This is a genomic window from Mycolicibacterium llatzerense (assembly GCF_025331195.1).
GTDB lineage: Bacteria > Actinomycetota > Actinomycetes > Mycobacteriales > Mycobacteriaceae > Mycobacterium > Mycobacterium llatzerense.
On record NZ_LXOV01000001.1, the window covers coordinates 1,485,364 to 1,541,409 of the forward strand.

General features: G+C 66.8%; 54 protein-coding genes, 3 tRNA genes and 1 pseudogene (2 of these 58 cut by a window edge). 24 read left to right on the forward strand and 34 right to left on the reverse strand.

Annotated features, from left to right (window positions below; translation table 11 throughout):
• Nucleotides 1-746 (reverse strand): IS3 family transposase gene (locus A7G45_RS07445; protein ID WP_260938045.1). Its coding sequence is split into 2 segments (ribosomal slippage): nt 1-515 and nt 515-746, totalling 1,227 coding nucleotides (it extends 480 nt beyond the left edge of the window); the frame shifts between segments, so codons are not numbered across the junction.
• A 117-nt stretch (nt 747-863) separates the two neighbouring features.
• Between A7G45_RS07445 and A7G45_RS07450 the strand changes: the two are divergent.
• Nucleotides 864-1,808: pseudogene (locus tag A7G45_RS07450) on the forward strand (IS30 family transposase); the annotation flags it as partial.
• 121 nt (nt 1,809-1,929) lie between these two features.
• On the opposite strand, the gene A7G45_RS07455 reads toward A7G45_RS07450, so the two are convergent.
• From A7G45_RS07455 to A7G45_RS07485, 7 genes are all read right to left on the reverse strand, one after another.
• Nucleotides 1,930-2,163: a hypothetical protein gene (locus A7G45_RS07455; protein ID WP_260935371.1), complete on the reverse strand. Its 234-nt coding sequence runs from the start codon at nt 2,161-2,163 to the stop codon at nt 1,930-1,932.
• A 55-nt stretch (nt 2,164-2,218) separates the two neighbouring features.
• Nucleotides 2,219-2,548, reverse strand: coding sequence for a WhiB family transcriptional regulator (locus A7G45_RS07460; RefSeq protein WP_260935373.1), 330 nt, complete (start codon nt 2,546-2,548; stop codon nt 2,219-2,221).
• 28 nt (nt 2,549-2,576) lie between these two features.
• Entirely contained in the window at nt 2,577-3,815 is a 1,239-nt protein-coding gene (glgC, locus tag A7G45_RS07465; RefSeq protein WP_260935375.1) for a glucose-1-phosphate adenylyltransferase, read from the reverse strand.
• Between the two features lie 104 nt (nt 3,816-3,919).
• Nucleotides 3,920-4,720, reverse strand: coding sequence for a DeoR/GlpR family DNA-binding transcription regulator (locus tag A7G45_RS07470; RefSeq protein WP_260935377.1), 801 nt, complete (start codon nt 4,718-4,720; stop codon nt 3,920-3,922).
• Nucleotides 4,721-4,916: 196 nt separating this feature from the next.
• Nucleotides 4,917-8,096 carry an arabinosyltransferase domain-containing protein gene (locus A7G45_RS07475; RefSeq protein WP_260935379.1) on the reverse strand — a complete coding sequence of 1,060 codons (3,180 nt, stop codon included), beginning with the start codon at nt 8,094-8,096 and terminating at the stop codon, nt 4,917-4,919.
• 11 nt (nt 8,097-8,107) lie between these two features.
• The gene (locus A7G45_RS07480) at nt 8,108-11,362 is read right to left on the reverse strand and encodes an arabinosyltransferase domain-containing protein (RefSeq protein WP_260935383.1); all 3,255 of its coding nucleotides are present in this window, start codon (nt 11,360-11,362) and stop codon (nt 8,108-8,110) included.
• A gap of 257 nt (nt 11,363-11,619) precedes the next feature.
• Entirely contained in the window at nt 11,620-11,988 is a 369-nt protein-coding gene (locus A7G45_RS07485) for a DUF4345 family protein (RefSeq protein WP_260935385.1), read from the reverse strand.
• A gap of 36 nt (nt 11,989-12,024) precedes the next feature.
• Here A7G45_RS07485 and A7G45_RS07490 point away from each other — a divergent pair, with 36 nt between their 5' ends.
• Entirely contained in the window at nt 12,025-12,777 is a 753-nt protein-coding gene (locus tag A7G45_RS07490) for a helix-turn-helix domain-containing protein (RefSeq protein WP_260935386.1), read from the forward strand.
• Between the two features lie 292 nt (nt 12,778-13,069).
• Here A7G45_RS07490 and A7G45_RS07495 read toward each other — a convergent pair whose 3' ends face one another.
• From A7G45_RS07495 to A7G45_RS07515, 5 genes are read right to left on the reverse strand one after another with little or no spacing between them, the layout of a single operon-like run.
• A complete protein-coding gene (locus A7G45_RS07495) occupies nt 13,070-16,267 on the reverse strand; it encodes an arabinosyltransferase domain-containing protein (protein WP_260935388.1) in 3,198 nt (1,065 codons plus the stop codon).
• 11 nt (nt 16,268-16,278) lie between these two features.
• Complete coding sequence (locus tag A7G45_RS07500; RefSeq protein WP_260935390.1) at nt 16,279-18,141, reverse strand: galactan 5-O-arabinofuranosyltransferase; 1,863 nt, start codon at nt 18,139-18,141, stop codon at nt 16,279-16,281.
• Complete coding sequence (locus A7G45_RS07505; protein ID WP_043402588.1) at nt 18,141-18,920, reverse strand: decaprenylphospho-beta-D-erythro-pentofuranosid-2-ulose 2-reductase; 780 nt, start codon at nt 18,918-18,920, stop codon at nt 18,141-18,143. Before A7G45_RS07505 ends, A7G45_RS07500 begins: the two co-directional genes overlap by 1 nt.
• Nucleotides 18,921-18,927: 7 nt before the next feature.
• Nucleotides 18,928-20,340, reverse strand: a complete 1,413-nt coding sequence (locus A7G45_RS07510; protein WP_043402590.1) for a decaprenylphosphoryl-beta-D-ribose oxidase — start codon at nt 20,338-20,340, stop codon at nt 18,928-18,930.
• Between the two features lie 25 nt (nt 20,341-20,365).
• A complete protein-coding gene (locus A7G45_RS07515) occupies nt 20,366-20,833 on the reverse strand; it encodes a GtrA family protein (RefSeq protein ID WP_110789046.1) in 468 nt (155 codons plus the stop codon).
• Between the two features lie 28 nt (nt 20,834-20,861).
• Here A7G45_RS07515 and A7G45_RS07520 point away from each other — a divergent pair, with 28 nt between their 5' ends.
• Nucleotides 20,862-21,485 (forward strand): HD domain-containing protein, encoded by a 624-nt coding sequence (locus A7G45_RS07520; protein WP_043402592.1) that lies wholly within the window; start codon nt 20,862-20,864, stop codon nt 21,483-21,485.
• Here the strand turns inward: A7G45_RS07520 and pdxR are convergent.
• Nucleotides 21,475-22,896: a MocR-like pyridoxine biosynthesis transcription factor PdxR gene (gene pdxR / locus A7G45_RS07525; protein ID WP_260935395.1), complete on the reverse strand. Its 1,422-nt coding sequence runs from the start codon at nt 22,894-22,896 to the stop codon at nt 21,475-21,477. The two genes, A7G45_RS07520 and pdxR, sit on opposite strands and share 11 nt — an antisense overlap.
• A gap of 49 nt (nt 22,897-22,945) precedes the next feature.
• On the opposite strand from pdxR, the gene A7G45_RS07530 reads away from it, so the two are divergent.
• Nucleotides 22,946-23,428, forward strand: coding sequence for a carboxymuconolactone decarboxylase family protein (locus A7G45_RS07530; RefSeq protein ID WP_260935397.1), 483 nt, complete (start codon nt 22,946-22,948; stop codon nt 23,426-23,428).
• Here A7G45_RS07530 and A7G45_RS07535 read toward each other — a convergent pair.
• On the reverse strand, nt 23,397-24,296 hold the full coding sequence (locus A7G45_RS07535; RefSeq protein WP_260935399.1) for an alpha/beta fold hydrolase: 900 nt from the start codon (nt 24,294-24,296) through the stop codon (nt 23,397-23,399). The genes A7G45_RS07530 and A7G45_RS07535 overlap by 32 nt on opposite strands.
• Nucleotides 24,297-24,378: 82 nt before the next feature.
• Between A7G45_RS07535 and A7G45_RS07540 the strand changes: the two genes are divergently transcribed.
• Nucleotides 24,379-25,008 carry a winged helix-turn-helix transcriptional regulator gene (locus A7G45_RS07540; RefSeq protein WP_260935400.1) on the forward strand — a complete coding sequence of 210 codons (630 nt, stop codon included), beginning with the start codon at nt 24,379-24,381 and terminating at the stop codon, nt 25,006-25,008.
• Here the strand turns inward: A7G45_RS07540 and A7G45_RS07545 are convergent.
• From A7G45_RS07545 to A7G45_RS07555, 3 genes are all read right to left on the reverse strand, one after another.
• Complete coding sequence (locus tag A7G45_RS07545; protein ID WP_260935401.1) at nt 24,991-26,817, reverse strand: DUF222 domain-containing protein; 1,827 nt, start codon at nt 26,815-26,817, stop codon at nt 24,991-24,993. The two genes, A7G45_RS07540 and A7G45_RS07545, sit on opposite strands and share 18 nt — an antisense overlap.
• Before the next feature lie 175 nt (nt 26,818-26,992).
• The gene (locus tag A7G45_RS07550) at nt 26,993-27,625 is read right to left on the reverse strand and encodes a hypothetical protein (RefSeq protein ID WP_260935403.1); all 633 of its coding nucleotides are present in this window, start codon (nt 27,623-27,625) and stop codon (nt 26,993-26,995) included.
• Between the two features lie 149 nt (nt 27,626-27,774).
• Nucleotides 27,775-29,370 (reverse strand): DUF2207 family protein, encoded by a 1,596-nt coding sequence (locus tag A7G45_RS07555; RefSeq protein WP_260935405.1) that lies wholly within the window; start codon nt 29,368-29,370, stop codon nt 27,775-27,777.
• 479 nt (nt 29,371-29,849) lie between these two features.
• On the opposite strand from A7G45_RS07555, the gene A7G45_RS07560 reads away from it, so the two are divergent.
• On the forward strand, nt 29,850-30,746 hold the full coding sequence (locus tag A7G45_RS07560) for a neutral zinc metallopeptidase (RefSeq protein WP_260935406.1): 897 nt from the start codon (nt 29,850-29,852) through the stop codon (nt 30,744-30,746).
• Nucleotides 30,747-30,820: 74 nt separating this feature from the next.
• Here the strand turns inward: A7G45_RS07560 and wzm are convergent, their stop codons facing one another.
• Genes wzm through A7G45_RS07585 form a run of 5 tightly spaced genes read right to left on the reverse strand, consistent with a single transcriptional unit; the run spans nt 30,821 to nt 35,892 of the window.
• Nucleotides 30,821-31,651, reverse strand: a complete 831-nt coding sequence (wzm, locus tag A7G45_RS07565; protein WP_260935408.1) for a galactan export ABC transporter permease subunit Wzm/RfbD — start codon at nt 31,649-31,651, stop codon at nt 30,821-30,823.
• Nucleotides 31,648-32,574 carry a galactofuranosyltransferase GlfT1 gene (gene glfT1 / locus A7G45_RS07570; RefSeq protein WP_276555015.1) on the reverse strand — a complete coding sequence of 309 codons (927 nt, stop codon included), beginning with the start codon at nt 32,572-32,574 and terminating at the stop codon, nt 31,648-31,650. The genes wzm and glfT1 overlap by 4 nt, the downstream gene beginning before the upstream one ends.
• A 5-nt stretch (nt 32,575-32,579) precedes the next feature.
• Nucleotides 32,580-33,383, reverse strand: coding sequence for a galactan export ABC transporter ATP-binding subunit Wzt/RfbE (gene wzt / locus A7G45_RS07575; protein WP_043402619.1), 804 nt, complete (start codon nt 33,381-33,383; stop codon nt 32,580-32,582).
• Between the two features lie 3 nt (nt 33,384-33,386).
• On the reverse strand, nt 33,387-33,917 hold the full coding sequence (locus tag A7G45_RS07580) for a bacterial proteasome activator family protein (protein WP_260935414.1): 531 nt from the start codon (nt 33,915-33,917) through the stop codon (nt 33,387-33,389).
• Between the two features lie 13 nt (nt 33,918-33,930).
• Nucleotides 33,931-35,892: a DUF6541 family protein gene (locus A7G45_RS07585; protein ID WP_377042134.1), complete on the reverse strand. Its 1,962-nt coding sequence runs from the start codon at nt 35,890-35,892 to the stop codon at nt 33,931-33,933.
• 111 nt (nt 35,893-36,003) lie between these two features.
• Here A7G45_RS07585 and A7G45_RS07590 point away from each other — a divergent pair, with 111 nt between their 5' ends.
• Entirely contained in the window at nt 36,004-37,200 is a 1,197-nt protein-coding gene (locus A7G45_RS07590) for a cysteine desulfurase-like protein (RefSeq protein ID WP_043402626.1), read from the forward strand.
• On the opposite strand, the gene A7G45_RS07595 is transcribed toward A7G45_RS07590, so the two are convergent.
• On the reverse strand, nt 37,201-37,599 hold the full coding sequence (locus tag A7G45_RS07595) for an acyl-CoA thioesterase (protein ID WP_043402628.1): 399 nt from the start codon (nt 37,597-37,599) through the stop codon (nt 37,201-37,203).
• Between the two features lie 247 nt (nt 37,600-37,846).
• Complete coding sequence (locus tag A7G45_RS07600; protein ID WP_260935417.1) at nt 37,847-38,818, reverse strand: NAD(P)H-quinone oxidoreductase; 972 nt, start codon at nt 38,816-38,818, stop codon at nt 37,847-37,849.
• Nucleotides 38,819-38,882: 64 nt separating this feature from the next.
• Between A7G45_RS07600 and A7G45_RS07605 the strand changes: the two genes are divergently transcribed.
• Nucleotides 38,883-38,972, forward strand: a tRNA-Ser gene (locus A7G45_RS07605).
• A 51-nt stretch (nt 38,973-39,023) separates the two neighbouring features.
• Here A7G45_RS07605 and A7G45_RS07610 read toward each other — a convergent pair.
• Together A7G45_RS07610 and A7G45_RS07615 are read right to left on the reverse strand one after the other, a co-directional pair.
• Nucleotides 39,024-39,407 (reverse strand): hypothetical protein, encoded by a 384-nt coding sequence (locus A7G45_RS07610; RefSeq protein ID WP_260935419.1) that lies wholly within the window; start codon nt 39,405-39,407, stop codon nt 39,024-39,026.
• Nucleotides 39,407-40,063, reverse strand: coding sequence for a nucleotidyltransferase domain-containing protein (locus A7G45_RS07615; RefSeq protein WP_260935421.1), 657 nt, complete (start codon nt 40,061-40,063; stop codon nt 39,407-39,409). Before A7G45_RS07615 ends, A7G45_RS07610 begins: the two co-directional genes overlap by 1 nt.
• 112 nt (nt 40,064-40,175) lie before the next feature.
• On the opposite strand from A7G45_RS07615, the gene A7G45_RS07620 reads away from it, so the two are divergent.
• The 4 genes from A7G45_RS07620 (at nt 40,176) to A7G45_RS07635 (ending at nt 42,332) form a co-directional block, all read left to right on the forward strand.
• Nucleotides 40,176-40,319: a hypothetical protein gene (locus tag A7G45_RS07620; protein WP_260935422.1), complete on the forward strand. Its 144-nt coding sequence runs from the start codon at nt 40,176-40,178 to the stop codon at nt 40,317-40,319.
• Nucleotides 40,320-40,346: 27 nt separating this feature from the next.
• Nucleotides 40,347-40,853: a hypothetical protein gene (locus tag A7G45_RS07625; RefSeq protein ID WP_260935423.1), complete on the forward strand. Its 507-nt coding sequence runs from the start codon at nt 40,347-40,349 to the stop codon at nt 40,851-40,853.
• Nucleotides 40,854-40,870: 17 nt separating this feature from the next.
• Nucleotides 40,871-41,605, forward strand: coding sequence for a DUF4253 domain-containing protein (locus A7G45_RS07630; RefSeq protein ID WP_260935424.1), 735 nt, complete (start codon nt 40,871-40,873; stop codon nt 41,603-41,605).
• A gap of 94 nt (nt 41,606-41,699) precedes the next feature.
• On the forward strand, nt 41,700-42,332 hold the full coding sequence (locus A7G45_RS07635; protein WP_260935425.1) for a hypothetical protein: 633 nt from the start codon (nt 41,700-41,702) through the stop codon (nt 42,330-42,332).
• A gap of 24 nt (nt 42,333-42,356) precedes the next feature.
• Here the strand turns inward: A7G45_RS07635 and A7G45_RS07640 are convergent, their stop codons facing one another.
• Nucleotides 42,357-42,872 carry an OsmC family protein gene (locus tag A7G45_RS07640; RefSeq protein ID WP_260935426.1) on the reverse strand — a complete coding sequence of 172 codons (516 nt, stop codon included), beginning with the start codon at nt 42,870-42,872 and terminating at the stop codon, nt 42,357-42,359.
• A gap of 124 nt (nt 42,873-42,996) precedes the next feature.
• Here A7G45_RS07640 and A7G45_RS07645 point away from each other — a divergent pair, with 124 nt between their 5' ends.
• The 4 genes from A7G45_RS07645 to A7G45_RS07660 are packed head-to-tail and all read left to right on the forward strand — an operon-like array spanning nt 42,997 to nt 45,953.
• Nucleotides 42,997-43,458: a PPOX class F420-dependent oxidoreductase gene (locus A7G45_RS07645; RefSeq protein ID WP_260935427.1), complete on the forward strand. Its 462-nt coding sequence runs from the start codon at nt 42,997-42,999 to the stop codon at nt 43,456-43,458.
• A complete protein-coding gene (locus tag A7G45_RS07650) occupies nt 43,446-44,504 on the forward strand; it encodes a hypothetical protein (RefSeq protein ID WP_260935428.1) in 1,059 nt (352 codons plus the stop codon). Before A7G45_RS07645 ends, A7G45_RS07650 begins: the two co-directional genes overlap by 13 nt.
• 58 nt (nt 44,505-44,562) lie before the next feature.
• Entirely contained in the window at nt 44,563-45,288 is a 726-nt protein-coding gene (locus tag A7G45_RS07655) for a FadR/GntR family transcriptional regulator (protein ID WP_260935429.1), read from the forward strand.
• Complete coding sequence (locus A7G45_RS07660) at nt 45,285-45,953, forward strand: sterol desaturase family protein (RefSeq protein ID WP_260935430.1); 669 nt, start codon at nt 45,285-45,287, stop codon at nt 45,951-45,953. The genes A7G45_RS07655 and A7G45_RS07660 overlap by 4 nt, the downstream gene beginning before the upstream one ends.
• Here the strand turns inward: A7G45_RS07660 and A7G45_RS07665 are convergent.
• The 3 genes from A7G45_RS07665 to A7G45_RS07675 all read right to left on the reverse strand — a co-directional run bounded on the left by A7G45_RS07665 (nt 45,950) and on the right by A7G45_RS07675 (nt 48,166).
• Complete coding sequence (locus A7G45_RS07665; protein ID WP_260935431.1) at nt 45,950-46,261, reverse strand: hypothetical protein; 312 nt, start codon at nt 46,259-46,261, stop codon at nt 45,950-45,952. The two genes, A7G45_RS07660 and A7G45_RS07665, sit on opposite strands and share 4 nt — an antisense overlap.
• 165 nt (nt 46,262-46,426) lie before the next feature.
• The gene (locus tag A7G45_RS07670; protein ID WP_260938049.1) at nt 46,427-47,329 is read right to left on the reverse strand and encodes an undecaprenyl-diphosphate phosphatase; all 903 of its coding nucleotides are present in this window, start codon (nt 47,327-47,329) and stop codon (nt 46,427-46,429) included.
• A gap of 6 nt (nt 47,330-47,335) precedes the next feature.
• The gene (locus tag A7G45_RS07675) at nt 47,336-48,166 is read right to left on the reverse strand and encodes a crotonase/enoyl-CoA hydratase family protein (RefSeq protein ID WP_260935434.1); all 831 of its coding nucleotides are present in this window, start codon (nt 48,164-48,166) and stop codon (nt 47,336-47,338) included.
• Between the two features lie 43 nt (nt 48,167-48,209).
• Between A7G45_RS07675 and A7G45_RS07680 the strand changes: the two genes are divergently transcribed.
• Nucleotides 48,210-48,764 carry a TIGR03086 family metal-binding protein gene (locus tag A7G45_RS07680; RefSeq protein WP_260935436.1) on the forward strand — a complete coding sequence of 185 codons (555 nt, stop codon included), beginning with the start codon at nt 48,210-48,212 and terminating at the stop codon, nt 48,762-48,764.
• Here A7G45_RS07680 and hisC read toward each other — a convergent pair.
• Complete coding sequence (hisC, locus tag A7G45_RS07685) at nt 48,742-49,800, reverse strand: histidinol-phosphate transaminase (RefSeq protein ID WP_260935438.1); 1,059 nt, start codon at nt 49,798-49,800, stop codon at nt 48,742-48,744. The genes A7G45_RS07680 and hisC overlap by 23 nt on opposite strands.
• 127 nt (nt 49,801-49,927) lie before the next feature.
• Between hisC and A7G45_RS07690 the strand changes: the two genes are divergently transcribed.
• Nucleotides 49,928-50,019: transfer RNA gene (locus A7G45_RS07690), tRNA-Ser, on the forward strand.
• A gap of 23 nt (nt 50,020-50,042) precedes the next feature.
• Nucleotides 50,043-50,115 (forward strand) — tRNA-Arg (locus A7G45_RS07695).
• Nucleotides 50,116-50,175: 60 nt separating this feature from the next.
• Here the strand turns inward: A7G45_RS07695 and A7G45_RS07700 are convergent.
• Complete coding sequence (locus A7G45_RS07700; protein ID WP_260935440.1) at nt 50,176-50,793, reverse strand: TetR/AcrR family transcriptional regulator; 618 nt, start codon at nt 50,791-50,793, stop codon at nt 50,176-50,178.
• 187 nt (nt 50,794-50,980) lie between these two features.
• Between A7G45_RS07700 and A7G45_RS07705 the strand changes: the two genes are divergently transcribed.
• From A7G45_RS07705 to A7G45_RS07725, 5 genes are all read left to right on the forward strand, one after another.
• A complete protein-coding gene (locus A7G45_RS07705; protein ID WP_260935442.1) occupies nt 50,981-52,258 on the forward strand; it encodes a cytochrome P450 in 1,278 nt (425 codons plus the stop codon).
• A gap of 96 nt (nt 52,259-52,354) precedes the next feature.
• Entirely contained in the window at nt 52,355-52,975 is a 621-nt protein-coding gene (locus A7G45_RS07710) for a nuclear transport factor 2 family protein (RefSeq protein ID WP_377042141.1), read from the forward strand.
• Nucleotides 52,972-53,838 carry an oxygenase MpaB family protein gene (locus A7G45_RS07715; protein ID WP_260935446.1) on the forward strand — a complete coding sequence of 289 codons (867 nt, stop codon included), beginning with the start codon at nt 52,972-52,974 and terminating at the stop codon, nt 53,836-53,838. The genes A7G45_RS07710 and A7G45_RS07715 overlap by 4 nt, the downstream gene beginning before the upstream one ends.
• Before the next feature lie 8 nt (nt 53,839-53,846).
• Nucleotides 53,847-54,311, forward strand: coding sequence for an SRPBCC family protein (locus tag A7G45_RS07720; RefSeq protein ID WP_260935448.1), 465 nt, complete (start codon nt 53,847-53,849; stop codon nt 54,309-54,311).
• Nucleotides 54,312-54,373: 62 nt separating this feature from the next.
• On the forward strand, nt 54,374-55,564 hold the full coding sequence (locus tag A7G45_RS07725) for an adenylate/guanylate cyclase domain-containing protein (protein ID WP_260935450.1): 1,191 nt from the start codon (nt 54,374-54,376) through the stop codon (nt 55,562-55,564).
• Here the strand turns inward: A7G45_RS07725 and A7G45_RS07730 are convergent.
• On the reverse strand, nt 55,561-56,046 hold the 3' end of the coding sequence (locus tag A7G45_RS07730) for a WS/DGAT/MGAT family O-acyltransferase (protein ID WP_260935452.1). Its footprint extends 852 nt past the window's final position; 486 of the gene's 1,338 nt are visible here — the last part of the coding sequence; its start codon lies beyond the right edge, outside the window; its stop codon occupies nt 55,561-55,563. The genes A7G45_RS07725 and A7G45_RS07730 overlap by 4 nt on opposite strands.

Consider the following 56,046-nt stretch of genomic DNA (forward strand, 5'->3'; position numbering starts at 1 on the left):
CGCCCACCCCGCACGGGTTCGGCAATACGTGAAATCGGCAACCCACAAACGATCGGGCGCCTGGGCGACAAACCGCCGCTGCACCCGGTCCGGTGCCCGTGTCGCGGCCGGGTCGGCAACGGTAGTACGGACCCGGCGCCGCTTGCACGCACCACGCCAACCCATCTCCCGCATCACCCGCTCCACCACGCACCGCGAGACATCGAGTCCATTGGTGCGCAACACAATCCATGTCTTGCGAGCACCCAGGACCCGATACAGCGGGTTGGATTGACGGAGCCGGTGGACCGCATCAATCACCTGCGCGTCCGCCCAGTCGGCCTTCGAGGGGCCACGGCCGGCGCGGTGGGCGTAGTACGTCGACGGGGCGATCGTGACGCCGAACTCCGAGAGCACGGCGCACATCGACTCGACACCCCACTTGAGACCATCAGCGCCCACCCGCTGGTGCTGGTGGGCGCTGATGAACTCCACGACTACTGAGAGGGCCGGTCGAGCTCGGCAGCGAAGAAAACCGATGCCGCCTTCAAGATCGCGTTGGCCCGCTTGAGTTCGGCATTCTCCCGGCGCAGCTTGCGCAGCACCTCGGATTCCTGGCTGGTCTGCCCGGCCCGACCACCGGCGTCGATCTCGGCCTGGCGGACCCATTTGCGCACCGTCTCGGCAGTCCCGACACCCAGCAGGTCAGCAACCCTGCCCATCGCTTCCCACTCCGAGGTCGTGTCGCTGCGCAGATCGACCACCATCTGCACCGCCCGCGCCTTCAACTCGTCTGGATACCGCCTCGATGACTTCGATCCCACGTGTCCATCCTTCCCAACGGACGAACTCTCCGGACACGCCGGGGTGGATCAAACAGCGCCGGCGGCCGCAACAAGTACCGGCCACAGTTCCGGTTCGGCGCTCCGTGGCGCGGTGGGCCGATGCGGCGGCCGCGCTACCTCGCCAGCGCCGCCCAGGCTCGCGCACAACGCAACGCCCGGCGTCCGCGGCGGCGCAAGCTAGCCACCAACAGTCGCCTGCATGCTCAGGTGCAGACTTGGTTGACGGACTTTCACAGCCCCGAGCAGATCGCCCGGCAGCTGATGATGGAGTTTCCCGACGACCTGGAGATGCGGGTGTCCCACGAGACGATCTACCAGTCGATCTACGTGCAAGGCAAAGGCAATCTGCGCCGTGAACTGCACACCTGCTTGCGCACCGGACGGGCCTTGCGCCACCCGCGGCGCCGCCCCGGGGAACGTCGCGGACGCATCCCCGGGATGATCAACATCAGCGAACGCCCCGCCGAAGCCCTCGACCGAGCGATCGCCGGCCACTGGGAAGGCGACCTGATCCTGGGCAGCACCGAATCAGGGTCGGCGATCGGCACCCTGGTGGAGCGATCCACTCGCTACGCGATGCTGCTGCACCTGCCCGACAACCACACTGCCGAAGCCGTGCAGAACGCGATCGTCGCCAAAATGCCTCGACTGCCGGCGATGCTGCGTCAAACGCTGACCTGGGATCAAGGCAAGGAAATGGCCAACCACGCCCAGATCACCGAAGCGATCGACTTGGACATCTACTTCTGCGACCCGCACTCGCCCTGGCAGCGCGGCACCAACGAGAACACCAACGGCCTTCTGCGCCAATGGTTCCCCAAAGGCACCGACCTATCAATCTTCCCCGAGGACTACCTCGACCATGTCGCCGCCAAACTCAACAACCGGCCACGCAAAACCCTCGACTGGAAAACACCCGCCCAACGCCTCGACGAACTACTGTCCAACCCGTCCAATCCACCAGCTGTTGCACTAGAACCCTGAACCCAAGCGCAGAACGCGTGTCGCAACTGGACACTCGTCGGACAGGTGCGTCGACATCACTCGTGCTTTCAGCGGGCAACTTGTGTGGAATGTGGGTCCCACACTACTGCGATTGTCGCGCTTAGTGTTTCCCGGAGTAGGTCGCGGTCACGGTCGGTGATGCGAACGCGATCGGCGGCGTCGACGGCGGTGTGCTGCTGGTGATTGTTGCCGGGCCACCGGATGCCGTGATCACCGACTGGGCGTCGTGGGCAGTGGTCACGGTAAGGGTTCCCATCACCGCCAGGGCGCTGCCGCCGACGATCGCCGCCAGCATTCGGGCGGCGGGCGAGGTGTGTTGGGTTGTTTTGGACATGCGTCATCTCCTTGTGTTTGCCGAGCAATTGGTGAGAGTTGAGTTGATGCTGTTGCTATTCGCCACTGGCGGCGACCAGTTTGGTCCGACCTGAAATGCCAAGTGCAGAAACGCGTTCGGATTCGGATACTCCGCCCCAGGTGCCATACGACTCAGGGGACAGCAGGGCGAAGGCGGCGCACGGGGCCTTCACCGGGCATTGCTGGCAGACCTGTTTGGCCTGTTGTTCGCGTTGCCTGCGAGCCCGACCGCGCTCGTTGTCTGGATGGAAGAAGATACTGGAATCCATTGTGCGACAACGCGCTGAATGCTGCCACTCCCATTCGTCGGCCACCGGCCGGATCGACGACGCGGGTAGCGGCAATGCCGTTCGCTTACCGCTCATGGTGTGACTCTTACCTCCTGGTTGTTGACTACAGGGTGACCTGCTGGCCCTTGCCGACGGCGGTCACTCCGCCGTCGGATACGGCGAAGCCGCGCGCCAGGTCATGCTCTTTGTCGACCCCGATCTGCGCGCCGGGCGGAACAACGACGTTCTTGTCGATAATGGCGTTGCGTACCAATGCATTCGCGCCGACGATGGTGTTGTCCATGATCACTGATCGCTCCACTGTGGCGTGTTCCTCCACTCGGACGCCGGGTGACAGTACCGATTCACGCACCAGCGCGCCGGAGATGATCACCCCGTTGGAGATCACGCTGTTGACGGCGCGGCCGACTCGGTCACCGTCTTCGTGGACGAACTTCGCCGGCGGGTGCGGCGGTATGTGCGTGAGGATCGGCCAGGCGCTGTTGTACAAGTCGAAAGCGGGTACTACGGCGCATAGGTCCATGTGGGCGTCGTAGTAGGAGTCCAAGGTTCCGACGTCGCGCCAGTAGCCGTTGTTTCCGGCACGAGCACCCGGCACCTGGTTGCTCTGAAAGTCATAAACCTGAGCGAGGCCCTGTTCGACCATCATCGGCATGATGTCGCCGCCCATGTCGTGCTTGCTGAACTCGTCGGCTGCGTCGGCGTGCAACGCGGCGATGAGTGCTTCGGTCGAGAACACGTAGTTGCCCATCGAGACGAACGATTCGTCGGGGGAGTCGGGCAGGCCGGGCGGATCAGACGGCTTCTCCAGGAAGGCTTCCACCTGTCGACCGTCAGCGGCTGTCTTGATGACGCCGAAGGCGCCGGCTTCGTGTCGCGGCACACGGATGCCGGCGACCGTGGCGCCTGCACCGCTGTCGAGGTGCTGGGCGATGATCTGCCGGGGGTCCATGCGGTAGACGTGATCGGCGCCGAAAACGATAACCAGATCGGGCTTTTCGTCGTGAATCAGGTTCAGCGACTGGTGGATCGCGTTCGCGGAGCCGGAATACCATTGCGGGCCGAGGCGCTGTTGGGCGGGCACCGGGGTGACGTAGTTACCGAGCAGGCTGCTCATCCGCCAAGTGGTGGTGATGTGGCGATCGAGGCTGTGGCTCTTGTACTGCGTGAGAACGGCGATCCGCAGGACTCCGGCGTTGACCAGGTTCGACAAGGCGAAGTCGATCAATCGATACAGTCCGGCGAATGGGACCGCCGGCTTGGCCCGGTCGAGTGTCAGTGGGGACAGACGCTTGCCCTCACCGCCGGCCAGGACGATGCCGAGGACTCTCGGGTCGGCCATGCAGGGGTTCTCCTTCGGGCAGCACGCGACGGCGTGTGATGGGGTCACCGACGGCTGACGGTGATTTTAGGTATCTGCGAAAGTTGTTGAAACGTAGTGGGATATCACGCCCGCTCCACGATCAAGCCGGGTGCGGACAGTTCGGAGAGCTGGTGATCGTCCAGGCCGGTATCGGTGATCAAGAGGTGGATGTCTGCCAACTGCCCGTATTGGGCTCCGGTGACGGTCCCGAACTTGCTGTGGTCGGCAAGCAGGATGCGTCGGTGGGCGCACGCGAGCATCCGTCGTTTCACCGCTGCTTCGGACGGTGCGGGAGTGGTGAGTCCGCGGTGTGTGCTGATCCCGTTGGCTCCCAGGAATGCGACGTCTACGTTGATCTCGGCAAGCGCGCGTGCGGCCCAATCATCGACTTCGGCAAAGGTTTTCGGGCGTACCCGACCGCCGAGGGTGTACACCGTCAGCTGTGGCCGGCTGAGCAGGGTCAGCGCCTGTGTCAGTGAATTCGTGTACACCGTGAGCTCGCGGTCACCGGGAAACATGTCGACCAGCTGTGCGGTGGTGGACCCGGCGTCGATCAGAACAGATCCGCGTTCCGGAAGATGCGCCAGCGCAGCTTTGGCGATGCGGGTCTTCTCTGCGAGGAACTCGGTCCGCGTCTCGACTGCCGGTTCGTAGGAGAGGTAGTCGACCGGCACGGCTCCGCCGTGCACCCGTCGCAACAGGCCCTGGCGTTCCAGGAGGATGAGGTCCTTGCGGATGGTTTCACCCGTGACACCCAGCTCGGAGGCGGTGCCGGCGGCATCGATGCGGCCGTCCCGGCGCAGTACCTCGAGCAGGTGTTGTTTGCGCTGGTCGGCGTAGAGGGCACCCGTCGTATCGCGCTGAGCGGGTCCTGTGGATGGCATCACACCTCCAATGCATTGTGACCTGTACCACTTGGGTTTGATTGCTAATCATTGTGTTTGATTGGGAATCTGTCAAGCGGTCGGTCGCCCTGAGGGCTGGCCGGGCATCCGGCGATGCGACTAAAACGCCGAGTGGCCAGTTGCGACACGGATTTTCGCAAGACGCGTGTCGCAACTGGCCACTCGGCGGAACGGGTTATGGCTTGATTCGCATCTTCCCCGGCGAGTACAGCCCGCTGTGGACGGCGGTGCCCAGGTCCAGCTCGGCCGTCGTCGCATCCACGACGGTCGTGAACGCGCGCAGCGAGCCCCAGTCCCGGCCCCAGTCGTCGGACAGGTACGTCGACATCACATGCGCCTTCAGCAGCACGTCGGTGATCCCCAGCAGGCCGCCGTTGATGCCGTCCTGCCAGGTGTCGGTGTCCTGCTTCTTGGCGGTGTAGTCCGGCGTGATGCGGAACTTCGGCACCTCGGTCACGCCGTTGCGCACCAGCATCGGCTGCTGGCACGGGAACGCCAGGCCGACGGCCCAGTCCATCAGCACCGGCTGCGTCTTGCCGATGAACTGCTCGAGGGTCTTGAGCTCGGGCACCCGCGGCGGGGTGACCGCGATCCAGTCACCCTCGTTGAGCGAGAGGTTCACTGCCACAACACGAACGAACGTGGCATCGGCCGGAATCTGACGACGGTCGAACCGCAGGTTGCGCCACGACGGCGTCGGACCGATGTCGTAGGGCACGACGCGTCCGCCCGCGACGGGGTGACCGTCCGGACCGGTGCGGCCGTACTCCAGCTCGACGGTCTGGCCTTCGGTGCGGCCCTTGAGCGAGCTGTTGCCGGTGATGGTGCCGGCTGCGGTAACGACCACCAGCGGCTGCGCGGCATCAGCGGCGGGCAGCCCGTACCAGGCCGACGTCAGCTTGGCCTGCGAGTGCGGACCGGTGGTGTACGTCCCGGCGACCGGCACCCGTGCGGGGTCGAGGCCGTAGGGCAGCGGCACCGTCGAGCCGTTGATGCCCGGCGTCTTGAGCTTCACCGCGGCGTCCCAGTCCGAGTCGGTGCCCGGCATCGGGAAGTCGAGTCGAATCGCTTCGGCGACAATGTGATCCGGTACCCCGTTGGGCGTGAAGCCGGCGGCACCCACGCCGCCCAACGCGCCCAGTGGCCCGTAGTCGCCGGCCTGCGGGGTCAGGAACCCGGCGTTCGAATCGGGCTCGACGAGCACGTTGTCGGCCAACCCGCAGCCGCCCTTGAGCGCCCGCAGGTTGCTGGCCAGGTTCGAGTATGTCGGGTATTCGCGCACCGCGCCGATGGTCATCGACGCCACACAGACCACGACCATGAACGCGGCGGCCAGCGGGATGGGGGCCGTGGTGACCAGCCGGGTGAGCCGGCCTTCGGGGCGGTCGCTGTTGAAGTGCAGCCAGAACGCCCACAGTGCGGTGATCACGAACAGCGCCAAAAAGATTGTGCTGAGCTTGATTCCGCCGACCGCCACCATGTCGTTGTTGAACGGCACGCCGTAGCTCGACACGTACCACCAGCCGTTGGTGGTGGCCGAAACCAGCGCCAGCAGGAACAGCACCGCGGAGGTGACGGCCATGCGGTTACGTGCCGACTTCAGCACCGACCGGGACACCAGCACGGTGGCCACCGCGGCCATCGCCGCGCCCACGGCCGCGAACAGCCCGAAGTGGTGCACCCACTTGGTCGGGGTGAACATCAGGCAGAACATGGTGGCGAAGATGATGCCCATCAGGCGCCACACGGGGCCGCGGGCGATGCCGGGCACCCGCTTGCGCCGCAGGATCATGAACATCGACGTGAACAGGCTCAGCGCGGTCAGCAGGAAGCCGAAGCGCCGGGTCATCGAGCCGTCGACCGTCGGCAGGAACAGGTAGTAGTACCGCAGATTCTCGGTGTACCAGGCCTGGCTCGGTCCGATCGCGGTGCGAATCCTGGTGGCTTCCAACACTCCTGCCGCAGTCTGGTTGACGAACACCACGGTCAGGATCACGAAGCCGGCGGCCAGCAGCGGCATCACCAGCGGCCAGGTGCCGACCTCGCGGCGGCGACGGACCAGGATGCGCAGGATCGGGCGGCCACCGGCCAGCAGGGCGGCCACGGCGATCAGGCCGGTCGGCTGAATGCCCAGGGTGAACGCCGCGCTGATGATGGCCAGGGCGGCCGGGGTCAGCCGGCTGGTGCCGATGGCGCGTTCGATCAGGACGTAGGTGATCAGGGCGCCGGTGGCGATCTGGCCCTCGGGGCGCAGGCCGTTGTCGAACGGCATCCAGGCGGCCATCAGGACCAGGCCCGCGGCCCACATGGCCGTCTTGCTGCCCGCCACCGCCGGCCCGAGCCGGGGGAGCACTTCACGCGACAGCAGCAGCCAGCAGATCAGCGCACAGAGCAAGTCCGGCAAGCGGATCCAGATGCTGGCGTCGCTGACGTGAGTCATCAGGGCCAGCACGTTGTAGTACCAGCCGAACGGATCCTCGGGGCTACCGAACCAGCGGAAGTAGTTGATCATGTACTGCGCGTGCGGTGCGACGCGCGCCATGCCCAGGATGTAGCCGTCGTCAGATGACCCGGCGCCCAACACGTGCCAGAGCAGGAACCCGCCGACCACGACACCGTCGACCAGGCTGAAGGTCCGCCAGCGGCTGGGGATGAGGCGCTGCATGCGGCGCCCGTCCATCCGGTCCAGGCGCCAAAGGGCGAGCAGCGCAACGATGGTCGCCGCGATGCCGCCGAACATGGCGGTGTACTTGATGATCGTCGGCCGGTTGATGAACCGGGTGTCGATCGTCGCGGACACCGAAAGGCCCTGCGGCGCGGCGCCCTTCAGGTCGGTGAAGATGCCGACGACGGTGGGCCGCAGGTTCGGGTCGGCGAACCCGGTACGCAGTTCCTTGCCGTCGGTCCCGGTCAGGCCGACGAACGTCGCGAACGTCCCGTTCTTGTCGGAGATGATCTCGATGCGCGAACAACCCGGATTACCAATGGCTTTCAGGCGCGGCACGCTGGCGATCACCACGTTGCGGTCGGTGATGTCGACGCGGCTGCTGGAGACATTGACCAGCAGGCCGTTCAGCGCGGCCTGCTTGCCGTCCTTGGGTACCGTGCCGAACACCAGCCCGCCCGAGGGTGGCAGCGTCCGCAGCACGTCGCACGGAATCGTCGCCTTCATCGTCACCGGCGTCTGCGAGATCAGCGGCGCGGTCACATTGCCGAACTGGCCCTGCTGCGGCCAATTCAACTGCGCGGTCGTCTGTACCACCGGCAGCAGTGGCGTCAGCGCCGACAGCACGAAGCCGATCAGGCCCGCGACGATCGCCACCCAACGGGTGACCTTCACTTGCTGTGCGTTCATTCCCGTCCCGGTCATGGCAGGGCCCGGATCGGGCCGCGGCGGCTCCAGCCGTTGACGGTCATGGTGCCTTGGTCAATCGCTGCGGGCGGTGCCATTGACGGCGGCACCACCGGGTCGTACCGCTCGATCGAGCCCCAGTCCCGGTACCAGTCGTTGCGCAGGTAGGTCGGGATGGTCGACGTCCGCAGCAGCGCCTGGATGAACAGGAAGGGGCCACCCTTCTGCGCGGACTGCCACATGTTCGACGACACCACGACCTGCTTGGTGTTGGGCAGGATGCGGTACTGCGGCAGCTCCGCGACGCCGAGATGCTCGGAGAACGGGCGCTGGCACGGGAAGTTCGCGGCGGTGGCGATGTCCATCAGGATCGGCGTCTGCGACCCCAGGAACTGCTGCGCGGATTGCAGCGTCGGCACCCGCGGCGGGGTGAAGCCGAACCACTGGTCCTCGGACAGGTTCGGATCGTCGGCGACAATGCGGGCCACGTTGGCCTCCGGCGGTGCCCATGCCAGCGGGAAACGCAGGTTGCGCCAGGCGTACTGGGCGAAGGTGTCGATGGGCTGCACCTCGCCGAGGGCCTGGTAGCTGCCGTCCGGTCGGTGCACACCCCACTGCAGCTTGAGCGACTGGCCGTAGTGGAACTCGTGCTCTTCGTCGTAGTACCAGATGGCGCCGGCGGCTGCGACGGTGACGAGCGGCCGGTCCGCGGCGCGCGGCGGGAGTTCGTACCAGGCCGACGTCGCCTTGGCGGCGACACCGTTCTCCTTGAAGCTGCCCATCACCGGGGTGCGGGCCGGGTCCAGGCCGAACGGGAGGAAGACGTTGGAGCCGTTGACGCCCGTCGGGCCGTAGCCGCCGCCGGTACCGGCCGCGAAGGCGACGCCGACGTTGGGCTTGTTGGGCGAGCCGTCGGAGTTCACGGTGCCGGGGTTGGCGACCACCGGGTGCGGCGGGGCCAGCGAGTCGCTGACGCCGTTGGGGGTGAAGCCGACGGGGTTCTCGCCGCCGAGCGGCCCGTACTTGCCCCAGGTCTGGCCGGGGACGGGCTGCAGCGTGCCGGCGTTGATATCGGCCTCGACCAGCACGTCGTCGGCCATGGCGCAGCTCTTGTCGGACAGCCCGGACGTCACTGCGTTCAGATTCGCGCGGGCCGTCGTGTACTGCGGGTAGCGCTGCACGAAGCCCTTGGCCATCGAGCCGACCTCGAGCATGACCATGATCACCGCGACGATGAGCAGCGGCGTCGACGCCAGCGCCCGGTTGCGGCGGGTCTCGGCGACCTCGGTGTGGCCGGCGTAGTCGATGCGGAAGTGCAGCCAGCCGGCGAGTAGCGCGGTGATGATCGCCAGCACCAGGAACATCGAGGTGACGGGGTGGCCGGCCAGCACGGGCTGCCGGTCGAACCACGGCACGCCGTAGTTGCCGACGTAGAACCAGCCGTTGATGCCGGACGTGGCCCAGGCCAGCACGAACAGCAGGGCCGTCACGTACAGCGCCAGGTTCCGCCGGCTGTGCAGCCCGACGGTCGCGAACGCGAAGGCGATGATCGCGCCGAACGCACCCGACAGCCCGGCGAACGCACCGAACTGCACCGCCCACTTGGTCGGGGTGAAATGCAGGAGCAGCAGGCCGAGGACGGTGCTGCCGAGCAGGCGCCACACCGGGCCGCTGGCCAGGCCGGGCACCCGGCCCTTGCGCAGCAGCAGGGTCAGCGTGCCGAACAGGCACAGCAGCAGGATCAGCACCGAGAAGCGGCGGGTCATGGAGCTGTCGACGCTGTCCTCGACGGTGAGGAAGTAGTAGCGCAGGAATTCCTGGTACCAGGAGATGGTCGGGCCGACGGTGTACTTGATGCGCGCCGACTCGGCGACCGTGGCCAGCGTCTGGTTGCGGAAGATCACCGTCAGGATCAGCGACGCCGACGCGGCCAGCGCCGCGATCGGGGCCAGCAGGCCGGTTCCGGCCCGGCGGCTGCGGATCGTGCGGACCAGGGCGCGGGCGCCGATGAGCAGCGGTGCCAGCGCGATCAGGCCCTGCGGTGCGGTGGTCGCGGTGAAGGCCGCCACGATGATCGCGACGGCCGCCGGGGCCAGGCGCCGGGTGGCGATGGAGTATTCGAGGAGCACCCAGGTCGCGATCACACCGAAGGCGATCAGCGGTTCGGGGCGCAGGCCGTTGTTGAACGGGTACCAGGCGGCCAGGAAGACAGCGGCCGCGGTCCAGATGGCGATGGCGTTCGAGGACACCCCGCGGGCGCCGGGGCCGAGCCGCGGCAGCACCCAGCGGGACAGCAAGGTCCAGGTGGCCATGCCGGCCAGCAGTGCGGGCAGTCGCATCCACACGCCGGCGGTGCTGACGGTCGCCAGGTGCGCGAGCACCGACTGGTACCAGTCGAACGGCGCCTCGGAGGTGCCGAAGTAGCGGAAGTAGTTGGCGACGTAGCCGGCCTGGCTGGAGACCCGGGCGATGGTGAGGTTGTAGCCGTCGTCGGAGGAGATCGCGCCGATCAGGTGCCACCCGGCCAGGCCGGTGAACACCGCGATGTCGGCGAGCCAGTGCCAGCGGCTGACCTTCCAGAACCGCTGCCACGCGTCGTGCACGCGGCGGCCGTCCAGCCGGTCCAGCAGGGCCAGCGCGAGGATCGAGACCAGCGTCAGCAGCACGCCGAGTGCCATCGCGGCCGACTTCACGAACGTCGGGACGACGATGAACCGGGTATCGATGTCGACGCGTGCCGACAGGCCGGGCTGCGCGGGGACCTTGAGACCGGTGAAGATGCCGGCCACCTGGGGCTTCTTCTCCACGCTGCCGGTGCCCGCGGCTCCGGGCAGGCCGATGAAGTCGGCGCCGACGCCGCTGTTGGTGGCCCAGAGGTGCAGGTTGCTGCATTTCCCGATGTCGGCGCGCTTGGCGACGGCAGCGACGGTGTCGCGGAAGGCGACGACGACGTCGGTGGCGTTGGCCCGGACGAACAGCCCGTTGCGGCTGGCGTCGATACCGTCGGGCGGGATCGTCGAGAACACCAGACCACCGGCGGCCGGCAGGGTGGCGATGGCCGAGCACGGGATGGAGACATCCAGCGCCAGCGGCGCACCCGACACCAGCGGGGCGGTGAGGTCAGAGACATTTCCGCTGGCACCCGGGGCCTGAGGCCACAGGATGGTCGCGGTGGTCTGTTTGACGGGCAGCAGTGGGGTCAGCGCGCAAAGCAGCAGACCCGCTAGGCCCGCGATGATCGCGACGAGACGGGCAGTCCTGGCAGGCACGAGGCTCAAGACTAGGCGACAGTTATATGTGGCCTGGCGCACTGACTGGGAATGTCGAGGTAGTAGCCGGAAAGTGATCTTCCGGCTGACCTGATCCGATCAGGCTCGTCGCGTAGAACATCCAGCTGAAACCACCGGTCGCCATGCTTGCCGTCGACGACCTTGTGGACCGATGAGCGGAACTCTGCCCGAGCCTGACTGTACGGCGATTCTCGGGCCGGTTCGCCGCCGTCCAGTCAGGCTCGCGAACGATTTGGTCAGCGGGCGGCCCAGAACAGCACCCCTGCGGCCGCCAGTTCAACCAGGCAGTAGAACCAGTTGGGGTAGAACGATGTCGAGTCGTCGATCACCGCCGACACCATGCGGCCCAACGCCATGCCGGCCAGGGCCGCGGCCACGGTGAACAGGACGCCGGTGCGGACAGCCCCCGGGGTGGCCGCGGCGTACCCGAGGATGCCGGCGATCGCCAGGCCGAAACCGCCGTACACGGCGCGCACTTCGGCACGCGCCGCGGCACCGCCGAGCGTGAACCCGAACGGCCGCAGGATCGCGGCGGGGGCAGCCAGCGCGTACGCGCCCATGCCCAGGAAGAACACGCCTACGACGGCGATGATGACGATCTGCACGGTAGCCTCCTGTCGAGATTGACCATGGAGTCCAGCATGTCGTCCCGTACACCTGCCCCGCTTCCACAAACCTGCTGCCCGACGGTGTGGCTGTGGCCGGGGCAGGCCCTATACGCCGGACCTGGCCTGGGCTTGCAACCCCATTCGGGATCGGTGTTCTGCCTGGCCGTCGGGATCGATGAACCACTGTCGGTGCAGACGGATCGGGCGACGACGGTGGCCCGCACGGTGTTGATCCCGCCGCGGGTACGTCACCAGCTGACGGTGCAGGGTCGGCTGGTGTCCTGCTACCTGGATCCGGCCTCGGCGCGTACGGCGTCATGCCGGGAGTTGTTCACCGACACCGACGGCATCGGTGTGCGGCACCGCGCCGAAGGCGCGCTGCTGAACGTGCCGGCCGGCGATATCGCCGCCCTGCGTTGGCTGGATACCGCCGCACCGACCCAGGTGCAGCGGATGGATCCGCGGATTGAACTGGTGGCCAAGCAGATTCGCGACGACCCCACGCACGTCGAGTCGGCCGGCGACCTGGCTGCCGCGGTCGGATTGTCCGAATCCCGGTTCTTGCACCTGTTTCGCCAGGAGACCGGATCGAGCCTGCGCCGCTACCGGTTGTGGAGTCGGCTGACCCGCGCCGGCGCCGAGATCGCTGCCGGGCAGAGCCTGACCGTGGCGGCGGTCGAGGCCGGGTTCACCAGTCCGTCGCACCTGTCCGATCGGTTCAAGTCGACCTTCGGACTGTCGGCGACGGCACTGCTCGCGACGGGTCTGACCATCCGGACGCCTTGAGCGCCAACGTAATAGGCGCCGTTGAGTGGACAGCGAGGTATAGACCGGAGATTCCAGCACCGGCCCGACGGCCCGGGAAGTACGTAGCTTCAATCACCAAGTCACTGGCAGCGACCCTGATTGAACCCAGGTACTTCCTCAGGCTGCCAGGCGTCCCTAACTGCAATAACCACAGGGAGTTTGCCTGCCGACTGCACTCACGTACTTTTCATCCGACCCGATACCCCGACCTTCCTCGAAACATCAGGGTCAGCGAGGTCTTTCCACATTCGGTCAGGCTCGTGGCCGCCGATCAGGAATGGCGTAGCGGCGCCGGGCTCCACAGCCCGCCGCGGGTGGCGGTCCCCAGATCGATCTGGGCGGGCTGCGCGTCCGGGTAGTACTGGGTGAACTGCTGCAGCGAGCCCCAGTCGCGGAACCAGTCGTCCTTCAGGTACGTCGGCACCGGCGTGGCCTTGAACATCAGCTCGGTGATGCCCAGCGGGCCGCCGCCGAGGTAGTCCATGACCGGCGAGTTGGCCTCCGCGCCGAAGCGGTCCGGCAGGATGCGCCACTTGGGCACCTCGGTGACGCCGTTGTCGTGGCCGAAGGGGCGCTGGCACGGGAACGCCAGACCGACGAGCCAGTCCAGCATCACCGGGTCCTTGGAGCCGACGACGTCCTGCAGGCTGCGCAGCTTCGGGATGCGCGGCGGCGTCAGGGCGATCCAGTGCTGAGGCGCGAGATCGTCGTCGGTGGCGACGATGCGGATCAGGGTGGCATCGGGCGGGATGGCGGCCATCGGGGCGCGCAGGTTGCGCCAGGCCGGTGCCGCGCCGACGTCGGCGAAGCCGACGGCCCCGGCGATCTTGCCGGCCGCGGCCTGGCTATCGGTGGCGTACTCGACCCGAACCTCGCCCTGGCTGAAGCGGCCCGCGGCGGCGACGACCAGCAGCGGTCCGGTCTGATCGCGCGGCGGCAGTTTGTACCAGCCCGAGCGCATGCGTGCCGGGATCTGGACGCCGCCGCGCCAGCTGCCCAACACCGGGGTGGTGGCCGGGTTCAAGTTGTACGGCAGCTTGGCGCGCGAGCCGTTGACACCCATTCCGGCCGTGGTGCCGCCCTCGGTGCCCGGCTCCGCGCCGCTGGTGGGCCCGCCGTCGTTGTCGGCGAAGTTGGTGCCGCCCGGCTGTTCCATCACGGGGTCTGCGGAGACGTCCGAGGGAATTCCGTTGGGGGTGAAGCCTTCTGCGCCGCCGGCGCCCAGCGCGTCGGCGAGTGTCGTCGACTGCGGGACGAGCATCCCGGCGTTGGGGTCCTGCTCGACCATGACGTCGTCGGCCAGGCCGCAGGTTTTACCGGTCAGCGCCTGCAGGTTGGAGCGGCCCACCGACCAGGCCGGCCACTGCTGCGTCATGCCGAGGGTGAGGGACAGCACCTCGAAGAACACCACGATCCACGACGCAATTGCCAAGGGCGCCTGGGGAACCCAGCGATTCACCGGCCGGTCGGGGGTGTGGTCGTAGAAGTGCAGCCACGCCGCCCACAGCAGAGTCAGGAACGATAGGCCGAACAGGAAGGTGGTGAAGCCGAAGTGCCACTCGGGGAATTGATTCGACCACGGCACCCCGAAGTTGGAGACGTACCACCAGCCGTTCACGGTGGCGAACGACAGTGCCAGGACGAACAGCACCGTCGCGGCGAACATCGCCCGGTTGCGGCGCGACCGCATGGCGGCGGTGCCGACCGCGATGGCGGCCAGCGCACCCAATGATCCGGCGAGCCCGGCGAACACGCCGAAGTGGTGCGTCCACTTGGTGGGCGTGAACATCATGGCCAGGAACGAGATGATGGTGATGCCGACGATGCGGCGGGCCGGACCGGCGGCGGTGCCCGGAATTCGCCCCTTGCGCAACGACATTGCGAGTGAGACGGCCAGCGCGAGCAGCAGGGTCAGCACCGCGAACCGGCGAGCCACCGAACCGTCGGGGCTGGTGGTGAACAGTCGCTCGTAGCGGATGTGCTCGTCGAACCAGCTCAGTGCGGGGCCGACGGTGGTCTTGAACGAGCTGGCGTCGATCTCGGCGGCGAGGGTCTGGTCGCGGAAGATCAGGATCGCCGTCACCGTGCCGGCGGCCAGGATCGGCGCCAGCAGCGCCAGATAGCCGAAGCGTGAAGTATGCCGCGCCACAATCGTTTTCAGCGGGCCGACGGCGACCAGCAGCGCGCCGATCGCGGCGATGCCGGTCGGGCCGGAGAACAGCGTCAGCGCGCCGATGATGATGGCGATGGCCACCGGTAGCAGCCGGCTGGTGGCGACGCCGCGCTCGACGGAGCACCAGGTCAGCAGGATGCCGAGCGCGATGATCGGCTCCGGCCGGATGCCGTTGTTCAGCGGCAGCCAGAACGCCAGGAACATTCCGGCGGCGGTCCAGGCGGCGGCGCGGCTGTTCTTGACGGCGTGGCCGAGGCGGGGGAGCACCTCGCGGCTGATCACCCACCAGCACGCCAGGGCCATCAGGAGGGTGGGGAGGCGCATCCAGATGCTCGACGTGGACACGTGCGCCCACAGCGCCAGCAGGTCGTAGTACCAGCCGAAGGGCGCCTCCGGGGTGCCGAACCAGCGGTAGTAGTTGGCCATGTAGCCGGCGTGCTCGGAGACGCGGGCCATGGTCAGGATGTAGCCGTCGTCTGAGGTGTTGGCGCCGACGAAGTGCCACCACACCAGGGTCGCTGCCACGACGCCGTCGAGCGGCTTCACCGACCACCAGCGCGGTGGCAGGAACCGTTTGTGCGGGACGCCGTCAGCGCGGTCCAGTACGTGCAGGGCGCCCAGTGCGACGACGGTGAGCGCCACGCCGAAGATCATCGCGAGCATCTTCAGCAGCGTCGGGGAGGTGCTGTAGCGCGAGTCGATGGTGGCCGAGAACGTCAGTCCGGCCGGGGCCGCGCCGGACAGATCGGTGTACACGCCGACGATCTGTGGGCGGAAGTCGTAGCCGCTGAGCTCGCCGCGCAGTGGCTTGCCGGGGTTCTTGTCCTTCGGGCCCTGCACCAGACCGACCAGCTCGCCGGTGACCTTGTCGTCGTGCGCGGTGAACTTCAGTTCCTTACACGCCGGGCTGAGTACCTGCGTCAACGGCGCGCTGACGACCGGGGTGTTGCGCACGATGACCAGCAGGTCGCCGCCGACGCGCTCGATCAGCAGGCCGCGGTCGACGGCCTTGGGCGCCTGTTTGGGCACCGTGGACAGCAGGGTGGTGGCGGGGCCGGTGAGGCCGGCGGCCGCCGAGCACGGGATTGTGATGGTGAGGTCGGTCGCGACGTAGCCGATCAGGGGCGCGTCGACGCTCTTCAGCACGCCTGCCTGCGGCCAGTTCAGCTGTGCCGTGGTCTGGGTGACCGGCAGCAGCGGCGTCGCCATCGCCAGGAACGCGCCGAGCAGTCCGGCGACGATCGCGATCCACCGAGCCGTACGGTGATTGCGCTCTACCTCAGGTTCCCCGGCCACGGGCCTAGATGTTAGTGGCCGCTACGGATGGCCAGCACAAACGGGCCGATATCGGTGACCTGCCAGTGCTTGCTGTGGAACAGCCGCTCGTCGAGTGCCACCTGGTAGCGGCGCACGTTGGGCTGGTTGGGGTAGACGTCCTCGGCCAGTCGCAGCGTGTAGGTGCCGGTGCCGCCGTGCCGCATCAGGAACACCGTCGGCGCCTGCCAGGGCATCGTGTCGAGGGCTTTGACGAACTCGTCGGGGCTGGTCATGGTCGCCCAGCTCTCGATCGCGCCGGAGCGTTCCTTGAACTGCGCCAGCGGGTTGGCGTAGTGCGACGTCAGGCCCTGGAACCCGTAATAGGGGTAGTAGGACAGGAAGCTGTAGTCGGCGGTCATCACGACGGTCTCGTTGCGGGGCCGGCCCGTCGCCGCGGTGATCTTCCGGTCGATCCCCTGATAGAAGCGCTCGGAGCCAGGGGGACGACGGTCGGCGCGCTGGCCGGAGCCGTCGGTGTCGGTATAGGCGACGGCGATGTCGGGCCGCAGGATGTCGGGGATCGCCTGGCTGAACGACACCGCGCCGATCGCGCCGATAGTGGCGGCCACCGCGATGACGCGGTTGGTGGTCGGCTGCGCGTAGTGGTGCGCCAGCCCGCGGGCGGCTTCCAGGAAGCCGAAGGTGCCGGCCGCGACCAGCAGCACCAGCAGGGTGGGTTGCAACCGGAACGACAGCAGCGTGGTGCGCGCGAGGGTGGCCAGCATCGACAGCAGCGACCACGCGTACACCGACCCGACGGCCATCGCCAACGCCGCGGCGCGGGTCGAGCTGCGGGCCTTGACCACCAGCCACAGCGTGCCGATGAGGCACATGACGCCCAGCAGGGTGGCGTCGAGCATCGGGAAGGTCAGCTGCGCGCCGGACATCGGCAGGTAGTGCTGCGCGGTGCCCTTGTCGGCGGGGTGGCCGTTGAGCACCGCCAGGTAGTACGGCGCCCAGTGGATGGCCGCGATGGCACCGGAGATGACGGCGATGACGGTGACCCGGATCAGTGGCTGGATCTGTCGGCGCGACACGGCCAACAACAGCGCCATCAGCGCGAGGGTGAAGGCCAGGTAGCCGAACAGCAAGGTGTAGAACAGTGCCGCGATGCCGAGGAAAATCCCGGTGCCGAGAATGGCGGCCCAGCCCCGGCCCGTAGCTTTCAGTCCCGACCAGGCCAGCACGAACACCGGCGGCAGCAGCACCACGATGACTGCCGAGTACGGCTCGGTCGATGAGTACGCCAGCGTCACCGCGGCGGTCGCCGTGGTGACGGCCAGGGCGTACTCGAAGCGAATCATGGCCGCCCACAACACGAATGCGGCCGCAATCGCCGCGGTGATCGACACGACGGCCCACGGCTTGAACATCTCCCAGGCGGGGGTGCCGGTCAGCGCGGCGACCCGGCCGCCCAGCCAGAACCAGCCCGACGGGTAGTACGGCGGCAGGCCCAGATACGTCATGTCGTGCGGCACAGCGGTATCCGCGAGGCGGGTCAGGTACTCGGTGCGGAACTGCTGGTCCACCGAGACGCCGAACAGGTACAGCTTGGTGGCGCCCAACGGCATGCCGAGGGTGACGACCGAGAACGCGGCCAGCAGCGACGTGGCCGCCAGTTTGGCGCTCTTGTGCCAGCCGCGGCGCCAGGCCCACCCGGTCAGCAGCAGGCCGATCAGCACGGCGCACTGGCCCGCGGTGGTGAGGGCGTGCAGCTGGTTCGACGAGTTGAACGCCGGCCACTGGACGCGGGCAATCGCTTGCAGCGCAATGACCGTGATGAGCACCGCCAGTGCCATGGCGGCCAGCATCTGGCCGCTCACCCTGGCTCCCGCGGCCAGCGCGCTGCGCATCAGAGCGGGAGTTTGCGGAAGATCGGCCGCGGGATGTGGCGCATGACGGACATCAGCAGCTGCACCGGGGCGGGCGCCCAGATGAGTTCCTTGCCCTTGGCCGCTGCGGCGACGATCTGCTCGGCAACCTGTTCCTTATCGACCGTGAACGGCGCTTCCTTGGCGCCGGTGGCCTTCCAGTGCTCCAGCGTGGTGGTGGTGCGCACCTGGCCGGGACGGACGACCAGCACGTGAACCCCGAACTCCTGCAAGGCTTCTCCCAGGCCCAGGTAGAAGCCGTCCAGGCCGGCCTTGGTGGAGCCATAGACGAAGTTGGAGCGTCGGACCCGCTCGCCGGCGACCGAGGACATTGCGATGACCTGGCCGAAGCCCTGCGCCTTCATCTTTTCGCCGATCAGCACGCCCACGGAAACCGCTGCGGTGTAGTTGATCTGGGCGGTCATGACGGCCTTGGCCTGGTTCTGCCACAGCTCCTCGGCATCGCCGAGGATGCCGAACGCGACGATCGCGACGTCGACATCGCCGTTGGCCCAAGCGGATTCGATGACGGCAGGGTGGGACTTGGTGTCCAGCGCGTCGAAGTCGAGGTAGACGACCTCCTTGGCGCCGGCCGCCTCGATCTGTGCGATGGCGGCGTCGCGCTTCGGGGCGTTCGGCAGGTCGGCGAGGATCACCCGCGCCTTGGCGTTCTTGAGGTAGCGCTCGACGATGGCCAGGCCGATCTCCGAGGTACCGCCGAACAGCAGGATGGTCTGCGGGTTGCCGGTTGCGTCAATCATGAATCTCCTAGAGAAGTTCGAGGCGGCGGGCCATGTCGGATGCGAACACGCCGTTGGGGTCAGCCTTGCGGCGGGTGGCGATCCACTCGTCGATCCGCGGGTACATCCGGTGGAAGCTCTCGGCGCTGACGCGGGAATCCTTGGCCGTGTACACGCGGCCGCCGAATTCCATTGCGCGCTTGTCGAGTTCGTTGAGGAACTCGTTGACACCCGGCCGGTTCGGGAAGTCCAGGGCGACGTTCCAGCCCTGCATCGGGAAGCTCAGCGGCGCCTTGTTGCCCGGGCCGAACAGCTTGAAGACGTTCAGCGCCGAGTACTGCTTCTGGGTGTGCATCCAGCGGATGATGCCCTTGAACTCTTCGAGCGCGTCGGGCGGAACCAGGAACTGGTGCTGCGCGAAACCCGCTGGGCCATAGGCATATTGCCAACCCGAGGTGATGTCGAGCATGTGGTAGAACTGCGTCAGGTTGACGATCTTGCCCTGGTAGTTGCCGCTCATGCGGTAGAACGCCTCGCCGATCGCCGACAGCGAGAGCTTGTTCATGAAGCTGACCGGGAACAGGTTCGGGATCGACGGCAACTGCGGCGCGGTGAACTTCAGCGGGTCTTTCGCCAGCTTGGCGGGCAGCTGATCCACCTTGGCCAGGCTGCCCCGGCTGACCGCGGCGCGGCCGAGCTTGGGCTCCGGGCTGATCAGGTCGAACCAGGCGCTGGAGTACGTGTAGTTGTCCTCGCTGCCGTCCTGGTGCACCGCGACGGTTTCTTCCAGATCCGCGGTGGCGATGCCGTCGGCGATGAAGTACGCGCTCTCCGTGCGAGTCATCTTGATGCGCGCCCGGATGACGATGCCCGTCAGCCCGTTTCCGGCGACGGTGGCCCAGAACAGCTCGCTGTCCGGTCCGTCGGGGGTCAGGGTGTGCACTTCACCGTCGGCCATCAGCAGATCCAGCGACAGCACGTGGTTGCCGAAGCTGCCCGCGCTGTGGTGGTTCTTGCCGTGGATGTCCGAGGCGATCGCGCCGCCGACCGTGACCTGCCGGGTGCCCGGCAGCACCGGGACCCACAGCCCGAACGGCAGTGCGGCCTTCATCAGCTGATCGAGGCTGACGCCGGCGTCGACGTCGGCGATGGCCGTCTCGGAGCTGATCGAATGGATCCGGTTCAGCGCCGTCATATCGACGACGATGCCGCCGCCGTTGCAGGCCTGGTCACCGTAGGACCGGCCGAGACCGCGGCCGAGGATGCCGCGGCGCAGGTGGGCGGGGCTGGAAGAGTTTGCGTCCGCAACCCGCTTGACCGCCTCGGCGATCACAGAGACATCGGGTGTGGACAGCACGTTTGCCACGGACGGTGCCGTGCGGCCGAACCCGGTGAGGGCGCGGCGCGTCAAGGGCAGCGTGGCGTCAGGCTGGGTAGACATAACGGTCAAAGGGTACCGGGCAACGTCACTTCAGCCGGAAAATCACGGCTCGCTGCACCACGAAGTTGATCACCGTCGCCGTGCCCTGGGCGATGACAAAGGCCACAGGCCGTCGCCAGGACTCGCCCTCGAATTGCAGATAGAACAGCTGATTGATGCCGACCTGCAGTCCGAAGGTGACTGCGTACAAGATCACAACCGCGATGAATCGCGCCCGGCTGGGTTCGGCCTGGAAGGTCCAGCGCCGGTTGATCAGGTAGGCCGTCGTCGTGCCGGCGATGAAACTGAGCGTCTTCGCGATCAGCGTGGCCCGCGCGTCCGGCATGCCGTTCGCCACGAAGACGGCGCTGAGCAGCGCATACAGGCCGTAATCGACCACCGCGGACAAGCCGCCGGTGACGACGAACCGCCACGCCTGCGTCACCAGGCCCAAGGACGCCTCGACGGCTTTCTCGGCACTGTGTTCGGCGGGGATCTCGACTGGCTCGGCCACCCGGGCAGCTTACGTGCACCATGGACACGTGACCGATTTGCTCCAGGCATGGCACACACTGCTGGCGCGGCATTCTGTGTCGCCGCGCGTCGACGACGTCGGGGCGTCGCTGCTGGGTCGCTGGGCCGAGCCGCACCGCAGTTACCACGACCTGAGTCACCTGCGCGGCATCCTGTCCGGAGTGGACGCCCTGGAGGGCTTCGCGGACGATCCTGACGCGGTGCGCCTGGCTGCGTGGTACCACGACGCGGTGTACGCCGGGCAGTCTGACGATGAGGAGAACAGCGCCCTACTTGCCGAGTCGGACCTGGCCGATCTGGGCGTGGAGCCGGCATTCGTGGCGGAGGTGGGGCGCCTGGTGCGGGTGACCATCACCCACGACCCGGCGGCCGACGACCACAACGGCCAGGTGCTGTCCGACGCCGACCTGGCGGTGCTCGCGGTGCCGCCGGCGGACTACCAACACAACACCGCGCGGGTGCGGGCCGAGTACCGCCACGTCAGCGACGCGGACTTCGGAATGTGGCGGGGCCGGATGATCGCGGCGATGCTGGCCGGGCCGTCGCTGTACCGCACGGTCGAGGGGCAGCGGCTGTGGGAGGACGCCGCCCGGGCCAATCTCGAGGCGGAGTTGGCGTCGCTCACCGGCTGACGGCCGCCAGCACGGCATGCAGTGCGTCGAGCGCGGCGTTGAACTCGTGGTCGGCCGGCGTGCCGAAGCTCACCACCACGCCGTCCTGGTGCGGGGTGTCCGGCGCCGCATCAGGGTGCCGTAGCAGCGCCAGCCCGGACAGCGCGATTCCGGCGTCGGCTGCGCGGCGCATGACCTCGTGTTCGGTCCCGTCCGGCAGCCGGATCAAGGCGTGCAGTCCGGCTGACAGCCCACTGATTTCGACATCCAGCCCGGACAGCTTGGCCGCCAGCGCATCTCGCCGCCGGCGGTAGCTGTTGCGCATCCGGCGAATGTGCTTGTCGTACTGGCCGGATTCGATGAAGTCGGCCATGGTCAGTTGGTCGATGGCGTTGACGTAGAACTGTTGCCCGCCCGCCGCGGCCAGCACCGGGTCGATCAGGTTGTCGGGCAACACCATCCAGCCCAACCGCAGCACAGGCGACAGGCTCTTGCTGGCCGATCCGAGATAGGCCACCCGGTCGGGATCCAGCCCTTGCATGGAGCCGATCGGTTGTCGGTCGTAGCGGAACTCGCCGTCGTAGTCGTCTTCCAGGACATAGCTTTTCGTGCGGACCGCCCAGTCGAGGGCTTGGGTGCGCCGCGCGGGATGCAGGGGCACGCCGTGCGGGAAATGGTGCGCCGGGGTGAGCAGAACCGCTGCCGCGCTGGTCGTTTCGAGATTCTCGATGACGGCGCCGTCGTCGTCGATCCGGATCGGCACCGTGCCGGCACCGTTCTCGTCTATGGCGTCCCGGAACAGGAACAGCCCGTAGTCCTCGACGGCAATGGTGTTGGGTGTGAACACTTTCGACAGCAGCTCGACGGCGTGCCGGGTCCCGGCGCAGATGACGATCGATTCGGCCGTGGTGCGGACGCCGCGGGCCCGGGCCAGGTAGGTGGCCAGCGCGGCGCGCAGTTCCGGACGCCCGCGGGCGTCGCCGGTGCGGAGTGCTTCGGTCGGGGCGTTGGTGAGGGCCCGGCGCGCCGACGCCAGCCAGGCCTGCCGAGGAAACGCCGCGACGTTTCCCGAACCCGGCATGAGGTTGTGCGTGGGGGTGCCCGGTTGGGCGCGCTGGGTGACCGGCGCCGATTCGGTGTGCGAGCCGACAACCCACGTGCCCGCGCCCTGGCGCGAGCCCAGCCAGCCCTCGGCGACCAATTCGGCGTAGGCCTCGGCGACGGTGTTGCGGGCCAACCCGAGGTCGGTGGCAAGCGATCGGGATGGCGGCAGCATGGTGCCGGCGGTCAATCGACCTGACCGGACCGCGTCTCTCAGTGCCCTGATCAGCTGGTCACGAGTGCCGCGTCGGCCCGGGTGGACGGTGGATCCGAGGTCCAGATGCAGGTCCAGTCCCGCGCTGTTCGCTTCAGAATTGGCCCATGAAACCACGCATAAATTGAACCATGTTCGCGGGTTTTTCATGGCTAACGTGGATGCCATGACCGAGACACTGAACGCACCGAACACCACCACCCACACCAAGCGCATCGACATCTACGACGTCGCTCCCGAGCTCTACGCCGGGATGATGGCCTTCAGCAATGCCGCGTCCAAGGAGATCGATTCGACCATCGGTGAGCTGATCAAGATTCGCGCCTCGCAGCTCAACCACTGCGCCTTCTGCCTCGACATGCATGTCCACGACGCGCGCCGCTTCGGCGAGACCGAGCAGCGTCTGGCCCTGGTTGCCGCGTGGGAGGAAGCCGGCGATCTGTTCACCGACCGCGAGCGGGCCGCGCTGGCCATCACCGAGGCCATCACCGATCTGAGCCACGGTCCGGTTCCGGACGACGTGTACGCCCAAGCCGCCGCGGTGTTCACCGAGCGCGAGCTCGCGCACGTCGTCGGCATGGCCACCGTCATCAACTCGTGGAACCGGCTGAACGCCGCTACTCGGAAGGCTGTCGCGCGCCGTCGCTGAACGTGCGGATCGCCGCGGCGAATTCCTCGGGGGCGTCGGACTCGACATAGGTTCCGGCGCCCTCGACGATCACGGTCGTGTGATTGGGGAACGTCGCTTCCAGCCGCTCACGCTCCTGGGGACGGAAGGCAATGTCGGCGTCGCCCCAGGCGATCAGCGTCGGCAGCTGGGCGATGTCCGGCAGCCCGGCCTCCACCTCGGCGAAGAAATCCCGACTCGTAAGCACCCGGCCCGGGAGTACCGCAGACGCCTGACGCCGGTCGGCGGTGCCCAGCGCCCGGCGGTAGTGATCCATCTCGGCTGCGGTCGGCTTGCGCCTCTGGTGGCCGGTCGGGATGAAGGCGTTGACGAGCAGATTGAATTGCCGGACCAGGAAACGCATCGGGAGTCCGCCGACGATGCGACCGAACCACTCGAAGTGGAATGTCCCGTTGACCGGCCAGGCCCAGGTATTGGCGAGCACCAGCCGATGGAAGACGCCCGGCCGCCGCTGTGCCACCGCAAGGCCGATCATGCCGCCCCAGTCCTGCCCGACCAACGTGACGTCCTTGAGGTCCAGCTCGTCGACAAACGCGGTGACGACGTCGGCGTGCTCCTCGGGCAGGTAGCGGTAACCGGGCCTCGGTGTGGACAACCCGAAGCCGGGGTAGTCGAGGGCGATGCACCGGAAGTCCTTGCGCAGCAAGAGGATTATCTCGCGGAACAGGAACGACCACGTCGGATTGCCGTGCAGCATCAGCAGCGTGGGGCCGGACCCTTCGTCCACGTAGTGCACGGTGTGGCCGTCGATCTCGATGAAGTGGCTCTCGAACGGGAACAGATCGTCGTCGACCCAGGCGGGCCGTGTGGTCTGAGCGGTATTGGTCATGGCAACCCCTCGTCGGATCAGCTTCCGGGTATGCTTGAACATCTCATAGTCACTTGAGAAATTCAAGTAGAAGGGCGGAGCGATGCGCAGCTACGACCAATACTGCGGGCTCGCCCGGTCCCTCGAAATCGTGGGCGACCGATGGAACCTCCTCATCGTGCGGGAACTCCTCATCGCACCCGCCCGCTACCGCGACCTGATCGAGCGCCTCCCCGGCATCGCGACCAACCTGCTCGCCGACCGGCTCCGCGATCTCGAGGCTGCGGGGGTGGTCAAGCGCCGGCTGGCCGGCGAAGGCAGCGTGGTCGAATACACCCTGACGCCATGGGGTGCGGAGTTGCGCCAACCGATCGAAGGCCTGCTCCGCTGGTCCACGCCGTTGATGATCAGTGGCCCCGCGGGCAGTGACTCCTTCCGGCCGGAGTGGCTCACCCTCGCCGTCCCGGCCCTGCTCGACGGCCGGGTCAAGGTTCGCTCTGTAGTGACGATCGGCCTCGTGCTCGGCAACGAGACCCTGCAGCTGCGCGCGACCCGTTCCGGCTTCGAGATCGGTCCGCCCGACGGCCGCAAGCTTGATGCCTCGATCAGCGCCGGCCCCGCCTGCATCCTCGGTCTCGCCGCGGGTGCACTCGCCCTCGGTGATGCCCGTGCACTCGGACTCGTCGAAGTCGACGGCGATGAGGCCGTCGTCCGATCAGTCTTCGGTGCCTGACGCGGATGGTGGTGGGATGTCGCTGTCGGTGGGTGGGCGTTGTCCGGTGGATTCCTGTTGTTCTGCGGCCTGGCGCGCTGCTTCGCGGGCTGCGTGGCGTCGGTCGGCGGCTTCTTGGCCGGCCGCTATCGCTTGGAGGTCGGCTTCGTTGAGGGCGCGTTCGTAAGCGATCTGCTGGGCCTGGTTGTGGGCGCGGGTGCGCCGCCGGATGGGCATCATGATGCCGCGGCCGGGTGCCGGTGGGGCGTCGAGGTCGGTGACGTTCGACAGTGGCCCGTCCGGTAGTGGGGTGTCAACCTGCTTGTGGGGGAACAGGATTCGGCTTTCGGGCACGCTGGTGTAGGTGTGGCCGGTGGGTGCGGTCCACACGATGGTGCCGTCGGGCTGTTGACGGTCCCGCCAACCATCAGGCCCGCTGTAGAAGGTTTTGAGTAGGTGGTGTTTTCGGCATTTCGGGCTGAGATTGCCCGGATGGGTCGGCCCCGCCGGCCAGGGAATCGTATGGTCGACATCGCAGGCGGTCGCGGGCTGATCGCAACCAGGGAACATGCACGTCATCGCCCGCATCCGGACGAACTCATCCATGGCGGTCGAGGGCCGGTACCGGGGCACCCCGCCCAGATCGGTACCCCTGGCGACGGTGCGGACGGTAGCGCCGCGGGCCACCAGATCAGCCAGCAGTGCCGGCGGCACCACCGACCCGCCGACCATGTAGCCGACGGGGGTGCGTACCGGAGCAGGGACCGTGGCGGCTGCTGGCGCGGGAACGGGCGCCGGGACCGGTGTCGCTTCGGGCGCGGTCTCGTGCTCCGACTCCGGTGCCGGTGCTGGGGCCGGGGTTTTGTACGGCGTGGTGGCCGGCTGCGGATCGCTCACCGGTGCGGGCTCGGACGCCGGCGTCGGCACGGCTTCGGGCTCAGGCTGGGGTGCAGGAGGCATGGGAGCCAGGGGCGCGGCCGGGTCACCGCTGAGCAGCGGATCGGCCACCGGCGCGGGGAGCGCATCGGTGAGTACGTGGATCACCACTGCCGTGGCGCGGGCATCGGGCCCGGCGGCTGGGCACTCGGGGTTGCCGCATTGGCACGCCAACCGATCCCCACGCGCGGCCAGCACACCCAGAGCGTCGGCACGGCGCTGCCCGAACGTGCGGGGATCGTTGTCGCATACTTGCCGGGCGAGTTCGGTCAGTACTCGATCCAGTAGTTCGGCGTCGGTGGCCAGCAGGGCACCCCAGATGGAGGCCACCCCGGTGTCGTCGTCGGGTTTGCCGACCCCGACCCCACGGCGCCGGGCCGCGGATCGCACTTTGAGGACCGCGGCCGGATCGAATTTCTGCACCCAGCCGTCGATCTTCTTCTCGATCTTCTTGCGGGACAGGCCCGCCCACTCTGACAGTGCCCCGGCCAGCGCGGCATCGATCACCGCCATCAGGTTCGGGTCCTCGACCAAGCGGGTACGCCAACAGATCAGGCCCACCGTCCGCGCGGATACCCCGCCGTCGGCGAATACCGCCGCTACCCGCGGTAGCCGGTACCGCAACGCGATCGCCACCGACAACTGCCCCGACGCTTCCTTCGGACCAATCCCCAGCGCGGCACCGACCTCCGCGCAGGCCGCATCCCAGCCATCGCAGGCCCACCACTGCCGATCACCGTGATTGTCGACCCGCAGCTCCACCAGATCCGCGATCGCCACGAACCGGCCGGACGCGGCCACCGCTTCCACCCGCGCATAATGCGCCATCGCATCGACCGTCGAGGCATCGCGCACGAGGACCCCCGTGCCACCGATACCACAATGATCGAACATGTGTTCGAGTCTATCGGAAGGATCTGACGCGTGCCACAGCAGAATTCGAGCCTGTGGATAACGTGCTCAGTTGCCCTGAGGCCCGCTCAAGCCTCAGGTCGCCACGGCGCTCGTCGAATCCGGGATGCATCGGAGTCGGCCGCGCGATGCAGCCGACCCCGAGCGTCGCGGTGAATCAAGCAGTGATGTCGAAAGCGTCCCGGATGCTCTCGCGGGTGACGGTGAGCTGGGCTTCGACCGCTTCACGGGCCGATGTGGCGGTGGTGCGCAGCTCGCCCCATTCGCGGCCGGCGACCTCGCGCACGTCGTCGGCGCCCTGGGCGGCGGTGCCGGCCACGGTGAACAGTCCGTCCACGGCGGTCGCGGTCAAAGCGCCCTGGGCGCGAACCAGCGAGCCGGCCACGTGTGAGGCGCCCGCGATGATCGCGTTCGGGCCGACGGCGTTGCGGCCGACGTATTCGCCTACGGCGCTGCGGATGTCGCGACCCGACTCGGCCAGCACGTCCTGAACGGCCGAGCCGGTCTCGGTCACCGCATCCGGCAGGGTGGCGCCGTCGCGCACCGACGAGAGCACCTTGGCCGGAGACTCGACGACGGCCTCGGCGGCCGCGGAGGTGGCGCTGACGAGCTGACGGGTGAGGCTGTGGCCGGCGTCGAGCTGACGCTCCAGCACACCGCTCAGCACCTCGCGGATGGCGAGACCGGTGTTGGTCTCCTCTTCGGCGGCGTCAGCGGCCTCGACGAGCTCGGCCTCGATGACCTGCCCGTTCGCGGTGTCGTTGGTGGTGGGGGTTTCGGTGATGGTCATGATTGCTCCTGGGGGACGCGGAAAGCCGGTAGCCGCAATTGAACTCCGCGCCACCGAACCCAAGGTGACGGTCAAGTGGCCGGCAGGAACCCCGGAGACAACGAGCTGAGCCCGGGGTAGTGACCTACGCGACATTCGGCCGCGGAAACCTAACGACGCGCTGCTTCGCTCTGGGCGGCAATGCCGTCCAGCTGTGCGGCCAGGGTCGGCAATCCTGCCGGCAATGGCTGGTCACCGGCGGCTCGATACCAGTCAGCGGTGCCCGGGTTCGGCCAGCGGCTCAGCCAGGTACGAAGTTCGCCCAGCGAGTGCGCGTAGGGAATGGCGCGGTGCAGCAGGACCGCTTGCCCCTGCGGTGGCACGCTGTCCGGGCTGAAGGTGGTCAGATAGCGCCGGGTGCTGCTGATGGCCGCGGTCAGTCGACTGCCGCGCGCGGTACGGTCTGGCAGTAGCCGTCCCACGGCGGCCAGGCCGGCACCCAGCACGGTGACGGAGAGGCCCCAGAGCGGGTGCGGTATCGCGACGGCGGCGACGGCGCCGAGCAGCACCAATGCGTAGCCCACGATTTCCAGTCGATGGCCACGGCGAAGCCAGGCCCCGACGCTGGCGGTGATTGCCCAACGCGCCGCCATGAGCTCAATGGGTCGATCCGACTGTGTAAGGGCCAGAACGGAAGTCGACTCGCGGTTGTTGGGCAGCAAGGCGTCGACGACCGCGCGCTCGAATTCGGTGACGCCGCCATCGAGTGGGGTGCGTCGCGAAATCTGGAAGTCGAGTACACCTGCGGGCGTGGGGCGTTCGGCGATCCACAGGTAGTTGCGGACCGCGAGGTCCAGCACAGTGGCGCCGAGGTCGGACGGGCGAGTGCGGCCGTTGGTGACCGAGCCGATCTGGCCGGGGAGGACGCCGTCGGGAGACGTGAAGGCGCCGTCGCTGGGGTCGAGCAATTGCACTGGGCCCGTGGTGGATTGGATTGCAGCGTCATCCGCTCGGCGGCGCAACCAGGCCAGCACCGTCAGTGCGAGCGCGATGATCGCCGCAGTGGTGACGGCAATCAGCCCGGCAGTGTCATTGCCGCCGGACGAAGCCGGGTCGCCGCCGACGGTGGGCGTGAAATCAGCTGTGGCCGTGACGGTTTTCGCCGGCAGGAGAACAGAGAACAGGGCGACCTCGTTGGCCCCCAGGTTGTTGTTCTGGAACTCGATCGAGCCATTGGCGGCGGTCTGGGTCAACGAGCACAAGCGGCGAACGCCGATCTGGCCGTACGCGCAGATGGGTGAATCCGGCTTAGCCGACGGTGAGTTGAAGGACCCGGTCAGCGTCGAGATCGGGGCGGACCATCCTGCTGTCAGTATCCAGGTGAACTGCTGGAGATTCGGGCCGTCAGCGACGGTGCCGCGGACGGTGTAGCCGACCTTGGAGGTACCGGCCGGTGCGTTGATGACCAGCGCGCCGCCCTGAACCTCGGCTGACGCACCGTTGTCGCCGCTGATATCGGAGATCTGGAAATGTTGAGTCCGGTTGGCCTCCACCGGAATTGACAGCGGAATGCGTCCGGTCGCGGTGGTGCCCTCGGGCACAGTCGCAGTCGTGGTCACCGCCAGGGTGCCGTCGCTGTGCAGGCTCAGATTGACATCGAGGGTGATCGCGGGTGTGTCAGCCCGCGCGGGACCTACGCCCACGGTCAGGCAGGCCCCCAGGACCGAGAAAACGACGGCCGCGACAATGCTGGCTCGAACCCCCATGGTCGGCACAGTAATCTACGGCTGATGCGATCGTGGGGTCCGCAGCGTCCATGGCCGCCGGCGGGGGGACAGAATCCCTCGGCAACCGCGCCAGGTCAGTGGGTAGGCGTCTCCTAGCCGCGCGATAGTCTTCGCGAATGCAGTCGTGGGGGCCGACGGGTAGACCGCCGGGACAGAATCCGTGGGTCGCGGCACCGGGGGCGTGGCAGCAAGTGCCCCGTGCGACCCACGTCGGTGCCGCTCCAGGGAGCGGCCACACCGGACAGTTCCCCGTGTGGGGCGGTGCCTGGCAGCAGCGCGCGGTTCACGGTGGTCGGCCGGCTCCGCCGGTCGGACCCTGGGGTCCGCCGCCCGGCTATCCGGCCGCCTCGCTGCCTCAGTTCTATCCGCCGCCCCGAAAGAGCTCTGCCGCACCGATTCTCATCGGTGTCGGCGCCTTACTGTTGGTATTCCTTTTGGCCGCAGGGTGTTTGGCTGCGGTGAAGCGGACTCCGGTGCGGGCAGGCGGGCCGATGACGTACGTCCCCACGACCGACGACTATCCGGATTTCGGGCCGACGGGTACCTGGACCCGAACCAGTACCACTGCGACGACGACGGCCACCCCGACCCCGACGACCCCGCCATTGCCGACCGGATATGCGGCGTTGGGTGGCAACGCGCTGTGGCAGAACCCTGAGTGGGGGCTACAGAATCAGCCGTGTAACCCGCAGGGCTGGCCGAGCGACACGGCGACCGCTGCCGCCTTCTACGAATCGGCCCTGCTCTGCCTGGATACCGGCTGGAAGCCGCTGGTCGATGCGGCGGGGCAGGAATTCCGGGGCGCCAAGGTGCTGGTGCCGACGGGCACGGTGGTGCAGAGCCCGTGCGGGACCAATTCGGTTGGGCCGACGCACAACCCGGCCTTTTACTGCGGGTCGACCGAGACCATCTACATGCCGCTGGAGGGCCTGCCGGCGGCTCGGTACGGCAGTCAGGCGGTCATCTATCTGTCGATGCTCGCGCACGAGTACGGTCACCACGTCCAGGCGTTGGTAGGGGCGCTGGCCGAGGAGTATCGGCAGGCGAATGCAGCCGGCTTCGATTCGGCTGGCGGCCTGGAGTTGTCGCGCCGACTGGAGCTGCAGGCACAATGTTTTTCCGGCATGCTCATCGGCTCGATCGCGAACGTACGCGGCCGCACCGGTGGCCGCTTCGGCCAGCAGGACATCGACATCGCCTTCCAAGATGCGTTGCGCGGTGACTGGGAGCCCACGAGGTACGCGAGGGACCACGGCACCCCGCAGCACGGTCAGGGCTGGTGGGAAGTCGGCGACACGTCGAATCGGGTCAGTCAGTGCAACACCTGGAACGCGCCGTCGGGTGACGTGTCGTAGGCGGCGCGCCACGACGAATCGGCGACGAGCAGATCGAGCAGGTCGCTACCCGGTTCGGTACGTCGAGTACTGAATCAGACCCAGTACGGCACGCGGGCCCGGTACTGCCGCATCGCGATCGCGGCGACGATCCAGCCCAGGATGGTCAACGTGATCACCACGACCCAGTGCCGCAGTTCCTGAGGCTCACCCAACAACGGCGCGCGGACGATGTCCACGTAGTGCAGAAGGGGGTTCAGCTCAATGATTTTCGCCCACGTGCCCGCGCCCTGGAGGCGCAGCGTCTGGTCGTTCCAGATGATCGGGGTGATGTAGAACAGCAGCTGCACAAGGCTCGCCAGCAGCGGGCTGATATCTCGGTAGCGGGTCGCCAGGATGCCGAAACACAAGGCGACCCAGACACAGTTGGCGACGATCAGCGCCAACGCCGGGATCACCGACAGGTCGGCCCAGGACCACGGCTTCGGGAAGATGATCGCGATGATCACGAAGATGATGATGTTGTGCGCGAACAGCAGCACCTGGCGCCACACCAAGCGGTAGACATGCACCGACAATGGCGTCGGAAGTTGTTTGATGAGGCCCTCATTGGCGATGAACACATCGGCGCCTTCGAGGATCGACGCGTTGATCAGGTTCCAGATGATCAGGCCCAGCGTCACATAGGGCAGGTGCTCGGCCAGCGGGAGGTGGAACAGCTGGGAGTACAGGCCGCCCAGCGCCACGGCCATGGTGCCGGTGGCGATGGTGATCCAGATGGGACCGAGCACCGAGCGCCGGTAGCGCTGCTTGATGTCCTGCCAGCCCAGGTGCAGCCAGAGTTCGCGCTTGCCGAAGCCGCTCCCCAGGTCGCCCCAAGCGCGGCGCAGCGTTTTGGACTGCGCGGCCGCGTCGGTGAACGTCATCGCTGTCCTCCTGAAATGGGTCCGCCCGAACCGGGCCTGCTGAACTTCTCGTCTCGTCCCAAGCGGCGCAATCGCATCCAGTCGCGCAGCCCCGCCGGATCCCGCCGGGTGATCAGGAAGTACCAACCGAACCGCACCCACTCCTGGGGGACCAGCTTGCGCATACCCGGCTGGGACTGCAGATATCCGCGGTTGCGGTAGGTGAAATAGCGCTTGGTGGCGTCGTCGGGGTACTGCGTGTGCATGCGGCCGCCGAGGATCGGCTTGAACTCGTCGGAGCCCTGCGGGTGCAGGTACACCGCGTCCAGGCAGGTGCCGAACGGCAGGCCGGAGCGGACCAGCCGGCGGTGGACCTCGACCTCGTCGCCGCGGACGAACAGCCGGATATCTGGTACGCCAACGGCTTCCAGTGTCGCGGCCCGGAACAGTGCGCCATTGAACAGTGACGCGATGCCGGGGAGCAAGTCGACCCCGGCGTCCTTATCGACCTGCAACTCGGAGACGTACCGCCGCCACACCAGCCCGCGGCGCAACGGAAAGGCCAGCCGCGCAGGCTCGTTCAGGTCGCACACCATGGGCGACACCTCGGCCAGGTCGTGCTTCGCCGCGCAGTCCAACATTGTCGCGAGGACCGACGAATCGGCGGGACGCCCGTCGTCGTCGGCCAGCCACACCCACTCGGCGCCCAGCGCCAGCGCGTGCAGGATGCCCAGCGCGAAACCGCCTGCGCCGCCCAGGTTTCGGGCCGAACCGAGGTACGTGGTCGCGACCGGCTGGGATTCCACCAAGGTCCGCACCGCGGGGTCGTTGTCGTTGTCGACGACGATCACGTGATCGGGCAGCCGAGTCTGGGAGCACACCACGGCAAGGGATTTCGCCAACAACTCCGGTCGCCGGTGGGTCACGATGACCGCGCACAACATGTCGGTCACGTCTGACGCTCGCGCTCGTTCTCTTCGAGTACCTCGCGCACGTGCCGTGCCGCGTCGTCGCCCTCGTAGGCGCGGACGACGTCCTCGATGCCGCCCGTCATCCGGATGGTGCCGTGGTCGACCCACATCGCGGTCTGGCACAGCCGGGCCAGGAATTCGTTGGAATGGCTTGCGAACACCAGGATTCCGGACCGTTCCACCAGGGCCTGCAACCGGGTGCGGGCCTTCTTCAAGAACTCCGCGTCGACGGCGCCGATGCCCTCGTCGAGCAGCAGGATCTCGGGATCGATGCTGGTGACCACGCCCATCGCCAAGCGCACGCGCATACCCGTCGAGTAGGTGCGCAGCGGCATCGACAGGTAGTCGCCGAGTTCGGTGAACTCGGCGATCTCGTCGACCTTGGCTTCCATCTGCTTGCGGGTCTGGCCGAGGAACAGTCCGCGGATGATGATGTTCTCGAACCCGGAGATCTCGGGGTCCATGCCGACACCCAGGTCGAACACCGGGGCCACCCGGCCGCGCACCGTCGCCGAACCGCGTGTCGGTTCGTAGATGCCCGACAGCAGGCGCAGCAGCGTCGACTTGCCGGCGCCGTTGTGCCCGACCAGTCCCACCCGGTCGCCCATGTTGAGCGACATGGTGATGTCTCGAAGTGCTTCGATCACAACGACATTCGACTCATTGCGGTTGATCCCGCCACCGGCCTTGCCGAGGAACGCCTTCTTCAGCGATCGGGACTTCGCGTCGAAGATCGGGAATTCGACCCACGCGTTCTGTGTGGAGATATGCGGTTCGGACACGGTCTACAGGTACTGGCCGGTGCCGGACTGGAACGGGCCACGACCGCCGTCGGCCCCGGGCGGCAGTGCGCCCTGGCGCATCTGCTCGAGCTGTGCGCGGGCTGCCATCTGCTGGGCAAACAGGGCCGTCTGAATACCGTGGAACAGACCTTCTAGCCAGCCGACCAGCTGGGCCTGCGCGATGCGCAGCTCGGCGGCCGACGGCACCTTGTCCTCGGAGAACGGCAGCGACAGCCGCTCCAACTCTTCGGTCAGCTCGGGAGCCAAGCCGTCTTCGAGCTCCTGGATGCTCGACCGGTGGATGTCGCGCAAGCGGTTTCGGCTGGCCTCGTCCAGCGGCGCGGAGCGTACTTCCTCCAGCAGCTGCTTGATCATGGTGCCGATCCGCATCACCTTGGCCGGCTGCTCGACCAGGTCGGTCAGCGATTTGCCTTCGTCGCCCTGGTCGGGGTCCTGCTCAAGATCCCCGCCCAATGCCAGGTCCCCGCCGATGACCTCGATGTTGTCGTCGTCGTCTTCTGGTTTCAGCGTCATGCCTGCACTGTTCCTATCTGTTCGCCGGTGCGGCGGTGTCGCCGCGCCACTCGTAGATGCGGGACCGCCCATTGTCGTAGATCTTCGCCCACGACTTCGACTTATCCAGCGACACTAGTCCGTCGGGCATGACGAACCCTTTGACCACGGTTGAGCTGGTGATCACGTATCGGATGTTCAGGGCACGCACGGCCTGCGCGATCCGCGGATCGGTATCGGCGTCGTCGGCGTAGGCCCAGAAGATGAAGCGGTTGTAGCCCGGGCCCTGCTGCTGCGGATAGTCGTAGTGGGTCCACAGCGGGTGCAGGCCGGCGACCGCGTACATCCAGGACGTGCCGTCGGTGTTCGCGTTGCCGATCAGGGTGTCCTTGGCGCCGGGCAGCGTCGCCAGGTATGCGAAGGCCTCGAGGTTCTTGTCGTTGACCATGATCCGGTCGTACTTCTGGCCGATCAGGTAGCGGTGCCGCGGGAAGTAGTGCCAGGCCAGTCCGACGCTGGAGACGAGGAGCAGCGCCGCGGCGGTGACGGCCCAGAACCGTTCGGTGCGGGGTGCCCGTTTCTGCAGCCAGTCGACGACGAACTTGACGATGGCGAACAACGCGATCCCGGCGAATGGGGTGATCAGCAGGGTCACCACGGCAGACAGGCGGCGCGGGTCGCTGTAGTAGAGGTCGGCGTATGCCCCGATCAGCGCGCCGATCGGCCCGCCGAACGGCGCACCGGAATGCACGATCGCGATCATCAGCCCCACCCAGACCACCGCCGGCCACCAGACGCGTTTGAGCAGCAGGATCAGCCCGCCGATGGCGCCGAGCGCGATCAGCATGTTCTGAATCGGGTAGTCGTTGAGGTGCCGCGTGTGCTGCACGACGGCGTTGAACAGCACCCGAAGCCGGCTCTGATGGGTGACGAACGCATGCCCGACGATGATGTCCGCTTGCGCCAGCACCGCGATGAACTGGGGAATCAACAACAGCAGTGACGGCACCGCGACGGCCAGCAGGCTCACGAAGTCGGTGAGCCGGCCGCGCACCGGATGCCGGAGGGTGTCGCACAGCCACCACGCGCCGACGAAGGTGACGACGACGACGCCGCCGGTGATGTGGGTGGAGAACACCCCGATCAGGGCGATGACCGCCAGCGGAATCCGGTCCCGGTGCCGCAGGCACGACATGATCAGCACCGTCGTCGGCCCGGCCAGGCCGTAGGCCACCAGGTTGGGGACGGCGGCGACGTCGAACTCGACGTAGGGGAGAGCGGTGAACGACGCCGCCAGCGCAGCTGCCGCGGCGGCGGCCCCGGCGCTCCAACGCTGGCAGGCATAGGGCCGAACCATGGCCCAGGTCAGGCTCGCGGCGCTGACCGGGAACAGCCAGACCGAGGCCGCCAGTGAGGACACGGTGTAGGCCGTCGCGGGGGCGGCGCCGGTGAGTTGGCACAAAACCGCGGCGAGAGCGTGGAACGTCGACGGGTAGTACAGCAACGCGTGCGTCTCGACGTTACGAAGCTCACCCATGTGCATCGGCGAGGCCTGGCCGACGTCGAGAATCCAGCGGATGGTGTTGCCGTGCCAGACCGAGTCCCAGGTGCTCGGAATGGATTGCCAATGTGGCATCCCGACGATTGCTGAAATTGCGATCGCCGTCGCGCCGACAACGATGCCGGCAGCCACGAACAGTGCCGGTCCGCGGGTGATCGCGAGTGCTTCCGCCGCGGTGTCGCCGAAGCGACTCAGGGCACGACGAAGCCCAGCAACCACCGCCACCACGATGACGAACGCCAGCAACGCTGTCCAGCCGTTCCACGGAACGCCGACGGCACCGAGTGGGATGACGGCCAAAGCTACGATGCCGTAGGTCACTGCGGGGCCGACTGCGATGGCAACGGGCCAGGTTAGCTGTGCTGCACGTGCGGTGATTGCTCCAGGGATCACCATGATCAACAGGGCGACAAGGACGCCGGACGCCAAGCTCACTGCACTAGTATGGCTGTTCGGGTGGCCCGGCTTTCGCCGGCGTGTGCAGCGGGGCGCGCCCGCCGGAAAAATTTGGCTGGCAGGCCTGAATCGCTCGAAGGTTGGCATGGCATGGCATACGACGTCGCCCGGGTGCGCGGTCTGCACCCGTCACTGGGCGGCGGCTGGGTGCACTTCGATGCGCCGACCGGAATGCTGCTGCCGGACTCGGTAGCGACCACTGTTTCGACCGCTTTCCGCGGTTCCATGTCCTCGGCCGCCGGACCGCACCCGGCCGCGCAGCGCAGCGCCGCGGTCCTGACCGCCGCACGACAGGCGGTCGCCGATCTCGTCGGTGGCGACCCGCGCGGCGTGGTCTTCGGTGCCGACCGTGCCGTTCTGCTGAACTCGCTGGCCGAGGCGTCGGCGTCGCGGTCTGGCCTGGGCTACGAAGTGGTCGTCACGCGGCTGGACGACGAGGCCAACATCGCACCGTGGTTGCGGGCTGCGAATCGCTATGGCGCCAAGGTGAAGTGGGCCGAGGTCGACATCGAGACCGGCGAACTGCCCAGCTGGCAGTGGGAGACGCTCATCACCCGGCCGACCCGGTTGATCGCGATCACGTCGGCATCGTCGAAGCTCGGCACCGTCACCGATCTGCGGCCCGTGACCAAGATGGCGCGGGAGAACGGCGGCATGGTCGTGGTCGACCACTCCGTGGCCGCGCCCTACCGCCTGCTGGACATCAATGACGTCGACGCCGATGTGGTGGCGCTGAATGCCATTGCGTGGGGTGGCCCGCCGATCGGTGCGCTGGTGTTCCGCGACCCCGCGATGATCGATAGCTTGACTACCGTCTCGCTCGATCCGAATGCCACGGGAGCCGCGCGGCTGGAAGTCGGTGCGCACCAGTTCGGACTGCTCGGTGGGGTCGTCGCCAGCATCGAATACCTGGCCAAACTCGACGACGCCGCGACCGGCACCCGCCGCGAAAGGCTCGCGCGCTCAATGCAATCGGCCGAGGCCTACCTGAGCCGGGTGTTCGGGTACCTGCGCAACTCGCTGCGGTCGCTGCCGCTGGTGATGGTCCTCGGCGCGCCCGAGGCCGGCATTCCGGTGCTGAGCTTCGCGGTCCAGGGCGTGCCTGCCGACCGCGTGATCAGCCGGCTCGCCGACAACGGCGTACTGGCCGTGTCGGACAGCAACTCTCGGGTGCTGGAGGCCATCGGCGTCAACGACATCGGCGGCGCCGTGACGGTCGGTCTCGGGCACTACACGACGACCGCTGAAGTCGATCAGCTCGTCCGCGCGCTGGCGTCGCTGGGTTAGTTACTTGTAGTCCAGCGCATCGAGCAGCAATTGCGGTGGCTCGATCTTGCCGGAACCGTCGGTGGCGATGCAGACGTAGACGGTGCGTGCGGTGACGATGGGCTGTGTGGCATCGCCTGCGTGGATGAGGAACTCGACGGTGAACGAGGTACGGCCCCGGGTGGGGACCGTCACGTCGACGTGGATCTGGTCACCCCACTTCAGGGAACCCGACCAGTCCAGTTCAGTGTGGACGACCTGAGCGTCGACGCCCGCGTCGAAGACGTCGTGCCAGGAAGTCGTCTGGGCGACGAACGCGCCGAAGGCCTCGTCCATGTAGGCCAGGTACCACATGTTGAAGACCACGCCCTGCTGGTCGACCTCCAGATAGCGGACGGGCGCGGTGTAGGTGAACGTCACGGCGCCAACCTATCTGGCTCGTTGATCCTGATGCCAGGGCGTCGGACTCTCGGGTTTTTGCGCCGTAGCCGCAGGGTCAACACTGGCCTCGCGTTGAGGGGCTTTGTTACTCGCTCTTTGTGTGCGTCAGTTCAGTGTCAACGCAACACGCACCCTTGTGAGTTCACCGAACCCGCTTAGTGCCGCGAACCTGACTGGGTGGCGGAAAACCGGCCGCGAAATCACCCTGCCGTCAGGCTCGATGCGGCTAATCCCGAACCCGCAGTAGCACTTTGCCTGACACCGCCCCCGCCTGCAGCAGCTGATGGGCGGCCGCCGCCTGCTCGATGGGCAGCTCGGCGCCGATGATCGGGCGCACCCGACCGTCGGCGATCATGGGCCAAACATGCTGCACCACTTCGGAAATCACGGCGGCCTTGCCGGACAGCCCGTCGACGGGGCGGGAGCGCAGCGCGGTGGCGATGACGCCGGCCCGCTTGCCCAGGAGCTTGGCGATGTTCAGTTCGCCCTTGACCCCGCCTTGCATGCCGATGATCACCACGCGGCCGTCGGGGGCGAGCGCGTCGATGTTCCGGTCCAGGTACGAGGCACCCATGATGTCGAAGATGACGTCGGCGCCGCCCACTTCCATCATCCGTTCGACGAAGTCCTCGTCGCGGTAGTTGATCAGGATGTCGGCACCCAGTTCGCGGCAGAGCTCCAGTTTTTCGAGTGACGCGGTGACCGCGACGTGGGCGCCCAGCGCGTGCGCGACCTGGATGGCGTGCGTGCCGATGCCGCTGGCGCCGCCGTGCAGCAACACCAGCTGTCCGGCCCGCAGGTGGGTGGTCATGGCCAGGTTGGACCACACCGTGGCCGCGACCTCCGGCAGCCCGGCCGCATGATGCAGGCTCACCCCAGCGGGGATCGGCATGACCTGGGCCGCGGGCACGGCCACCTTCTCGGCGTAGCCGCCGCCGGCCAGCAGCGCGCACACCTGGTCGCCGACCACCCAGTTGTCGACGCCGGCGCCGACCTCGGAGACGACGCCCGAAACCTCCAGTCCCAGGATGTCGCTGGCCCCCGGCGGCGGCGGATAGAGGCCGGCGGCTTGCAGCAGATCAGCCCGGTTCACGCCGGCGGCCGTGACGTCGATGACGACCTCGCCGACCGCGGCCGTCACGTCCGGTACCTCGGACCATGCCAGTTGACCTGGGGATTCGACGACGATGGCGCGCATGGTCGCAACGCTACACACGGACCCGACAGGCTCGCGCGGGGCTGGACCCCTTAGGCTGTTCGGCGGTGGCGTGGCAGAGCGGCCTAATGCACTCGCCTTGAAAGCGAGAGTTGGTTAAACCCAACCGGGGGTTCAAATCCCTCCGCCACCGCCAAGTCTCACGAGGTTTTCGGCGCCAGGCTGGGCGGCATCTTGCCGTCCGGGGTCAGCTTCCCGCCGCCGCCCGCTTCGCCGTCTCGAGCAAGTGACCCGCCGCGCGGTTCATCTTCTTGCACTCCGCGGTGGTGATCGGCTCGTGCGTGTATGCAGTCTTGTTCTTGAAGTTCAGCAAGGTGGCGAGGTGCCTCTCTGACCCGTTGTCCGCTTTCTTTAGTAGCGCGCGGGCATCGCTGTGGTTACTGGTGTTCGAGTGCACGCCGAGTCGCGCGCAGCAGATCACGTCGGCAGCAGCGATGCCGGCGTCGACATACAGATCACCAGCCGCGCTGGGCATCTCGTCTTCCAGGTGTTCAGCGGCGTCGAAGAACTCGTTCGCCTTGGCCAGTCGCCCCGAGGTGACGGTGGCGTTGCACGGGCGTTGATCCGACATCAGGACTTCGCCGCCGGGGCAGCCTTGCCGATCGGGCGCAGCTGCTTGTTGAACCAGGCCCGCGTCCCGGCGACGGTCAGCCCCTGCTCGGACACGTCCTCGAGCAGCGGCTCGGAAGCCGCAGCCGCGGCGCGGAGCTCATCCTCGGTGTACTCGACGATGCGGCCGTCGTTCCCGGTCCACGCGGTGACCTGTCGGGCGAGTTCGGCCACCTGCTGCTCCCACACGTCGTCGCCGTCGTGGTCGGACGCGGCGGCGCGTACAAGGAGCAGGTCGATGTCGCTGTCGAGAGTCATCCGGCCGGTCGCCGCTGACCCGAACAGCGCGGCGTACTTTAGCTCCGCGCCCCATCTGCCCAGGTGCTCTTCGAGGCGATTCAAGAACGTCGAGGTCAGCTGTGACAGCGCCATAATCGGTTCGGCTGCAAGGTGTTCGGTGTTGAGCCGGTAGGTGTTGGTTCGGCCCACTTGATCGTGCAGCACCACACCTTGGGCCGTTAGGCGAGTGAGCACCTTGCGGATACCTTCGCCTGATGCGGTGGTCAGGATGCGCTGGATTTGGCTGATCGTGAACGTCACATCCGCGCTTGCGAGGACATTGAGCACGTCGCCGTCCAGCGTTGGGGTCACCGCCGCGAACGGCTTGTTCAACTGCATCGCCGGCGCCTCTCTCTCTCCAACTAAAGTTAGAGTATCACAACTATAGTTGGAATATTCAGCTCCGCCTGCTCGGCACGACGCGTAGCCTGAGCAGCTACGAGGGGGAGGTATGGCAGTGGATTACATGTTGGGTCAGCTGGTCTTCTTGGCGGTCGTCGCGGCGATCATCGGCGGCGTGATCTGGGCGGTGGTGGTAATGCGGAAACCGCGCCCGCCGATTGAAGACCACAACGACGAAGGCGACGAGTGGTGACGGCGGCGCGGTGAGTGGGCGCCTGCGATGAACGGGCTCACCCACGTCCTCACCTATGACGGCGGAGTTCAGACTGCGGAAATCTCCGCGTGCCAAGATATCTCGACGTTCCTGAACCCATTGCGCCACTTCAACGGTGACGACCAGTGGGGGCTCGGCCTGGCACCGCTGCCGCCGGATAAGCGCTACAGCGACATGCTCCGGGCTGGTCAGCTGTCGACCGAGTACATCCAGGCTGGCGGCCTTCCCGACGCGATGACCGTGGAGATCCGCAAGCCGGGAGGTGAGCAGTGGGGCGCTGCGTGGATGCGGTACACCGTCGGGCATCCGCAGACCGCACCAGAGCTCAGCGATGTTCCGATCCGTGTCGCGAACGGTGTCAAGATGATCAGCCGATCGCAGGTGTTCGACGCTGATGAGACCGCGCGGTTGTTCTTCGCCTTCTATAAGACCGGAGACATTCCCGCGGGCTACGTGCTGAAGCCGATCGAGGGATGCAGGGCGGATGGCAGTGTCCTGGACCCGAACAACTGAACGCGGAAGGAGACTCGATGTTCTGTGCAATACCCGGGCAGCTGCCCGCCGCTGACACCCGCGAACTCTTCGGGGTCGTCCTGCCGCCTGGCCGCATCGTGAACTCGGAACAGGGGGCCGGAGCGCCTGTCGCCTGGGTCAGTTCCGCGGCGCTGCCCGAAGATCGCCTGACCGAACTCGTCCGTGCCCTCGCCGCGGTCTTCCCGCAGACCGGCCTGTGGCCTCTGCAAGCTCTGGGCCTCGACCGGCCGTGGGCCGATGGCGAGATGGATGGCCCCGACGAAGTGATCCCCGACGCGCTGACCGTACTGACCCGCGACGCGGACGAGGATGACGAGGGAGGGGCGGTGCCGGCCGTGGCCGAGTTGTCTCCCGCGCAGCCCGGACCGGACCTGCGACCCGACCAGCTGGAGGTGGAGGCGGGCGGGCTACTGCTGGTGCCGGTGTCCCGTCCCGCGGACGTGCCCGCAGCTCTGGGCTGGTGGGGTGGAACGAACTATTGCATGTCCGGCGCAGACTTCTCCGCGGTGCTGAGGTCATGGGAGGACCGATTCGGCGCGGTCCTGGTGAGCATCGGATTCGACACGATGACGGTGCAGGTGGGGCGCCGCCCACAGACGGAGGAGCAGTTCGATGCGCTGCTCCGCGAGCACTACGCGTTCTGCCCCGACAACATCGACCAGGGCTTGTCCTCGGATGCGTTCCGCCTCGGCCTGGCCGGCTGGCCCTACTGGAACTTCTGGTGGGACTGAGTTAGGCGTTGTACCAGTCCAGCCCAAGTGTGGACGGGCGCGGCTGAGGCGCCGGGGAGCGCCACCAGGCCACGGCCTGTGGAACCATTCGTCCATGAGCACGACGGGCGCTGAACAGGACGCACCTCGCCCGCGCCATCGGGCGAAGTACGTTGTGGCCGTGGCTGCCGCGACAGCTGTCGCGATCATCGCGGTGATCGCGGTAACCATCGACGCGCCGGGTCGGATCAGCCGCGCGTTGAGCGGCGCCGCGCACGAGGTCCTGTTCGCCTCGCAGAGGCTGGACGTGGAACTGGATGTGGTGCGTGCCCGGCTCGGCGACCGCCCGATGCGGCGAGTGGATGTGACCTCCAACCTGATCTCGGTTGAGGCCGTCGCTGCCGATGGTCAACTCCACCTCTACTGGGTGCGCGACGGCGAGGTGGACGACATGGACTCGATCACTGACCTGCACGCCGGCGAGACGGCATTCACAGCGGCGGATCTATCGGGGCCGCGGATGCGCGCGGCGGTGTCCGATGTCCGCAGTCTCGGGAAGCCTGGCGAGATCCAACTGGTCTCCTACATTTTCCGCCCGAAACAGCCGTTGTCGGTTGCCGTGTGGATCCGGCACGACCCCGTCAGCAAGGTGCTGCACTTCGACCCGCGGGGCGGGTCCACCGTGGTGCGCGAAGAGTCGATCGACACCGACGAGCACACCTCATCGTTCGGCGGCTGTTGGTGTTGAGACCGCGGCTGGCGTTCGAAGCCGTCAGGCCCCGATGATCAGCTGGGTGTGCACCGGGGTCGTCCCGGTCGTCAGATCCAGCACCGGGCAGTGCGCGTCCACCGCGTCTTGCAGTTCGCGATACCGCTCGTCGGTCTCCGGGCCGGTGACATTGACGGTGACGCGGATCTGCTGAAAGCCGGGGCGCACGCTCTCGTCCAGTCCGAAGAAACCGCGCACATCGAGATCACCTTCGGCGCTGGCGCGCAGGGATTCCACCTGAATGCCGAGCCGCTCAGCCCAGAACCGGTAGGTCACCACCTGGCAGGACAGCAGTGACGCGAGGTAGTACTCGACGGGGTTGGGTGCCGTGTGCTGCCCGCCGAGGGCGGGTGGCTCGTCGACGTGCACCTGGTACTTGCCGAGCGTGATCTCACTACCGACGGTGCCTTCGGGCTGAGCGGAAGCCTTGAACACCACGGCGGCTGCGGCGGGATTGTCGGCAACCGCAGCCCGAGTGGCGTCGGTGATCGCGTTGAGGGAAGTCACAGGAGCAGTCACGCAGGCCACGTTATTTGCGTCGACGTCGGGGTTCGACCGTTGTGCCCACGATGAATTCAACTTCCGGATTACGCTTGGCCAACAACGATTGGACGGGAAGATGCCCAGTAGTGCGGTTTCGGCCATGAGCAAGTTGATGTTTCGCGGCATGGACATGCTGCGCCACCGCGAGGCCTTCGATATCGGGGAGCCGACCGCTACGGATTTCGCGGGCTTCGACCGGGCGCGACAGATCGTCCTGGTCACGTTCAAGCGGTCCGGCGAGGCCATGCCGAGCCCGATCAATCATGGTGTCGCCGACGGGAAGCTGTACGTCCGCACCGACGCGTCGACGGGCAAGGTGAAGCGGATTCGCAACAACCCGCGGGTTGTCGTGGTGCCGTGCAACCTTCGGGGCAAGCCGACGGGACCGCCGGTTGCCGGCATCGCCCGCATCCTGCCTGAGGCCGAGCACGCTCATGCCGACGCCGCGATCGCCGCGAACTGGTCGCCGGCCATGAAGCTGTTCGAGCGGACCCTCGAGAAGAGCAGTTCCGCCTTCGATATCCCGATGGGCTACATCGAGATCACGCCGTGCGGGTCCTGAGATTCATCTGGAGTGGCGTACTGGCCTTCGACCGCGTCGGCAAACGCATCCCGCAGCTCGTCCAAATCTGGCTGGGAGAACTGTTTTTCGTCGTCCCGCTGATGTTCTTCATCGCCAAGATCATCGACATCCGCGGGGCTTTCGGGGTGCCGGGAACCGGCGAGCGGCTGCCCGGCGTGTTCTGGGGTGCGCTGGCCGTCTCGCTGGTGTCCGGCTTCTTCTTTGTGCGCGGACTGGTGCGGCCGAAGGTGCGCGACGGATCGTGGACACCGATCTCGACCGCGGACATCGGTGACTTCACCGTCGGCGTCGGCGTCAAGAGTTGGACCGTCGAGTACAAGTACCTGACCAGTCACCCGTCGTATGCGCTGTTGCTGCTCCTGACGGCGCCGATCCCCGCCGTCCTGGTGCTGTCGACCATCGACCACGGCGGCAGCACGTTCTATTTCCGGGTGGCCGGCATCGTCGGGTTGTGCATTCTGGCCGCGATGGCCCTGGCGCGGGTATTGGCTTGGTACGTCTTCCGATTCGGCCGCGGCCAATTGGAGAAGCAGGGCTTCCGGGCCGCCTGGGAGATCGCCTGGAAGCCGGTGCTGATGCTGATGGTGATGATCTACGCGATCATCGGCATCCCGTTCGGCTGGATGTGGTTCCAGGAGCAGCGGACCATCGCCGCGTTGCCGGTGGTCTCCGTGCAAGACGGCGTCGACCATGTCGGCCAGTATCGTCGCATCGACGGCGAACTTGCTTCCGAGGCCGTGTACTGGGCACCGCGGGGAACCGGACGCGGGGGCGACAATTACGCGGGTTCCGGTGTGCTGGTGAAGCTTTCGTCGGGTGGCGACGCACTGCTACTGGCCGAGTCGTTGTCGGTGCCCGACTTCATCGCCGTGCTGCGGGAAGTCAAGAACGGCAAGCTCAAGGCCCAGGGCAAGGTCATCGATACCATCACCGACACCCAGGTGGAGTACTACGGATTCCAGGTCGACGCGTTTCCCGAGCCGTCACCGGAAGGCCGGGTGATGGTCTTGCTGAGCTATCCGTAACGAACAATATTGGTATTACCACTAGACCTCTTACCTTTGACGAGTTAGTGTCGTCGGCATGGAGTTGACGTCGATCAAGCGGCGCTCGGCGGCCGACGAGGTGCATGACCAGCTGCTCAAGCAGCTCGTCGCGGGCGCCCAGCCGCCGGGTTCACGCCTGCCGAGTGAGCGCAAGCTGGCCGAAGTGCTGGGCGTATCGCGGCCCGTGGTGCGTGAGGCGATTCAGCGTCTGGTCACGTCCGGTCATCTCGACGTGCGGCAGGGCGACGGCGCCGTCGTCAACGACATCACGCGCACGGGTGGACTCGATCTGCTGCCGCATCTGCTGGTCGACGCACCCGACGGGGCGATGGTGAACCCGTCGGTGGTGCGCAGCGTGCTGGAGGTGCGCGAGTACCTCGGACCGTGGATCGCGGAACGCGCGGCGGCGCGGTCCGCGGGCAAGCTCGCCGAACCGCTGGCACGCGCGCTCGCCGACATCGAGCGCGCGCAGAGCGGACCAACCCAGCAATTGGCCGCGCTCGATTTCTGGGATTGCCTTGTCACCGGCGCGGATTCGATCGCGATGACGCTGATCTTCAACGGCATGCGCCGGGTGTACGAACCGATGCTCGCGGCGGTCGCCGACGCCGTCGCGGCCGCTGAACCCGCGTCCGCGTATCGCAAGCTCGCGGATGCGGTGACGTCGGGCGCCGCACTGAAAGCCCGCCGAGCCGCATCGACAGTGCTCGGTGGCGCCACCACGGTGCTCACCGAATTTCTCGACCAGATGGAGGCGCAGTGACGACCACCGGCACGCGAGGAGTGACGCTCGGCCAGGCAGGCCGCGAGTTTTGGCGCCATCCGACGCCATGGATGATCCTGGCGCTGGTGGCCGGAGCAGTGGGTGCGCGGACCGTCGTCGGCGGGCTGGCACTACGCGACCTATGGGCGCCGCTGGTGCTGGCGCTGCTATATCCGTTCGTGGAGTGGGTGATTCACGTCTTCATCCTGCATTGGCGACCGCGCGAACTCGGCCGGATCACCGTGGACACCCTGGTGGCCCGCGACCATCGACGCCACCACGCGAATCCTCGCGACATCGACTTGGTGTTCATCCCGACGCCGACGCTGCGATGGCTGATCGCGGCAATCGTGGCGCTGCCTCTCGGCATCGGCGCCATCGCGGGTGCGCCGATATCGGCCACGCTGTCATTCATCGTGGTCGAGTCGCTGATCCTGATGGGCTATGAGTGGACGCACTACCTGGTCCACACCGACTACAAGCCGCGCCACCGGTTCTACAAGGCGGTATGGCGCAATCACCGGTTGCACCATTTCAAGAACGAGCACTACTGGTTCTCGGTCACCACCTCAGGCACTTCCGACCGGGTGCTCGGCACCTACCCAGACCCGGCAACCGTCGAGACCAGCCCGACGGCGAAGAACCTGCACGGGTCCCTGAACTAGCCGCCCTTACACGAGATGTCCACCCACACCGTGGTCATCTTCGTGCGGTCGATGATGGCGCCGGACGAATCGACGTTGTCGTTGCGCAGCCCCTCGATACCGGTGACCTTGCACCCGGACAGTGGATAGACGACAGCGCCGTTGATGAGGACGTTAAACCCTTGCGCCTGAAGCGCATTGATCGTGTCCTGCGCGTTGCCGAAGCCTCCGGGGCCGCCTACCGCGCCGGCGGTTGCCGCTGGGCCCAGCACCGCGCCGACGACGACGCCCGCCGTGACGATGCCCAGCGCAAAGCTGAATCTGGACATGCGAATACTCCGATCGCGCGAACGCGCGCCTGTGCTGCAACGGATTTCGGCTGCAGTGCTGCCACTTGGAGATAGGCAGCCGGGTTACAGGTGGAGGTCGCCAGTGTGAGAGCTATGCACGCAGATTCGCTGATTCGCGTGCACAGCACTCACATTCGCTGCGTTTCAGCGCAACGTCAGCCAGGCCAAACTGCCCAGGCCGGCCACCGCGCAGTAGATCGCGAACGGCGTCAGTGTGCGGGTTTCGAAGTACTTCACCAGGAACCGCACCGACAGATAGGCCGCGACGAACGCCGCCGCACTGCCGGCCAGCACCTGGCCGCCGATACCGTCGCCGGCCGGGCCGAACAGCTCCGGAATCTTGAGGGCCCCCGCGGCCAGGATCACCGGGGTCGCCAACAAGAACGAGAACCGCGCGGCGTCTTCGTGGGACAGCCCGCGCAGCACGCCGGCGACCATGGTCGCGCCCGATCGGCTGATGCCGGGCAGCAGGGCCAGAATCTGGGCCGCGCCGATACCGATGCCTTCCGCGATGGGCAGCCGGGCCAGTCGTTCGTCGGACGCGGACAGCCCCTCCGAGTGCGTGGCGGCGGGTACCGCCGACGCTGTGCGATGCCGAAGTCGTTCGCCCACAAAGAGAACGACGCCGTTGATCGCCAGGAAGGCCGCTGCCGGGATCGGCTTACCCAATGACGTGCGCAGCGCATGGTCCAGCGCCAGTCCGGCGATGCCGACCGGGATGGTGGCCAGGATCAGTAGCCACGCCAGCCGCTCGGCGGAGGTGGTGATCTTCCGGTTCTTGATCGACGTCACCAATCCGCGGGCGACCGCGACCCAGTCCCGCCAGAAGAACACCAGCAGCGCCACGGCCGTTGCGACGTGCACGGCCACCAGGAACGCCAGGTACGGCGACTTCTCGGCCGTCATGCTCAGATCCTGGGCCCACTGACCGCCGACCAGGGCCGGCACCAGGATCGAGTGACCCAGGCTCGACACCGGGAACAGCTCGGTGACCCCCTGGAACGCGCCGACCACGATCGCTTCGATGTAGTTGAGGCTCAAGGTGATTGGTCCTTACTCGCCTTTGAATTCCGGTGCGCGCTTCTCGAACATCGCGGTGATGCCCTCGGTCAGGTCCTTCGACGCGATGAACGCCGAGTTCCACGCCGCGACGTACCGCAGGCTGGCCGAAACCCGGTCTGTGCGTTGCTCGTCCAGCACGTCCTTGACGCCGCGGACGGTCAGCGGCGGGTTGGCGGCGATCTCGCGGGCGGTTTCGTGCGCGGCGGCCAGCGCGGCGTCGGCGTCGGCGAAGACATCGTTCACCAGGCCGATCTTCTCGGCACGTGCCGCGTCAATGTCCTTGCCCGTCAACGCCAATTCGCGCAGATGACCGTCGTTCAGGATCAGCGGCAACCGGGCCAGCGAGCCCACATCGGCGACGATGGCCAGCTTGACCTCACGCACCGAGAACTTGGCGTCGGCGCTGGCGTAGCGGATGTCGACCGCGGAGATCAGGTCGACACCGCCGCCGATGCACCAGCCCTGGACCGAGGCGATGGTGGGGGTGCGGCAGTCGGCGACCGCGGTGATGGCGTCCTGCATGCCGCGCACCATGATGTGGAAGTCGGCGCGTTCCTTGGCCAGGCCGCCGCCCAGCATCGGCGCGAGCATGCCGCCCATGGCGGGCAGGTCCAGCCCGTAGCTGAAGTTGCGGCCCGAGCCGGTGAGCACGATGGCGCGCACCTCGGGATCGGCGTCCAGGGCGGCGAAGGCCACCGGCAGCTCGGCCCAGAACGCCGGGCCCATGGCATTGCCCTTGCCGGGGCCGAGCAATGTCACCTGTGCGACGTGGTCCCTGGTCTCAATGGAGAGCGATTCAAAGGTTCCCGAGGTTTCACCCATGATCCGCAGGCTAGCCGGTCAACCTGGGCGTAGCGTCCCGTGCATGACGATTCCGTCCGATGTGATCGAGGCCGGCGAGGCCAGTCTGGATGTTCTCGAGCGGGTGCTGGCCGGTCTGGGGCCGGACGACGCGGCCCGGCAGACGCCCTGCACGCAGTTTGATGTGGCAGCGCTCACGGATCACCTGATGAACTCGATCACGGTCATCGGCGGCATCGCCGGTGCCCAGCTACCGGATCGCGATGACGCAGCGCCGATCGTCGATCAGGTGACTGCCGCGGCGCGGCCCGCATTGGCGGCCTGGCGTACCCGCGGCCTGGATGGCACGGTGCCGGCAGGGCCGGGCGAGATGCCGGCCGCGCAGATCGCGGGCATCCTGTCGCTGGAATTCCTCGTCCATGCCTGGGACTACGCCACCGCCGTCGGTCGCCAGGTGGATGCCCCGGACGATCTGGCCGAGTACGTCCTCGGCATGACCAAGGCCGCGGTCAGCCCCGCGGCGCGGGCCGCCGTCGGGTTCGACGATCCCGTCGAGGTCCCGGCGGACGCGAGTGCGCTGGATCAGCTGATCGGCTTCACCGGCCGCCGCGCCAACTGACGGCGAAGTCCAGGAACAGGTTGTTCTCGCGCGGCACCGTCACGGTGACGCGCACGCCCTCCTGGCCGTAGGGCCGCACCAGAAGTTTGTTGTCGGCGGCCGCGTCGACGAAGTCGACGGTGTCGTCGGGGCTCAGTGGCAGCCAGACGAAGTTGGCCTGCGAGTCGGGCAGCTCGAAGCCGGCGTCGCGCAGTGCGGCGCCGACCCGGGCCCGTTCGGCCACCACGGCGTCGGTGCGGGCCAGCAGTTCGTCGGCCGCGTCCAGGCAGGCGATGGCCGCGGCCTGGCTGACGCTGGTCGCCGTGAACGGCACGTACACCTTGCCCAGGGCGGTGACGATGTCCTCGTGCGCGACGGCGTAGCCGATCCGCAGTCCGGCCAGCCCATACGCCTTCGAGAAGGTGCGGAGCACGACGACGTTTGGGTGCTTGCGCACCAGCGCCAGGCTGTCCGGCAGCAGGCCGTCGCGGATGTACTCGACGTAGGCCTCGTCCAGGACCACCAGGATGTGCGGCGGGACCTTGGCGACGAACTCGGCCAGCTTGGCCGGGTCGACGACCGTGGAGGTGGGGTTGTTGGGATTGCAGACGAAGATCAGCCGGGTGCGGTCGGTGATCGCGGCCAGCATGGCGTCGAGGTCGTGCTTGTGGTCCGTGAGCGGGACCGGGACGGGCGTCGCGCCGGCGGTGCGGACCTGCAGCGGGTAGATCTCGAAGCTGCGCCACGCGAACAGCACCTCGTCGCCGGCAGCGGCGGTGATCTGGATGAGCTGCTGGCACAGGCTCACCGACCCGCAGCCCACCGAGATCTGGTTCGGCGCGAACCCGACGTAGGCGGCCAGTCGCTCGCGCAGCGCCGCGTAGCCGTTGTCGGGGTAGCGGTTGATGTTGTCCATCGCCGCGACGATGGCTTCGCGGACGCTGGGCAGCGGGCCGTCGACGGTCTCATTGCTGGCGATCTTGATGGCGCCGGGCACGGTGCGGCCGGGGGTGTAGGCAGGCAGAGCGTCCATCTCGGGGCGCAGGCGGGCGGTCACCCGGGACAGTCTAGGTGGACGACAAATGGCCTTCTGGCGTCGCGCTTTGCCTTTGGCGGTGTTGACTGTGTACCGTATGCCCTCGGCGGTTCCGGGGTGCAAGAGCCCGGTAACCTCGGAGCGTTCAGGAGGCGTGCCAGAGCGGCCGAATGGGACTCACTGCTAATGAGTTGTCCCCCTTACAGGGGACCGGAGGTTCAAATCCTCTCGCCTCCGCCACATAACTGAATAGTTGTAACCATGCGCCCGTAGCTCAATGGATAGAGCACCTGACTACGGATCAGGAGGTTAGGGGTTCGAGTCCCTTCGGGCGCACAACACACAACAGGCCAGAAGCTGAAGCTTCTGGCCTGTTGTCGTTTTCGGACACAATCCTCAGCGCGAGGCCTGCAGCACCGGAATCAGATAGCGGCGGGCGAATTCGCGGGTGTTCTCGTCATTGTCGGTAGGCAGGAATTCCGATGGTGCGATCAGCAATGTCGCGGTGACGCGCAGCGCGAAGTCGAGCGCGCGTTCGGCAGCGGCCGCCGGATAGTCGTTGTCGGCCAGGAACATCGCGAGCACGCTGATCATGCTGCGGTAACCCGGCGTATCGAGGGTGAACAGGCGCCGGGTGAACGCTTCGTTCTCGAAGTCTTTGAGCGCCTGCACCAATGGGTGCTCACGGCATTCCCGCATGCCCATGACGAAGATCTCGACCATCTTGTCTTCGGTGGTCTGCTGGGTCGCTATGGCGGCAGCGCCGCGGGTGAAGAAGTCGATCACTTCCCGCTGCACGACGGACGCCACGATCTGGTCTTTGTCGCCGCATTGACGGTAGAGCGTCGGCCGGGAAACCCCGGCCCGGGTGGCGATGGTGGCGACCGAAGTGCGCGCGATGCCGTGGTTGATGAACTCCGTGCGCGCTGCGTCGAGCATGCGGTCACGGCCGTCGTTGGCATCTCCATGGCCGCCGGCCAATACCGCGGCCGCGAGTGACGGCAGGTCGACCATGCCCCAGATGTTAGAGCATTATTGATCCTTGAATCAGAGAATGATCTTTGATTCACTGATTCACATGGTTGCACCAGGAGCGATAGACAGGTCCGTTGAATCGGGGAACCCGCCACGGCCACCGGACCCACCGGCGTTGCCCAAGCGGGACGCGATCAGGCTCGCCGTGTCGTGCGCGGGTGATCCGATGCGCCTGCCCTACACGCTGTTGCCCAAGATCGCCGCCAAGTACGGGGACGTGGTGCGGCTGAACAACTCACGCCGGCCCGAGTTCACGGTGACGCTGATCAATCACCCGGACCACATCGATCACGTCTTCACGCGGCACCATGACCGCTACGTCAAGCACGAGGCCGCGAACGAGTTGGTATCGGGAGAGCCGGCAGCCCTGCCGCTGCTCGAAGGTGCGGAGTGGAAGCGGGTCCGCACCACCTTCAATCCGTTCTTCGGGGAGAAGGCGCTGGCTGCCGCGACCCCGCTGATGATGGAAGGGATCACCGACCGGATTGACGCGTGGTCCGAATTCGCCGCGTCGGCACGGGAAGTCAACCTTGAACATGAGCTCGGTGCCGTCGTCATGGATGGCCTCATGCGCTCGATGTTCAAGATCGAGCTCACCCCGACGGAAATCGACATCGCGGTCGACGGCGCACGCGAGTATGGCGTCTACGTGATCAGCCGCGTCGGCTTCCACTATCTGCCGAACTGGGTGCCGAACCCATTGCAGCGCAACGGTGAAGCGGCGAAGGACGAACTGTTCGGCATGCTTGACCGCTTCGTTGATGAACGACGAGGCTGCCCGATGTCGGGTGCGCCCGACTTGGTCGACACCTTGATCGGCATGGAGTTCGAGGGATGCCCAGAGCAACAAGACAGGCGCCGACGGTCAGAAGCCGCGGGCCTGGTGTTCGCCGGATTCGAAACCACCGCAGCTGCACTGGCATGGACCATCGCGCTGTTGTGCCGCAACCCCAGCGCGTTGGGCGAGGCGTATGCCGAGGTTGACGCGCTGGGCGGAAAACCGTTGGTATACGACGATTTGCAGCACCTCACGTATCTACGTGCCTGTTTCGACGAAGCGCAGCGGTTCCAGGCCGCGCCGGCGAATATCCGCACGGCGGTGGTGGACGACGAGATCGGCGGGTACCACATACCCAAGGGGTCGCAGGTACTGATCACGCCTTATGCGCTGCACCGTGATCCGCGTTTCTGGACCAGGCCGGACGACTTCTGGCCGGACCGTTTCCGCACCGAGAAGATCAACAGGAATGCCTTCTTGCCGTTCAGTATTGGGCCACGCAAGTGCATGGGCACGCGGATGGCCTACATCGAAGGCACGTTGGTGCTCGGAACCATCCTGCAGCGCTTCACCTTCCAGGTGCGTGACGGCTGGACGCCGCGCCATCTGGTGCGGGTCTCGACCGGCCTCGCCGGCGGCCTGCCCGTGCGCCTCGCTGCGCGCTGAATTCGTAGACACTCAAAACCCTTGAAAGGCAGCATCTTCATGACCAAGATCAGTGAACTCGGACCGTCACCGGAGCACGCCAAGTACCAGGCCCTGATGCCCAAATTCTGGGAACGCGTCGGGCAACAGGAGAAGCTTGCCATCGAGCGTGGGCTGCCCGCCGAGGGGATGTTCGACTTCGCGCAGGTCTGGTTCTCTGCGTGGGCCGAACAGGACATCAAGAAGATCGACTACTGCCTTGCCGACGAGTGCAGCTACATCGACAGCTCGACATTCCAGGTGAACAAGGAAGGCCGGCAGTTCACAATCGACAACTGCCAGGCCAGTTTTGACATCTTCCCGGACTTCGCGTTCTACCCGCAGGACGGCACCATCCGATCGCTGCCGTACGCCGACTACTTCGAAGGGCAGTGGCGCATCACGATCCCGTGGCGTGGAGTCGGCCGGATGACGGGCGAAACCGTCGTGCCCGGTCTGGACGTGACGCTGCGCGGCACGGGCCGCTGCCTCAATTTCATCGGCATCGACCGCTATACGCTGACCGACGACTTCAAGATCAGCCACATCGATACCGACTGGGACATGCTTTATGGCGCAGCGCAACTCGCTGGGATCGGCTCTTTGGTGCACAACGAGCGCCTGCAGAAAATCGGCATCCGGACGGCTTCGGCAATGTCTCCGATCGTCCGAGCGCTCACTCGGCTGACAACCCGATGACCTCGGCGCTGGACCAGAATTCGCTGCTGTGGCGATGGGCCGGCGACATGCGCATCGCATTCGAAGGCGGTGCGGCCGGGCTGCTGCAGACGATGCATCCGGCAATCGGCTACGCGCTGATCGAGCATTCCAACTTCTTCGATGACCCGGTGGACCGGGTATTCCGTTCCCTGCCAGGAATTCTCGGCACCGTCTATCGTGCCGACGGTGCCGCCACGGGGATCGGTGTCCGCGACTACCACCGCGACATCAAAGGCGAGATGCCCGACGGGCAGCCGTATCACGCGCTGAATCCGAAAACCTACTGGTGGGCGCACGCCACCTTCCAGCGGATGGTCGACCGAGTGGCGACCTATTGGGACACCTACCCGTTGACCGACAGCGAGCTGCAGCAGCTCTACGACGAGGGCTGCCTCTGGTATCACCGATACGGCGTCAGTGACGCACCACTGCCCGCCGACCGCCAGGCGTTCGAGGCAGAGTTCGAGCGCTACTGCACCCAAGTGCTGGAACCGAATCCAGCATCGGACTACCTGATTGCCTTCATCAAGCGTCAAGCCATCCCCGATATGAGCGCCTCGCCGTTCTTCCCTACGCTGCCCGGCTTGAACGGGGTCACGGACCGCCTGCTGCCGATGCGCTCGACCCGAACGGTGCTCGCGCCGCCGATGCGACTGACCATCTTTGGTGGCCTGCCCGAGGTTGTGCGAGAACGATTCGAGATTCGATGGACCCGCACCGATGAGCGGGCGTACCGTGCCATCCGGGCAACCATCCGACAGGGCTGGCCGCTGGTGCCCAGGCCGTGGCGTTGGCACGAAGAAGCGCGGATGGGTTGGTCGCGGGTCGAACGAGGTAGGTAGGAGCATGAATGCCGACAGTTGAACATTCCGCCGAGTTTTCGGTACCCGCCGATGTGTGCTTTGCATACATCGACAGCGCCGACAACGTTCCCAAGTTCGTGTTCGGCGCCAAGGCATTTGACTATCTGGTGCCCACCGCGCCGCGGCTCGGCGCCAAGTTTCTGTTGCGCATGCAACTCGGTCCGATCAAGTTCGCCCTCAACGGTCACGTATCCGAGTACGTAGACGGTCAGATCATCGCCCTGTCACTCGACGACGGCCTCATCACCGGCACCGTGGTGTGGGGTGTGACGCCGGTCGACGCCGAACGGTGTTCGACGTCCGCGGAGATCCGCTACCAGGTCGGCGGCGGCCTGGCCGGCCGTGCGCTATCCAAGGTCATCGATTCCATCCTCGAGCCCGGTATCAAGTACACCGAGTCGAAACTGCGAGAACAGGTCACCGCGCACTATCGAGCCCTCGCTACGGACTGACCGGGTCCGCTTCGGGGCGGAATCGACAGCTGACGTGCGCCTTCAGCGATACGCTGCCGGACATGTCGCCCGGCGCAGCGTCCGCAGAGAGCCTGGCGCGCCGTCGACGGGTGCTGACCGTGGCCGCCCGCATCGGCGCGGTGGTCGCTGTCTTCCTCGGCGGGTTGGCCATGCTCGCCGGCGAGCGTGGCCTGTGGATCGGGGCGCTTGCCGTCGTGTGCGCCCCGGTCTATCTCGTGGTCCCCAGGCTGTACCGCTTCGGTGAACTCCACGCCCCGCTGATCTTCATCGGTATCGCGTACTCCCTGACCACTCTCGTGACGGCGTATGTAGGACGCGGATCGGGGCAGCAGCTGTACTTTCTGGTCGCCGCTTCGCTCGTCGTGCTGATCCTCGGCATCGAGCACATCGTGCTGGCATCAGTCGTGGCGGCGGTCGGGGCCGGGCTCACCATTGCGCTGCAGTTCCTGGCGCCCGTCGACACCGGGGTCCAGCCGACATGGGCGACGACCCTCGGGTTCGTCATCTCGGTGGTGTCGTCGTGGATCCTGGTGGTCGCGACCGTCTGGTATGCGATGCGCGAAATCGGCCGTGCGGAAACTGCTTTGGCGAGTGAGTACGAACGCTCCGAGTCGCTGCTGGCCAATATCCTGCCGGCGAAGATCGCGCAGCGGTTGAAGGATCCGTACCGGGATGTCATCGCCGACAGGTACGACGACGCGTCGGTGTTGTTCGCCGATATCGCCGGATTCACCCAGCGCGCAAGCGATACCACGCCCACCGAACTGGTCCGGTTCCTCGACGGCTTGTACACCGACCTGGACACCCTGGTTGATCGGCACGGCCTGGAGAAGATCAAGACCAGTGGCGACTCCTACATGGTCGTCAGCGGGGTGCCGGAGCCGCGACCCGACCACCTCGAGGCGCTGGCGGCCCTGGCGCTGGACATGGTCGACGCCGTGGCGGAACTGAAGGACCCGGGCGGCCGCCCGGTGCCGCTGCGCATCGGGCTGGCAGCCGGCCCGGTGGTCGCCGGCATCGTCGGCGCCCGGAAGTTCTTCTACGACGTCTGGGGTGACGCCGTCAACGTTGCGGCACGTATGGAGACCACCGACGTCGAAGGCCGAATCCAGGTGCCCCAGAACGTCTATGAGCGACTCAAGGACTCATTCGTGCTCGAGGAACGAGGGCCGGTCGAGGTCAAAGGCAAAGGCGTGATGCACACCTGGTACCTGGTCGGCCGCCGAGCTTAGGCGGCGGCCTGCTCCAGTTCGTTGAGGGCTTCGCGGGCATACACGGCCAGGCGCTGCAGGTGCGGCATGGTGTCGCGGCAGCCGACGAACCCGAGGATGACCTTGTCGGTGTAGCCCACCAGGGTGATGTTCAGCCCGTAGCCGTCGCACAGGAACGACACGGGGGCGATCAACTCCAGCTGTGCGCCACCGAGATACAGCGGATCCTTGGTCAGGACCACGTTGGACACCGTGAGGTTGAACAGCGGCGGAATCTTGGTCAGCGCACCGGTTTTCTGGCCGATGGTCAGCGGCAGCAGCCCCATCAGCGTGTAGTGGTTCAACGCGTTCGGTGACATCGCGAGCAGTTCCTTCTTGCCGCGGGTGGTCGAGGCGTTGATCACCGCCAGCCGCTCCAGCGGGTCGGATTCCGTTGTCGCCAAAGGACAGACGAAGCCGGCGGCCGCGTTCAAGGTGTCTTCGTCCCGCTCCCAGCCGACCGG

Excerpts from the sequence above, each read along its gene's own strand:
- A7G45_RS07455 (WP_260935371.1), bottom strand. The coding sequence starts at position 2,163 with ATGTCCAAAACAACCCAACACACCTCGCCCGCCGCCCGAATGCTGGCG.
- A7G45_RS07460 (WP_260935373.1), bottom strand. The coding sequence starts at position 2,548 with ATGAGCGGTAAGCGAACGGCATTGCCGCTACCCGCGTCGTCGATCCGG.
- glgC (WP_260935375.1), bottom strand. The coding sequence starts at position 3,815 with ATGGCCGACCCGAGAGTCCTCGGCATCGTCCTGGCCGGCGGTGAGGGC.
- A7G45_RS07470 (WP_260935377.1), bottom strand. The coding sequence starts at position 4,720 with ATGCCATCCACAGGACCCGCTCAGCGCGATACGACGGGTGCCCTCTAC.
- A7G45_RS07475 (WP_260935379.1), bottom strand. The coding sequence starts at position 8,096 with ATGAACGCACAGCAAGTGAAGGTCACCCGTTGGGTGGCGATCGTCGCG.
- A7G45_RS07490 (WP_260935386.1), top strand. The coding sequence starts at position 12,025 with ATGTCGTCCCGTACACCTGCCCCGCTTCCACAAACCTGCTGCCCGACG.
- A7G45_RS07500 (WP_260935390.1), bottom strand. The coding sequence starts at position 18,141 with ATGCGCAGCGCGCTGGCCGCGGGAGCCAGGGTGAGCGGCCAGATGCTG.
- A7G45_RS07505 (WP_043402588.1), bottom strand. The coding sequence starts at position 18,920 with ATGATTGACGCAACCGGCAACCCGCAGACCATCCTGCTGTTCGGCGGT.
- A7G45_RS07510 (WP_043402590.1), bottom strand. The coding sequence starts at position 20,340 with ATGTCTACCCAGCCTGACGCCACGCTGCCCTTGACGCGCCGCGCCCTC.
- A7G45_RS07530 (WP_260935397.1), top strand. The coding sequence starts at position 22,946 with ATGACCGAGACACTGAACGCACCGAACACCACCACCCACACCAAGCGC.
- A7G45_RS07535 (WP_260935399.1), bottom strand. The coding sequence starts at position 24,296 with ATGACCAATACCGCTCAGACCACACGGCCCGCCTGGGTCGACGACGAT.
- A7G45_RS07540 (WP_260935400.1), top strand. The coding sequence starts at position 24,379 with ATGCGCAGCTACGACCAATACTGCGGGCTCGCCCGGTCCCTCGAAATC.
- A7G45_RS07545 (WP_260935401.1), bottom strand. The coding sequence starts at position 26,817 with ATGTTCGATCATTGTGGTATCGGTGGCACGGGGGTCCTCGTGCGCGAT.
- A7G45_RS07550 (WP_260935403.1), bottom strand. The coding sequence starts at position 27,625 with ATGACCATCACCGAAACCCCCACCACCAACGACACCGCGAACGGGCAG.
- A7G45_RS07555 (WP_260935405.1), bottom strand. The coding sequence starts at position 29,370 with ATGGGGGTTCGAGCCAGCATTGTCGCGGCCGTCGTTTTCTCGGTCCTG.
- wzm (WP_260935408.1), bottom strand. The coding sequence starts at position 31,651 with ATGACGTTCACCGACGCGGCCGCGCAGTCCAAAACGCTGCGCCGCGCT.
- glfT1 (WP_276555015.1), bottom strand. The coding sequence starts at position 32,574 with ATGTTGTGCGCGGTCATCGTGACCCACCGGCGACCGGAGTTGTTGGCG.
- A7G45_RS07580 (WP_260935414.1), bottom strand. The coding sequence starts at position 33,917 with ATGACGCTGAAACCAGAAGACGACGACGACAACATCGAGGTCATCGGC.
- A7G45_RS07590 (WP_043402626.1), top strand. The coding sequence starts at position 36,004 with ATGGCATACGACGTCGCCCGGGTGCGCGGTCTGCACCCGTCACTGGGC.
- A7G45_RS07600 (WP_260935417.1), bottom strand. The coding sequence starts at position 38,818 with ATGCGCGCCATCGTCGTCGAATCCCCAGGTCAACTGGCATGGTCCGAG.
- A7G45_RS07610 (WP_260935419.1), bottom strand. The coding sequence starts at position 39,407 with ATGTCGGATCAACGCCCGTGCAACGCCACCGTCACCTCGGGGCGACTG.
- A7G45_RS07615 (WP_260935421.1), bottom strand. The coding sequence starts at position 40,063 with ATGCAGTTGAACAAGCCGTTCGCGGCGGTGACCCCAACGCTGGACGGC.
- A7G45_RS07620 (WP_260935422.1), top strand. The coding sequence starts at position 40,176 with ATGGCAGTGGATTACATGTTGGGTCAGCTGGTCTTCTTGGCGGTCGTC.
- A7G45_RS07625 (WP_260935423.1), top strand. The coding sequence starts at position 40,347 with ATGAACGGGCTCACCCACGTCCTCACCTATGACGGCGGAGTTCAGACT.
- A7G45_RS07630 (WP_260935424.1), top strand. The coding sequence starts at position 40,871 with ATGTTCTGTGCAATACCCGGGCAGCTGCCCGCCGCTGACACCCGCGAA.
- A7G45_RS07635 (WP_260935425.1), top strand. The coding sequence starts at position 41,700 with ATGAGCACGACGGGCGCTGAACAGGACGCACCTCGCCCGCGCCATCGG.
- A7G45_RS07645 (WP_260935427.1), top strand. The coding sequence starts at position 42,997 with ATGAGCAAGTTGATGTTTCGCGGCATGGACATGCTGCGCCACCGCGAG.
- A7G45_RS07655 (WP_260935429.1), top strand. The coding sequence starts at position 44,563 with ATGGAGTTGACGTCGATCAAGCGGCGCTCGGCGGCCGACGAGGTGCAT.
- A7G45_RS07665 (WP_260935431.1), bottom strand. The coding sequence starts at position 46,261 with ATGTCCAGATTCAGCTTTGCGCTGGGCATCGTCACGGCGGGCGTCGTC.
- A7G45_RS07675 (WP_260935434.1), bottom strand. The coding sequence starts at position 48,166 with ATGGGTGAAACCTCGGGAACCTTTGAATCGCTCTCCATTGAGACCAGG.
- A7G45_RS07680 (WP_260935436.1), top strand. The coding sequence starts at position 48,210 with ATGACGATTCCGTCCGATGTGATCGAGGCCGGCGAGGCCAGTCTGGAT.
- A7G45_RS07700 (WP_260935440.1), bottom strand. The coding sequence starts at position 50,793 with ATGGTCGACCTGCCGTCACTCGCGGCCGCGGTATTGGCCGGCGGCCAT.
- A7G45_RS07705 (WP_260935442.1), top strand. The coding sequence starts at position 50,981 with ATGCGCCTGCCCTACACGCTGTTGCCCAAGATCGCCGCCAAGTACGGG.
- A7G45_RS07710 (WP_377042141.1), top strand. The coding sequence starts at position 52,355 with ATGCCCAAATTCTGGGAACGCGTCGGGCAACAGGAGAAGCTTGCCATC.
- A7G45_RS07715 (WP_260935446.1), top strand. The coding sequence starts at position 52,972 with ATGACCTCGGCGCTGGACCAGAATTCGCTGCTGTGGCGATGGGCCGGC.
- A7G45_RS07720 (WP_260935448.1), top strand. The coding sequence starts at position 53,847 with ATGCCGACAGTTGAACATTCCGCCGAGTTTTCGGTACCCGCCGATGTG.
- A7G45_RS07725 (WP_260935450.1), top strand. The coding sequence starts at position 54,374 with ATGTCGCCCGGCGCAGCGTCCGCAGAGAGCCTGGCGCGCCGTCGACGG.